Source organism: Phycisphaerae bacterium (assembly GCA_035384605.1).
Lineage (GTDB): Bacteria > Planctomycetota > Phycisphaerae > UBA1845 > PWPN01 > JAUCQB01.
Genome location: DAOOIV010000009.1, coordinates 1 through 57,671 on the forward strand (window position 1 = coordinate 1; position 57,671 = coordinate 57,671).

42 protein-coding genes (1 of these 42 running past the window's edge) are annotated in these 57,671 nt (G+C 61.4%); 29 read left to right on the forward strand and 13 right to left on the reverse strand.

Annotated elements, in window-relative coordinates:
* The first annotated feature begins 363 nt into the window (after positions 1 to 363).
* From PLL20_04085 to PLL20_04110, 6 genes are all read left to right on the forward strand, one after another.
* Positions 364 to 1,668 (forward strand): ribulose-bisphosphate carboxylase large subunit family protein, encoded by a 1,305-nt coding sequence (locus PLL20_04085; GenBank protein ID HPD29149.1) that lies wholly within the window; start codon positions 364 to 366, stop codon positions 1,666 to 1,668.
* Between the two features lie 8 nt (positions 1,669 to 1,676).
* Complete coding sequence (locus PLL20_04090) at positions 1,677 to 3,071, forward strand: four-carbon acid sugar kinase family protein (protein ID HPD29150.1); 1,395 nt, start codon at positions 1,677 to 1,679, stop codon at positions 3,069 to 3,071.
* Between the two features lie 84 nt (positions 3,072 to 3,155).
* On the forward strand, positions 3,156 to 3,980 hold the full coding sequence (locus tag PLL20_04095; protein HPD29151.1) for a 3-keto-5-aminohexanoate cleavage protein: 825 nt from the start codon (positions 3,156 to 3,158) through the stop codon (positions 3,978 to 3,980).
* Between the two features lie 72 nt (positions 3,981 to 4,052).
* Positions 4,053 to 4,724, forward strand: a complete 672-nt coding sequence (locus PLL20_04100; protein ID HPD29152.1) for an aspartate/glutamate racemase family protein — start codon at positions 4,053 to 4,055, stop codon at positions 4,722 to 4,724.
* Between the two features lie 129 nt (positions 4,725 to 4,853).
* Positions 4,854 to 6,107, forward strand: a complete 1,254-nt coding sequence (locus PLL20_04105) for an MFS transporter (GenBank protein ID HPD29153.1) — start codon at positions 4,854 to 4,856, stop codon at positions 6,105 to 6,107.
* A gap of 842 nt (positions 6,108 to 6,949) precedes the next feature.
* A complete protein-coding gene (locus PLL20_04110) occupies positions 6,950 to 7,687 on the forward strand; it encodes a DUF2293 domain-containing protein (protein HPD29154.1) in 738 nt (245 codons plus the stop codon).
* 456 nt (positions 7,688 to 8,143) lie between these two features.
* On the opposite strand, the gene PLL20_04115 is transcribed toward PLL20_04110, so the two are convergent.
* The 4 genes from PLL20_04115 to PLL20_04130 all read right to left on the reverse strand — a co-directional run bounded on the left by PLL20_04115 (position 8,144) and on the right by PLL20_04130 (position 13,160).
* The gene (locus tag PLL20_04115; protein ID HPD29155.1) at positions 8,144 to 8,500 is read right to left on the reverse strand and encodes an ATP-dependent Clp protease adaptor ClpS; all 357 of its coding nucleotides are present in this window, start codon (positions 8,498 to 8,500) and stop codon (positions 8,144 to 8,146) included.
* Between the two features lie 122 nt (positions 8,501 to 8,622).
* A complete protein-coding gene (locus PLL20_04120) occupies positions 8,623 to 10,266 on the reverse strand; it encodes a response regulator (protein ID HPD29156.1) in 1,644 nt (547 codons plus the stop codon).
* A 14-nt stretch (positions 10,267 to 10,280) separates the two neighbouring features.
* Positions 10,281 to 10,691: a response regulator gene (locus tag PLL20_04125; GenBank protein HPD29157.1), complete on the reverse strand. Its 411-nt coding sequence runs from the start codon at positions 10,689 to 10,691 to the stop codon at positions 10,281 to 10,283.
* 18 nt (positions 10,692 to 10,709) lie between these two features.
* The gene (locus PLL20_04130) at positions 10,710 to 13,160 is read right to left on the reverse strand and encodes a PAS domain S-box protein (GenBank protein ID HPD29158.1); all 2,451 of its coding nucleotides are present in this window, start codon (positions 13,158 to 13,160) and stop codon (positions 10,710 to 10,712) included.
* Positions 13,161 to 13,520: 360 nt separating this feature from the next.
* On the opposite strand from PLL20_04130, the gene PLL20_04135 reads away from it, so the two are divergent.
* Positions 13,521 to 14,363, forward strand: a complete 843-nt coding sequence (locus tag PLL20_04135) for a hypothetical protein (protein ID HPD29159.1) — start codon at positions 13,521 to 13,523, stop codon at positions 14,361 to 14,363.
* Between the two features lie 119 nt (positions 14,364 to 14,482).
* On the opposite strand, the gene PLL20_04140 is transcribed toward PLL20_04135, so the two are convergent.
* The 3 genes from PLL20_04140 to metG form a co-directional block, all read right to left on the reverse strand.
* Positions 14,483 to 15,043 (reverse strand): hypothetical protein, encoded by a 561-nt coding sequence (locus PLL20_04140; GenBank protein ID HPD29160.1) that lies wholly within the window; start codon positions 15,041 to 15,043, stop codon positions 14,483 to 14,485.
* A 191-nt stretch (positions 15,044 to 15,234) separates the two neighbouring features.
* On the reverse strand, positions 15,235 to 16,569 hold the full coding sequence (locus PLL20_04145; protein HPD29161.1) for a serpin family protein: 1,335 nt from the start codon (positions 16,567 to 16,569) through the stop codon (positions 15,235 to 15,237).
* Between the two features lie 335 nt (positions 16,570 to 16,904).
* Positions 16,905 to 18,617 (reverse strand): methionine--tRNA ligase, encoded by a 1,713-nt coding sequence (gene metG / locus PLL20_04150; GenBank protein HPD29162.1) that lies wholly within the window; start codon positions 18,615 to 18,617, stop codon positions 16,905 to 16,907.
* Positions 18,618 to 19,021: 404 nt separating this feature from the next.
* Here metG and PLL20_04155 point away from each other — a divergent pair, with 404 nt between their 5' ends.
* From PLL20_04155 to PLL20_04165, 3 genes are all read left to right on the forward strand, one after another.
* A complete protein-coding gene (locus PLL20_04155; protein HPD29163.1) occupies positions 19,022 to 19,744 on the forward strand; it encodes a pyridoxine 5'-phosphate synthase in 723 nt (240 codons plus the stop codon).
* A 248-nt stretch (positions 19,745 to 19,992) separates the two neighbouring features.
* A complete protein-coding gene (locus PLL20_04160) occupies positions 19,993 to 21,408 on the forward strand; it encodes a GDSL-type esterase/lipase family protein (protein ID HPD29164.1) in 1,416 nt (471 codons plus the stop codon).
* Between the two features lie 419 nt (positions 21,409 to 21,827).
* Positions 21,828 to 22,514 carry a hypothetical protein gene (locus PLL20_04165; protein ID HPD29165.1) on the forward strand — a complete coding sequence of 229 codons (687 nt, stop codon included), beginning with the start codon at positions 21,828 to 21,830 and terminating at the stop codon, positions 22,512 to 22,514.
* Between the two features lie 57 nt (positions 22,515 to 22,571).
* Here the strand turns inward: PLL20_04165 and yidC are convergent, their stop codons facing one another.
* Together yidC and PLL20_04175 are read right to left on the reverse strand one after the other, a co-directional pair.
* A complete protein-coding gene (gene yidC / locus PLL20_04170; GenBank protein ID HPD29166.1) occupies positions 22,572 to 24,677 on the reverse strand; it encodes a membrane protein insertase YidC in 2,106 nt (701 codons plus the stop codon).
* A gap of 127 nt (positions 24,678 to 24,804) precedes the next feature.
* Positions 24,805 to 25,566, reverse strand: a complete 762-nt coding sequence (locus tag PLL20_04175) for a metallophosphoesterase family protein (GenBank protein ID HPD29167.1) — start codon at positions 25,564 to 25,566, stop codon at positions 24,805 to 24,807.
* A gap of 271 nt (positions 25,567 to 25,837) precedes the next feature.
* Between PLL20_04175 and PLL20_04180 the strand changes: the two genes are divergently transcribed.
* From PLL20_04180 to PLL20_04210, 7 genes are all read left to right on the forward strand, one after another.
* Positions 25,838 to 26,320, forward strand: a complete 483-nt coding sequence (locus PLL20_04180) for a metallophosphoesterase family protein (GenBank protein HPD29168.1) — start codon at positions 25,838 to 25,840, stop codon at positions 26,318 to 26,320.
* Between the two features lie 23 nt (positions 26,321 to 26,343).
* The gene (locus PLL20_04185; GenBank protein ID HPD29169.1) at positions 26,344 to 27,531 is read left to right on the forward strand and encodes a M20 family metallopeptidase; all 1,188 of its coding nucleotides are present in this window, start codon (positions 26,344 to 26,346) and stop codon (positions 27,529 to 27,531) included.
* Between the two features lie 205 nt (positions 27,532 to 27,736).
* Positions 27,737 to 29,938: a DUF1343 domain-containing protein gene (locus tag PLL20_04190; protein HPD29170.1), complete on the forward strand. Its 2,202-nt coding sequence runs from the start codon at positions 27,737 to 27,739 to the stop codon at positions 29,936 to 29,938.
* Between the two features lie 8 nt (positions 29,939 to 29,946).
* On the forward strand, positions 29,947 to 30,171 hold the full coding sequence (locus tag PLL20_04195; protein ID HPD29171.1) for a hypothetical protein: 225 nt from the start codon (positions 29,947 to 29,949) through the stop codon (positions 30,169 to 30,171).
* Between the two features lie 114 nt (positions 30,172 to 30,285).
* Positions 30,286 to 31,035, forward strand: coding sequence for a 2,3-diphosphoglycerate-dependent phosphoglycerate mutase (gene gpmA / locus PLL20_04200; GenBank protein ID HPD29172.1), 750 nt, complete (start codon positions 30,286 to 30,288; stop codon positions 31,033 to 31,035).
* 96 nt (positions 31,036 to 31,131) lie between these two features.
* Positions 31,132 to 32,475 (forward strand): AAA family ATPase, encoded by a 1,344-nt coding sequence (locus tag PLL20_04205; protein HPD29173.1) that lies wholly within the window; start codon positions 31,132 to 31,134, stop codon positions 32,473 to 32,475.
* Positions 32,472 to 33,857: a tetratricopeptide repeat protein gene (locus PLL20_04210; GenBank protein HPD29174.1), complete on the forward strand. Its 1,386-nt coding sequence runs from the start codon at positions 32,472 to 32,474 to the stop codon at positions 33,855 to 33,857. Before PLL20_04205 ends, PLL20_04210 begins: the two co-directional genes overlap by 4 nt.
* A 42-nt stretch (positions 33,858 to 33,899) precedes the next feature.
* On the opposite strand, the gene PLL20_04215 is transcribed toward PLL20_04210, so the two are convergent.
* Positions 33,900 to 35,225 (reverse strand): metallophosphoesterase, encoded by a 1,326-nt coding sequence (locus PLL20_04215; GenBank protein ID HPD29175.1) that lies wholly within the window; start codon positions 35,223 to 35,225, stop codon positions 33,900 to 33,902.
* 406 nt (positions 35,226 to 35,631) lie between these two features.
* Entirely contained in the window at positions 35,632 to 36,561 is a 930-nt protein-coding gene (locus PLL20_04220; GenBank protein ID HPD29176.1) for a glucosamine-6-phosphate isomerase, read from the reverse strand.
* Positions 36,562 to 37,270: 709 nt separating this feature from the next.
* Between PLL20_04220 and PLL20_04225 the strand changes: the two genes are divergently transcribed.
* From PLL20_04225 to PLL20_04270, 10 genes are all read left to right on the forward strand, one after another.
* On the forward strand, positions 37,271 to 37,876 hold the full coding sequence (locus PLL20_04225) for a response regulator (GenBank protein ID HPD29177.1): 606 nt from the start codon (positions 37,271 to 37,273) through the stop codon (positions 37,874 to 37,876).
* Between the two features lie 128 nt (positions 37,877 to 38,004).
* The gene (gene rsfS, locus PLL20_04230; protein ID HPD29178.1) at positions 38,005 to 38,382 is read left to right on the forward strand and encodes a ribosome silencing factor; all 378 of its coding nucleotides are present in this window, start codon (positions 38,005 to 38,007) and stop codon (positions 38,380 to 38,382) included.
* A 21-nt stretch (positions 38,383 to 38,403) separates the two neighbouring features.
* The gene (locus PLL20_04235; protein ID HPD29179.1) at positions 38,404 to 39,993 is read left to right on the forward strand and encodes a tagaturonate epimerase family protein; all 1,590 of its coding nucleotides are present in this window, start codon (positions 38,404 to 38,406) and stop codon (positions 39,991 to 39,993) included.
* Positions 39,994 to 40,939: 946 nt separating this feature from the next.
* A complete protein-coding gene (locus PLL20_04240; GenBank protein HPD29180.1) occupies positions 40,940 to 41,335 on the forward strand; it encodes a hypothetical protein in 396 nt (131 codons plus the stop codon).
* A gap of 858 nt (positions 41,336 to 42,193) precedes the next feature.
* On the forward strand, positions 42,194 to 42,679 hold the full coding sequence (locus PLL20_04245; protein HPD29181.1) for an NADH-quinone oxidoreductase subunit C: 486 nt from the start codon (positions 42,194 to 42,196) through the stop codon (positions 42,677 to 42,679).
* A 289-nt stretch (positions 42,680 to 42,968) separates the two neighbouring features.
* The gene (locus PLL20_04250) at positions 42,969 to 43,706 is read left to right on the forward strand and encodes a class I SAM-dependent methyltransferase (GenBank protein ID HPD29182.1); all 738 of its coding nucleotides are present in this window, start codon (positions 42,969 to 42,971) and stop codon (positions 43,704 to 43,706) included.
* A 24-nt stretch (positions 43,707 to 43,730) separates the two neighbouring features.
* Positions 43,731 to 43,868 carry a hypothetical protein gene (locus PLL20_04255; GenBank protein HPD29183.1) on the forward strand — a complete coding sequence of 46 codons (138 nt, stop codon included), beginning with the start codon at positions 43,731 to 43,733 and terminating at the stop codon, positions 43,866 to 43,868.
* A gap of 1 nt (position 43,869) precedes the next feature.
* A complete protein-coding gene (locus tag PLL20_04260; protein ID HPD29184.1) occupies positions 43,870 to 45,858 on the forward strand; it encodes a hypothetical protein in 1,989 nt (662 codons plus the stop codon).
* Between the two features lie 157 nt (positions 45,859 to 46,015).
* Positions 46,016 to 47,260 (forward strand): glycosyltransferase family 2 protein, encoded by a 1,245-nt coding sequence (locus tag PLL20_04265; protein HPD29185.1) that lies wholly within the window; start codon positions 46,016 to 46,018, stop codon positions 47,258 to 47,260.
* A gap of 15 nt (positions 47,261 to 47,275) precedes the next feature.
* Positions 47,276 to 48,016, forward strand: coding sequence for a methyltransferase domain-containing protein (locus PLL20_04270; protein ID HPD29186.1), 741 nt, complete (start codon positions 47,276 to 47,278; stop codon positions 48,014 to 48,016).
* On the opposite strand, the gene PLL20_04275 is transcribed toward PLL20_04270, so the two are convergent.
* Positions 48,006 to 52,289 (reverse strand): hypothetical protein, encoded by a 4,284-nt coding sequence (locus PLL20_04275; protein ID HPD29187.1) that lies wholly within the window; start codon positions 52,287 to 52,289, stop codon positions 48,006 to 48,008. The two genes, PLL20_04270 and PLL20_04275, sit on opposite strands and share 11 nt — an antisense overlap.
* Positions 52,290 to 52,438: 149 nt before the next feature.
* Between PLL20_04275 and PLL20_04280 the strand changes: the two genes are divergently transcribed.
* The gene (locus PLL20_04280; protein HPD29188.1) at positions 52,439 to 53,611 is read left to right on the forward strand and encodes an AGE family epimerase/isomerase; all 1,173 of its coding nucleotides are present in this window, start codon (positions 52,439 to 52,441) and stop codon (positions 53,609 to 53,611) included.
* A 127-nt stretch (positions 53,612 to 53,738) separates the two neighbouring features.
* On the opposite strand, the gene PLL20_04285 is transcribed toward PLL20_04280, so the two are convergent.
* Positions 53,739 to 55,073, reverse strand: coding sequence for a hypothetical protein (locus PLL20_04285; GenBank protein ID HPD29189.1), 1,335 nt, complete (start codon positions 55,071 to 55,073; stop codon positions 53,739 to 53,741).
* A 643-nt stretch (positions 55,074 to 55,716) separates the two neighbouring features.
* Between PLL20_04285 and PLL20_04290 the strand changes: the two genes are divergently transcribed.
* On the forward strand, positions 55,717 to 57,671 hold the 5' portion of the coding sequence (locus PLL20_04290; GenBank protein ID HPD29190.1) for a hypothetical protein. 256 nt of this gene lie beyond the right edge of the window; 1,955 of the gene's 2,211 nt are visible here — the first part of the coding sequence; it begins with the start codon at positions 55,717 to 55,719; the stop codon falls past the right edge of the window.

The following is a 57,671-nucleotide window of genomic DNA, read 5'->3' on the forward strand; positions in this document are numbered from 1 at the left end:
ATTGCCCGTGTTCCTGGTTGTATCGGGCGACACCGCGAAGGAGTCCGCGGCCGAACTCGCGAGAAGTCTCGATGAGTAAGGCAACCCGCCGCATGGTCCGGCTCTGTGCATATCCGCATATGAAAGGAACGAACGTATCCGCCTCGAAGCGAATAGTATAACTCATTTCTCAAAAAAGACAACATCCGCCGGTCCCACACCGTAGGCGCGACGTGGCTCGCCCCGTTAGGATTGAGTCGTACCTCTGAGCCGACGCGGCATTTGACCGGCTTGAGGGGGCTCCGAGCACGGAAAGGGCACGGGCCGATGCGGCGCAGCAGACCACCTCGAATCACGAGAGCGAAAGGATCTGATCTCCTCCAGGTGGAGAAACAGCCGTCTACTGACGAGATGGCCGGGCGTCGGCAAGAACAGGTCATAGCCCGGTATGCCATCGAGACCCCCCTTTCTCTGGAGGCGGCGGCCGCGGCCATGGCCGGGGCCTCGACTGCCACCTTTGTCGATGTGCCGGGGCTAACCGATCAGTTGCGGCAGCGCGTGGCAACAAGGATCGAGAGAATCGTGCCCCGGGACGTCGTCAGCGCACCCGGTCTTCCAGGATCGCGGAGTCCGGCCACGGGGCAACAGGCTGCGAGGTACCAGCGGGGAGAGGTCGTGTTATCCTTTCCCATCGAGGGCATGGGAACGAACCTGGCAGCACTGATTTCCATGATCATGGGCAACTTTTTCGCCCTCAGACAGGTGTCCGGGATACGTCTGGTGGACCTGGAGTTGCCCGATTGCTTCGCAAGGGCTTATCCGGGGCCGCAATTCGGGATCGAGGGAACGCGCCGACTGACGGGCGTTCACGGCCGGCCTATTATCGGAACGATCATCAAGCCCAATCTCGGCCTGTCGCCGGAGCAGACGGCGGAAAAGGTGCGCCAAGTTGCCGAAGCCGGCGTGGATTTCATCAAGGATGACGAGGTGATGGTCAACCCGCCTCATTCGCCTATCAGAAAGCGGGTGGCAGCGGTCATGCGGGTGATCAACGAGTTCGCCGATCGGACGGGCAAGAAGGTGATGTACGCCTTCAACATCAGCGACGAAGTTGAGGCGATGCTTCGTCATCACGACGCGGTAGTGGCAGCGGGCGGCACGTGTGTCATGGTCAGCGTCAACAGTGTCGGCTACATGGGGGTTTTGGCGCTGCGTCGCCGATGCCAACTTCCCATTCATGCTCATCGGAATGGTTGGGACATGCTGACGCGGTGTCCGCACCTGGGCATCGAATTCGCGGCCTGGCAGAAACTCTGGCGGCTGATCGGCGTGGACCACCTGCACGTTAACGGTCTGGGCAACAAGTTCTGGGAGCCGGATGATTCGGTGGTCGCTTCCATCCATGCGGTGATGACTCCGCTGTTCGGTGGTCACCACATCATGCCGGTTATCGGCTCAGGCCAATGGGCCGGCCAGGCGCCCCGCACGTTCTCGAGGGTGCGAACGCAGGATCTGATTTACCTGGCCGGCGGGGGCATCTTCGGCCATCCGGCCGGAGCCGCATCCGGGGTCATGTCCATCCGCCAGGCATGGGAAGCCGCCCAAAACGACGTAGCCCTGGAAACATGCGCCACAACCCACGTGGAGCTGCGACAGGCTTTGGAAAAGTTCGGCTCTCTGCGCGAGTAGGAACGTTCATGGCCGCGGCCAGACCCAATGACCTTCTTCTGGGCTTCTACGGAGACGACTTCACCGGTTCCACCGACGCGATGGAGGGTTTGACGCGTGCGGGATTGCGAACGGTGCTGTTCATTGGTCGTCCTCGCATCGAGCAACTGTGCCAATACCAAGGATTGCGGGCCATCGGGTTGGCCGGTTGCAGTCGTTCCCTGCCTCCGAGGGAAATGGAAGTGGAACTGGGCGAGGCATTCGGGGCGCTGAAGCAGTTGAACCTGCCGATCATGCATTACAAGATCTGCTCGACCTTTGATTCCTCGCCTCAGATCGGGAGTATCGGCCGGGCCTTGGATGTCGGGGCAAGGATCTTCGATGCTCCTGTCGTGCCGCTGCTTGTCGGGGCCCCCATTCTGGGACGCTATAGCGTCTTCGGAAACCTCTTCGCCCGGTCTGGTTTGGACTCCGAGCCCTATCGGCTTGACCGTCATCCCACGATGAGTCGGCACCCGATCACCCCGATGACGGAAAGCGACCTCCGCCTTCATCTGGCGCGGCAGACACATCGGAAGATCGGACTGCTCGACATCCTGTCGCTGGCCGACGCGGAACAGGCCAGGGCGAAATACCGCGAGCTTGTTGCCGGAGGAGCGGAAGTGATCCTCCTCGACATACTCTATAGGGAGCACGAGCCGGTAATCGGGAATCTCCTGTGGGACCAGGTTCGCGAGGGATCCACGCTGTTCATCGTCGGCTCCTCCGGTGTTGAATACGCCCTGACCGGATACTGGAAGAGCCGGGGCCTCCTGCCGGCGTCTCCACCCCTTTCTGCTCCGGCGGTCGAAGCACTGATTGCCATTTCGGGCAGTTGCTCGCCGGTGACGGATCGGCAAATCGGCTGGGCATTGCAGCAAGGGGCTGCGGAGATTCGCCTCGAGACGGCGGACCTGGTGGACCCAGCCACCGCCGAAGCGGCGATTGAAGCATCGGTGGCCGAGGCGCTGAAACTGCACGAACGCGGGCGAACGGTGATCTGCCACAGTGCCCGGGGGCCTGCGGACCCTCGCCTGCAAGAAACGGTAAGACGCTTCGAAGCCATGGGGCGCGATGCCAGGCATCACAGCGGCAGAGTTCTTGGGGAGGCTTTGGGCACCATCCTGTTGCGGGTGCTGGAGCGAGGAAAGATCAAACGCGTAGTAATCATCGGCGGCGACACATCCTTCTTCGTGGCAAGGACCCTGAACATCGAGGCTCTTGAGATGGTGGCGCCGACCGCTCCCGGTTGCCCGCTGTGCCGGGCCTATGTTCCCGGGTCGGTGCTGAATGGGATGGAGATTTGCTTCAAGGGCGGACAGGTGGGCAAGGACGACTTCTTTGGAACCGTGCTGGTTCCGAGCCGGTCGAATGTCGAGGCTTGACCCACGTTCCAGCCGCGGGCATAAGGGGGGCAAGCAAGCCGGTTGTCCCGGAGACAAGGGTCGCGGGCCCGACGGAGTTCAGGCATGAAGAACAACGAAATCATGATCGTGGTCGCGCCAGTTCCGGGCGAGAAGCAGGATGAGAAATACCCCGGCGCGATCGACGTGGTCCAAGAGGTGATTCGTTGTGAGGCCGCCGGCGCCGCGATCGCACACTTGCACGCCCGCGACGAAAAACTGCTGCAAACCGTCGATCCAACCCTTTTTGCCGGTCAGGTGCGCCGGATTCGCCAATCCTGTCCCATCATCATCGAAGGCTCGACCGGAGGCGCGCCCGAGCACACGCTGGAACAACGCTGCGTCACATTCACCGTCCCCCAGGTCGAGATGGGATCCCTCAACCTCGGGTCGGTCAACATGTACGACGGCGTGTACCAGAACAGATACCAGGACATCTGTTTCTATGCCGACAAGCTGGCGGCGATGCGAATCGCGCCGACCATGGCCGTTTTCGATCTGTCGCACATGGCCAATTACCAGCGGCTGGTTGAGGACGGTAGACTCTCACCGCCGTACGTGTTTGAGTTCGTCTTCGACGTGCCCTACGCGCTGCCCTATGCGGATCGGTATCTCGATCTGCTGGTCGATCATCTGCCGCCGGGGGCAATCTGGTTCTGTGTGCGACATCACCAGAAGGGAGCGGCTGGCCTGCGAAGGGTAATGGAGTTAGGCGGGCATATTCGCGTCGGCTATGAGGACAGTCCTTTTTTGAGCAACGGGCGCCGGGCAAGGAACAACGTCGAGCTGGTTGAAGACGCGGTGGAACAGGCCGCCAAGGCCGGGCGTGAGGTCGTGCCTGCCGCTCGCGCCCGTGAGATCATCGGTCTTCGGCCGGCGGAACAGGCCTGACCGCGCGCCCGCCGAATGAAACGGTTGTATCGGTGCACTGTTCCGTCTTGAGCCGTTTCTGGAGGACCCACCGTGAAACCCAAGAGACTGGCCCTTATTCATACGGTGAACTGGTACCAGCAGGTCATCACCGTTCCGTTTGTGGATCCCTGGCTGAAGGCAAACCCCGACGTGCAGGTGTTCAACATCATGGATGATTCCCTCTTAGAGGAGTCACTGGCACACAAAGGTCCCACTCCCGCGGTGATCAAGCGTCTTCAGTTCTATGTTCTGGCCGCCGAAAGCATGGGCGCCGACGTGGCGATGATCACCTGTACCACGGTGGGTGAGGCCTCATGGATCGCCCGCAGGTACGCATCGATTCCGGTCTTCAACATCGACGAGCCCATGGCTCGCGAGGCGGTTCGATCGGGTCGTCGGCTGGGTATTGTCGCGACGGTTCCCACCAGCCCGGCGGCCACCAAGAGGTTGCTCGAACGCACCGCCGCGGAAGCCGGCGTCTCCGTGGAAATCGAAATCGCCTTGAACGAGCAGGCATTCGAGCATCTCCAGCAGGGGCGGGTCGAACGGCACAACGAACTGGTGTACCGGGAAATGGACAAGCTGGCCGAGAAGGTGGACGTGCTGGTTCTGGGGCAAATCAGCCTAGCCCAGATCAAACATCAGACGAGGGTGCCGGTGTTGCAGGTGGGACACTCGGGCTTCGCTGAAGCCCGCCGGCTGCTGGATGCGGCTGCTCGCTGAGCCCAATGGAGAAGAGCACAACGTTGCCCTACGATGGCGACTTTCAGCGCCGGACCGAAACGGCGTTGTACGTTGGGGCAGGCGTCGCTTCATAGGAATGACAGGCAATTGCCACTCGAGATCCTCCGGATGCCCAAACGCTATTGGCTGGTTTTCGGGATGTTTCTGCTGTCGATGCTGCTTTACGTGGACCGGGTGTGTATCTCGTCGGCCAAGAGCGCCATCGCCCTGGACCTGGGCCTGTCTGAAAAGCAGATGGGCTGGATCATATCGGCCTTTGCCCTGGGATACGCGCTGTTCCAGGTGCCTTCGGGCGTCCTGGCGGACCGATTCGGACCGCGGGTCATCCTCAGCGCGGTGGTGACTTTCTGGTCCCTGTTCACGGCCCTGACCGCAGCGGCGTTCAACTTCATCTCCGCTTTAGTGTTCCGCTTTCTTTTTGGAGCCGGCGAGGCCGGAGCCTTTCCGGGGTGCGCCCGCGCCGTCTACTCCTGGATTCCGATGTCGGAACGAGGGCTGGTTCAAGGATTGACTTTTTCCGGCTCGAGATTCGGGGCCGCTTTTGCGCTCCCGGTCATCGCGTGGCTGGTTGAGACGATCGGTTGGCGGCCGAGTTTCGTTGTTCTTGGCGTCATCGGCGTTGGCTGGGCGTGTTTCTGGTACCTCTGGTTCCGCGACGACCCGGAAACCCACCCGCGCATCACGCAAGAAGAGAAGGGCCTGATTCTTCGCACGCGCCAGCAGGCCGCGGCGGGCCCCGGACCGGTCGCCCCCCTCAGCGCGGGCACTCTGCTGGGCAGCTCCAACGTCTGGTTGCTCATGGGGCAGTATTTCTGCTCCAACTTCACATTCTTTTTTTGCCTGTCTTGGCTGTTTCCGTACCTTAGAAGCCAGTATACGCTGGGCATGGTCGAGACCGGCCTCTATGCCGCCATGCCGCCCCTGGCGGGGGCTCTGGGCAACTGGGTGGCCGGCCTGCTGGTGGACCGGCTTTATCGGCGAGGTCGGTGGATACCCTCGCGGCGAATTCCTGCCATCCTGGGCTTCCTGCTGTCGGCCGCGGGTCTGATTGCCAGCGTATTCATGCACACGCCGCTGGGCGCGATCGGATGTCTGTCGGTGGCGGTCTTCGGTGCCGACATGACGCTTGCCCCGTCATGGTCGACCTGCATTGACATCGGGCGCCGGCATTCGGGTGCGGTCTCGGGGACGATGAACATGGCGGGCAACCTCGGATCCTTTGTCACTTCGCTCGCGTTCCCGTATCTACTGGCCTGGACCGGCACGCACATCACCTTCTTCCTGGTCGGGGCGGTGCTGAACGGGCTGGCGGTCATAGGATGGCATTTCACGCGTCCGGATCGACCGCTTGAGGACCATTGAGAATAAGATCCGAATGTGTCCCCGGGCGAGAAAGACACAGGACACTACCGCCAAGGCACGTCCGGCACGCGATAACCAGGTTGCCGGCATCCGCGTGGCCGCTGGTAAAGCCCGAGGGCTTGGTCTGCCTAACGGTCGCGTCATGGTACGGGCATCGCCGGCGGACGCTACGTGATCCAGCGCATTATGCCTGGTCGGGTCCTCCGCAACTGAAGGGCATCTTGGCGTTGGGTTCGTTCAACGAAGCTTTTCCGCCGGCGACCGGACCAACCCCGCTTGCCATGGGGCCATCCTCGCGGCGGAAAAACTCTGTTCGTTTGGCGCGGGGAAGCTATCAGCCGTCGGCACTCAGCTTTCGGCCGGACGGAATTCCGTGCTGCATGCTGATCTCTGAGAGCTGGTTGCTCCCTCGTTGGGTTCGTTTGGTCAGAAGGAGTGTTGATCTCTGAGGTATCAGCTCTTGGCTCTCGGCCGGAGGGGATTGATCTTCAGTTTTCAAAGAGCATTGGCGGGGGCGGCAGACGGTTGGGTTCCGGTCGGCGCGCAGGGTCTCCGCTGGTATTGTCGGGAGGGAAAACACAAGGCGTGCTCCGCGACAGGCTGTTGGAACGGAGCGACAGCGTCGGAAGGCCGGGGTGGTGGGTGTTGGGCACGCGCGGTAGGGCTCCGCTCCGCTTCGTCCGGGGAACTCACGGGGCTCCAGCCTGCCCTACCTTGCTGCGAGACAATCCATGTGGTCACTGCTTGAATTTGAGCGTGTCGGCGGGGGGACTGCCCTGCAGGTTTGCCGGCGGGAAACGTTTTTCGGCTAGATGGTAGAATGGTTGGCAAGGAGGTATCGCATGTGCATGTCGGAGAAGCGGCCTTTGACCAAGGCCGGCGGCCAAGAGCGGATACGAAACCCCGCACCCACGGCCGATCCCACGACCCGCACGCTGGTGGTCTATCAGACCCGGCCGGAGGAAGTTGAGAAGGGCGACGTATGGAACCCGGAGTACGGCCTGCTGTGGGTGCCGAAGGATTGGGAGTACCTTGCGCCCGGTGACGCCTTTGTCACGCGATTTGTCAAGCGTGGGCCTCATTGGGCGCTGAGGGGCAGGTTCAACCGCAAGAAGGGCTATCGACGGAAGCTGGGCATTTACGCTCCCTCGGCGACCATTCGGGAGGCCCAGGCCGCCGCCGAGCGGACCGAGGCCGCCCGTAAGGAGCAGCGTGCCAAGGCGGCCGTCGTTCGGGAGAAGGCCGAGGACCGCTATCGGCGGGAGTTTGAGCAGGCATGCATCGAGTTCCTGAATTTCAGCAAGCGGTATGCCAAGCTCGCGGCCAGGATCGCCCGCGAGACCACTGACCGGGCTTGTCAGAAGTACAGCGGCCGTGTGGGGCGCACGCAGAAGCTCGACTTGGCGACCAAGGCGGCCCTAGCCGTCCGGGCGTGCATTCGACACAAATACACGGGCTACGAAGATAAGGTACCGCCGTTCCCTGATCCTTTATTGGAAGACGAGTACCGCACCGCCCGCCAAATGGCTCACGAGGACGTGGATGCGTTTCTCGAAAGGCACAGGGACAAGGGCGGGTGAGGGCGGAGGCGGTGGCGCGGGTCTGGCTCGCGGTCCCGGGGAATGACGAATGGCGAAGGGGAAGTATGCCAGGGGCTTGCGCCGCCTGGCTACATACCTGGGCCCCTTTGGGGCATGAAGAGCCGTGTTCCATTCGCTGGTCAGCCCAAGCGGGGCGGCAGGTGCTCCTGAACGGATCAGGCCTTCTATCGCCCTTTCAGGGCTAATCCGTCCCGACGGAATGCATACCAGAGGCTTGCGCCCCCTGGCTACATACTTGAGCCCCTTTGGGGCATGAAGGCCGTCGGCGAGCCGAAAACACAGGGCAGTTGCGTAGCGGAAGGCAAGTTGTCCCTTTGTCTTTTTGCTGCGAGCTTGTGGATGCGTCAACAAGAGGCGACGGAGTCAACAGAGGAAGCTGTCTCGGCTCTCTCCGTTATCTCTGTTTGCTCCTCGTTTCGACTTCTACTCTTGTGGTTATCCTGCATCCGGTGCCGGTTCGATGGTGGCTCGCATTGAGCCCTTGGAACGTTTGAGCCGCCAGTCGGGCCCGTAGGCGTGGATCTGGTCGCGCTTCAGCTCGGCGCGTTCCTTGGTGGTGGTATCGACGATCACCCGGCCGGTGGTGTCCACTTCGCGGGCCATCATATACGCCTTGTTTTTGTTGTGGCCGAACAGCTTGCCCAGCATCTCGATGACGTACTGGTAGGTGTGGTCGTCGTCATCCAGCAGGACGACGTGATACGGCGGCTGACGGCGCGGGATGGGTTTGGCCGGCTTTTCAACGGGCTTGGCCGGCGGTGTCGCGACGGCAACCTGATTCGATTCGGCCATGAGACTCACTCGGCATCTCGAGGCACAGTCCAAGGCGAACCGCCTTTTTGCGGGCCGCAAGCAAAGCGTACCGCGATCCGGAAACATGCACGCAAGCGGTACAGATGTCCGACCATAGGGTTTCAAGTCAAGGCTTCACTGATCATGCAGGTCAGTTCGACAATCTGAAACGGCTTGCGAAGCAGACGTGTGTCAGAGGGCAGCCCTTCGGTCAGATCGACCTCCGTGCTGCCGGTCATGAGAATGGCCGGCGTGTGGCGACCTTCGGCCCGAAGATCCTTCAGACAGTCAATCCCGCTGCGCTTAGGGAGATCGACGTCCACAACCAGCAAGCGGATCGTCTCGCCGTGCTGCCGGCAGGCCTCCATCATCGATCGACCATCCTTTGTCCTGATCACGCTGTACCCATCCGCCTCCAAGCGAGTGGTCAGGACCGTGCCAACGTACTCGTCATCCTCGGCCAGCACAATCTTCTCTCCTCTGCCAGGGGGCCGGCCGCCTCGAGGCCCCTTCACCTCGGGCTCAACGCCGGGCTCGCAGGTGGGAAGGATGACTCTAAAGACAGTTCCTTTTCCCACTTCAGATTGCACTTCGACACGCCCGCCATGATCTTTGACAATGCCGTCGATAATGGACAGACCGAGCCCCGTGCCGGCACCGCGCGGCTTGGTGCTGAAGAACGGTTCGAAGATGCGTGTCTGGATGTCGGGGGGCATGCCCACGCCGGTGTCGCTGACCGTCAGGCAGACCAATGCCGGTTCCTGCTCCTTTGATTCGTCGGTCCCGCCATCGCCGGGGCCGCCCACGGGCCCCACGGCGATCCGCAAAGTCCCCCCGCGGGGCATGGCGTCGCGGGCATTCACCGCCAGATTCATGATGACCTGCTGCATTTGCGTCTCATCGGCGCAGATCCAGATCGGCGTCTGGCCGGCCGTTTCCGCGACCAGTTCAATCGAAGCCGGCAGGGCCCGCCGAATCATCCTCACCGTCCGCTCCACCGTTTCGCGAAGATCGATCGGCTTCTTCTCGCCGGGGACTTTTCGGGCAAAGATCAACAGCGAGCGGGTAACTCCCATCGCCTGCTGGGCCGCCTCCCAAATCGCCTCGAGGCTTGCGCCGATGCTCTCTTGCTGATCCTGCGGCAACTGTTGCCTGATCAGATCGACGTTGCTGAAAATGACGGTCAACAGATTGTTAAAATCATGGGCAATGCCGCTGGCAAGCTGTCCGACCGCCTCCATTTTCTGCGCATGGTAGAGCTGCTCCTGGAGGACCCGTTTCTCTTCTTCAGCCCGGAGTCGCTCACGAATCTCGGCGACCAGCTCGGCAGTTCGCTCCCTGACGAGTTCCTCGAGATGCTCGCGGTGTCTTTGCAGCTCGGCCTCGGCCGCGCTGCGTTCCAGAACATTTCTCACCGTGGCGGGGAGCACGGTCAGATGGTGGCCATCGGGATCCTTGATGAGGTAGTCCCGGGCCCCGAGCTTCATGGCCTCCACCGCCGTCTCCTCACTGCCCGTACCGGTCACCACGATGAAGGGAACGTTTCTGAATTCTCCCAGCAACTCGAGACAGTTGCCGTCGGTGAGCGAAAAATCGGTAATCACGATGTCGAACTGCTCGGCGGCGAGGTGTCTGCGGGCCGCCTGCGACGAATCCGCAAGAGTATAGTCATACGGCAGCCGCTGCTTCTTAACAAACCGCTCAAAGGCCATGCGGTCGAGCAGATCATCATCGACGAAGAGAACTCGAAGAGCGGCGGAGCTCATGGTCTTTTCTCCTGCTACGGCAGTTCGCTAAGCGTCCAGTAGAGGTCGATGGTTCGAACCACTTCGACGAACTGACGGTAGTCGACCGGCTTGATCATGTACCCGGCGACGCTCAGGTTGAAGCTTTCAATTCGATCCTGTTCCTCCCGGGATGACGTAAGCACCACCACGGGTATTCGTTTCAGTTCGGCATCACATTTGACGACGCGGAGGAACTCCGCCCCGTTCATCCGCGGCATGTTCAGATCGAGCAGGATAATGCCGGGACGCTCACAGGCAGGGTCTCTCAGCATCCGCAGAGCCTCCTCGCCGTTCGCCGCGATGAGCAGCCGATTCGTAACGTGAATGTCCCTCAGGGCGCGCTGAACGGTGATCTGGTCAACCTCATCGTCTTCCACCAACAAGATCGGCGTATTGGGTCGCATGACTGTCTTCCTGCCCGGCTACTTGGGCAACGTGAACGTGAACGTGCTCCCTTTTCCCACTTCCGACTCCAGCTCGACCTTTCCACTATACAACTCCACGATTCTTCTGACCAGCGTCAAACCGATGCCGGTGCCCTCCTGCTGATCTCGGGGTGTCAGGGTCTGGAAGATCCCGAAGATTTTCTCGTGATACTTCGGATCGATCCCCGGCCCATTGTCCGTGACGCTGAATCGCCAGCGATCGCCTGCGTCTTCGCAGGCCACGGTCACCAGGCCCGCGGGTTTGTTTATGAACTTGATGGCGTTGCCGATGAGGTTTTGAAATACCTGCGTCATCTGCGTCCGGTCGGCGACGACCACGGGAAGCCTGCCCTCGACGGTCACGTGGACATGGGCCGGAGGAGACAGCGCCTCGATCACCTCGCGCACGAGAAGGTCCAGATCGATCGGCCGGCGGTCTTCTTCAACGCGACCGATGCGGGAATACTGAAGGATTCCGTCGATCAGGTTGTACATTCGCGCGATCCGGCCGTTGATGAGTTTGAGTCTGTTTTTACCTTCTTCATCGAGCACGGAAGCATAGTCTTCGGACACCCACTGGGCCAACTGACTGACCGCGCGCAACGGGGCCTTCAGGTCGTGAGAGACCACGTAGGCGAATTCATTCAGCGCCGCGTTGGCCGCGGCAAGTTGCGCCGTGCGGTCCCGCACGCGCTGCTCCAATTCCGCGTTCAGTTTGCGGATCTCCTCCTCCGCCTGCCTGCGCCGGGTAATATCAATGCCGACTCCGAAGAAGTAATCCAGTTCTTGTCCCTTAAACACCGGTGCGCCGTGCCACTCTACCAGCAGCAGACGACCGTCTTTCGTCATAATGTGGTTCTCGTTCAGCGTCGGCCGTCCGGCCACCACAAGCTGCTCGAAGATTCGGGCGAGTGCCCCGCGGTCGGCGTCGGGCACGAAAGTGGTCATGTAGTCCTTACCGACCACCTCTTCCGCCGTGTAGCCCAAGGCGTTCAACATCGCGGGGTTCATCATCCTTGTCCTGCCGTCCGCTCCGATGGCGACAAAGAAAGCCGGTGAGGCATGGATCAGGGTCTGGCTGAAGGCCATCTCGTTTCGCAGCGCCTCATCAGCCCGCTTCCGTCCGGTGATGTCGCGAACGACCGCCACAAGGTGCGGCCGGCCCGCGAGGAACACCCGGTTGAGAGTTACCGCCGCGTCAAAGAGCGAGCCGTCGATTCGGTAGTGGCGCCACTCGAAGGACTGCGGCTCCCCGGCGTAAGCGGCTGAGATTTTCTCAAGGGCTTTCTGTGTGGACGGACGGCCATCCGGCTGGAACTCGGGCGACAGGTCGTACGGGTGAAGCTGCAGGATCTGCTCGCGGGTGCCGCCGAATAATGCCTGCGTTCTCGGGTTGCAGTCCACGAAACGATCTTCTTCCATGAGGAAGATCGCATCGTTGGCCCCCTCGAACAGTGAGCGATACCATTCCCTGCCGTCCTGCGCGGCTTGTTCGGACCGCTTGAGGTCGGTGATATCCAGGCCCTCGGCAATCAGAAGAGCAATACGGCCGATGTCATCTCTGACGGCGCGCAGGCTGAACTGGATGTTGTGGAGTCGCCCGTCGCGGTCCACGTGGGTGGTCTGGAACCGCACCGGTTCACCGTCGTGGGCAACTCGGGCGATGGCCTCTCGCACCTGACTTCGGGCGGCGGAATCATGACGCCACCATGGCCCTTCCCAGAACGGCTTGTGCAGCAGCTCCTCGCGAGAAACACCCGAAAACTCCGCCGCCGGGCTGTTGACATCGAGCAGCGTGCCTTGCGGGTCCATGACGCCGGTCAGGTGAAGAGACTGATCAAAGATAGCCCTGAAACGACGAGCGGTTTCGCGGGTGGTTTCGTCGTCCAACCGCTCCGCCCCAAGTCCGCCGTGCGGCGCAACCGTCCCGGCCCCCGAGTCACGACACGGAGTTCGGTTCCAGCAGATGGCCAGCACGATCGCCAAGGCAACAACCAACAGAACCCACCAGAACAGCCGGTCGTCGAGACCGTGCAGCTCGGTCTGGCCCACGTAAAGTTCGTCCCGAGACCTCAAGAGTCGACCGACGGGAAGCCGCTCCCACACAGGTTTTGGGACAGGTTCGCAGTCACCTGCTCTTTCGAGCCAGGCCGGCAATGGGGCCCGGAGATCAGCCGAGACGATGGCCGCAGGGCCGGGTCGCGCAGAGTCCTCTTCTCGCCCGACCTGTTCTTGCCGACCAGCACGGCTCGGATTTTCGGGAATGATCCAGACCACGGTGAGCGACTGGAGTAATTGGCTCGGGCGACCGTCGCCCAAGTCATCCAACGGGCGGCTCCGAGGCGGGCCGGCATGGGCCAACGCGAATTGCCCAATTCCCCCAAAGCAGACGAGCGTCGCCCAGCCCAACAGCAGTTGGAGGTAGATGAAGCATTGTCTTCTGAACATTGCAAGCCCTCCCGCCAACAGGGAGCCGCCTGGCATGACGGGCGGCGCGGGCCTGGTCGCCTTCACAGGGAAGCCCACAATCATGGGCGTCACGAATCTCGTCATCCGCATTGCCGGCCGGCAATTCAGCAACCGGCCCGTACCGACAATGAGCCGCGCGGCCTTCAGCTTTCCAAGCAGACTTGAACTGACAGCTAACATACAGGCCCGCGAGCCAATTGACCAGCGTCGGCGCCGGAGAGCTTGGGGGCGCGGGAGTTGGACAACCTTTTCGCCTGCCTGACTGAACCTTGCCGACTTGCAAGAAAGCCGGTTGCAGGTAGGCTTAGACGCGGCATGACGCCGATGAGGCTTTATTCAATGGCAGGTCCGACCCATACACCCAAGCCGGCCGAGGAGCGGCCTCCCGCAAGGATTCACATTCTGCTGGCCCAGGAGGTTCCTGTGGGCGTGGTGTTCCGGCGAGGGCCGTCCAAGCAGGTCTGCGTCATCGGCTGGAACCGGGCCAACGATACGTTTATGGTCGGACAGTGGCTCAAGGGACGGATCTACGAGCGCCGCAGCGACCTCTCGCCTGACGGACGGTATCTGATCTACTTCGCCCTGAAGGGCAAGCCGGGCACGGATAAGAGCGTGTCATACACTGCCTTGTCGAAGGCCCCCTTTCTCAAGCCCATCGGGCTTTGGGAGAAAGCGGACAGCCAACACGGCGGCGGCCTGTTCCTGAACCGCACCACCTACTGGATCAACGACGAACGCAGCCACAAGACCGTGACTGTCCCGCGCGAGCTGCGCAAGGTTCCCCATTACCGCGGAGAGTATTCGTTCGGCAGCGAGTGCGCCGGCGTTTATTTCCTGCGACTGCAACGGGACGGATGGACGCTGAAGGAAGCACCGTCCGGGCCGGAAGGGCGCAGCTTCGCCGTCTTCGAGAAGCCTGCGGGGGCCGGGTGGGTCCTTCGCAAAACCGCTCATGTGACACCTTTGAACTCGCCCGACGCGCACGAACTCGTGCACACCACGGCCGGCACCCGAATTGACCTGCCGGGCTGGGAATGGGCAGATATCGACCGCAACCGTGTGGTCTGGAGCACGGCGGGCAAGCTCTTTGCCGCCCAGATCAGCGAGACAGGTACTTTTGAGCCGAAGCAGCTTTTCGACTTCAACCCGCTGCGTTTTGTGGTCCGGACCGCTCCCTATTGAGGCGCGGGGATCGCGGTCAAGCCCGGCCGATGGCATGACCTTGGCAATCAAAAAGCAGTTCGGCTTCGGGCAAATGGAAGGAGCTTTGAAGTCTGCGATTCAGCCGGCGCGGCCGCTTCTCAAGGCGGGACGACTTCTGATTCATCGACGGGCTGGGCGGCCGGGCGGGTTGCGGCCCTGATGAGGATCTGCCGGGCGAGCCGATTGGCCATCTCTTCTTCCGCTTTGCGTTGCCGTTCGATTTCCTCGGGCGTGGCGGCCGGTTGTGCGCCGGGCTCGGACGCTGTGCCGACCAATTCGGCGACCCGGCCCTTGACCTCTTCAAACGTGTATCTCTCGCGACGGCGTTCCCGGCCTTGGGCGTCGATGTAGGCCACCGTGAAACTGTCAAAGGCAGGATGGGCCCTGTCGTAGTAGACCGTCATGATGACCCGACCGCCCCACACGTCCTTCTCGCTTGTGAGATTGAGGCGATCAACTCCGCGCTGATGGAAGTGATTGGTCAGCACAGTATCCAGCAGCAATGAACGGTCCAGGCGCTCCGGGGGTGACAACATATTCAGCCAACTCTCGTCCACGGTTTTCTGGCCCTCGGGTTCCAGCCGCTCGACCGCAGGCACCGTCAAGGGCCCTTCACAACCCAGTACCCCCAGAATCAGTATGACCGAGACGTTTCGCATCGGGATTCCTCCGAGAACCCATAATGGACACGCCTAAAAGAAGATCATGACCCGATTGTCCGTTTTTCTCCTCGCAGGCCCGGCCGTGGCAACAGGCTAACGCAACGACCTCGACCCTTCAATGCATGGAGTCCCGACAAAGCGGACCATGATCCGCCAAGACAAACTCTGCTTCGCTGACTGCTTCTCGCTCACTCCGTCTTCGGCTCGGCCACCCTGCCCATGAAGAGAATCGCACCGGACACGCGGTCGCGGATGAGGAAGACGAAGGGGTGGTCGGCGCGAAATTCGGGGATCCGCTCGGGCATGGGGGCGGCGGTGAGCTTCATGACCACGGCGGTGGCGGCGGCAGCCTCGGTGCCTTCCTCATCGACATTGACGAAGGCCTTGTGGACCACGGCGGAGATGAACAGGTTCTTCTTGCCGTTCATGCCGGAGAAGTCGGCCTGGTTCCCGTCAAAGGCCTTGGTCATGCCCAGTGATTGCAGGACCTGTGCGAGGCTGAATTCCCTGGTTGCCTTGAACTTGGGCAAAGCCACCCTCACCTTCTGCGGCTTGAGCTGTGCCAGCCACTGACTCAGGTTGTTGGGGGTAAGCCGCTTCTCGAGACCGGCCAGCCCGTTTTTCTGTTCGGGCAGCAAGATGATCATTGATAGCCGGTTACCCTTGTACGTCAGCTCAAGCGCCTGAAGGTTGTCCATTTCAGCGTAGCCGAGAATCGACGTCTGATGCATGGTGGGCACCTGGATTTCCTTGCCGCCAGCCGCGAAGAACGGGGCAGGGTTGGTGTCCTGCTTCTTGAACTTGGCCAGCCACTCGGCCTTCATGTAGATGGCGTTGGTGAGTACCAGACGGGTGGCTGCGTTCAGAACACCCTGTTTGATCAGTTCCTTGATCTTATCGGCCGTCTGTTTCTCGACCCAGTCGTTGATGGTCTTGCGGGCCCCTTCGGTGTCGCCCACGTAGTCGACCTCACTGAGGCCGGCACCGTAGGACCGCTCGGTCAGGTCGAGAAACTCCTTCAGAAACTGCTCGCCCTTCTGGCCCCAGAGGCGGTTGGCGACGCTCAACTGGAAATCGCCTTTCTTGCCGGCTTCGCCTGGCTCGGCCGTGCCAAGGCCCGCCTCGTTCAGGTCGCGGATCATCTCCGCGTAGGCCGAGTGAAGTCGCTCTGCGGGCAGATCAAAGTGCAGCGTCTTGGCCATTTCCTCGGCCGTGCTCGTGCGGGCCCCGGCGTAGGTCATGGCCAGGGCGGTCGAGATGCTGTAGGGCGAGAAGAACAGGTTTTCGTCGCCATTCTTGAGCTTGCCGTAGAGGTCGAGGGCGAAACGGTTGTTGGCATCGGCCACGGCTTTCACGTCAGGGGGCGGTGCGGGCCGGGCGACCTCGGACTGGGCCGCCTTCGCAGCAGCAGCGGTCAGCATCATGACAAGAGCGACGGTGGCAGCCGAAAGCCAGAAGGCAGGTCTCGGTCGCCTCGGCGACCTCGGCCATGCCCTACGACGCGTTCTGATTGAGCGAATCATGACTGGCTCCTTCGAATGAGCGTATCCTGCTGATTAGACGCACTCGGACCCCTTGTAGTTCCCTGAAGACCCTGCGAATCAGGAGAAATGCAGGGAACAAACCCTCTGCTGATGCGAGAGCCCTTTCTCGCACCGCTCCTGGGTGAATCTTTCCGTCCTTAGCGGCAGCGGCACGGAATCCGCCGCCATGGAGGACGGAGATGGGAATCTCGGTCCAGCGGTCCCGGACCGGCGGACCCAGGGGACAAGCCCCTGGGCTCGTCAAGACAATGACGAGTCGCGGCTACAAGCCGCTCCTACGCCCCCCCCGTCCCCCGCCCCTCGCCCCTCGTCCCCTATTGCATGTCCGCAAACACCACCTTTGGGTCGAGTTTCTGGAAAAGGATAGCCGGCTCGCCAAGGGGGTGGCCGGGGGGAAGCTCGGTTGTTGTCTGGTCCCAGGACAGGGCGCCGGCGTCGAGGTTGAGCATCCTGAGGCACTTGTCGGCCGAGAAGGGCAGGAACGGGGCCATGAGGGTCATCAGGGCCTTGACGGTCTGAATGCAGACGTTGAGGCTTGTTCCGCAGGCGGCCAAGTCGTCCTTGCGTTGTTGCCAGGGCTTTTTGGCATCGAAATAGACGTTGGAAGCCCGAGCGAGGTTCATGAGCTCCTCGATGGCGGCGCGGAATCGCAGGCCGTCCAGCCGTGCAGTGATCCGCTCGGCGTGGGCAGCGATGTTGGCCAGATGGTCGTTGTCCACCTGCTGGCGGTTGCCGACGGCCGGGACCTTGTTGTCAAAGTACTTCTGGGCGAAGGTCATTGTCCGGTTCACGAAGTTGCCCAGGGCGTTGACCAGTTCACCGTTGTTGCGGCTGATAAAGTCGTCGACATCGAAGGTAGTCCGCTGAGTTTCCGGCGCGATGGCCGTCAGGTAGTAGCGCAAGGGGTCGGGCTCGAACATTTTGAGGTATTCCTCGATCCAGATGGCCGTCCCACGGCTCTTGCTGATCTTTTCCTCTTCTTTGCCGGGGAACTTAATATTCAGGAAGGAGTTGGCGACGACCTGCCACGGCAGTTGGAACGACCCCTCGGCCATGAGCATCGCCGGCCAGGTAAGGGCGTGAAAAACGGTATTGTCTTCGCCGATGAAATGCACGATCCGGCAATCCGGGTCCTTCCACCATCGCTCGTAGGCCTTCCAGTCGCCGTCCACCTGCCGGCAAAGCTCGGCCGTGAACGACACGTAGCCGATCGGAGCGTCGAACCAGACGTAGAGCACCTTGCCGGCCGCGTCGGGGTCATTGAGCGGCACCGGCACGCCCCAGTGCAGGTCGCGGGTCATGGCCCGCTCTGGCAGGCCTTGTTTGATCTGGCCGAGCGAGAAATTGAGCACCGTTTCTCGCCACGGCGGGCAATCGCCCTGCGGCTGTCGCTTGGCTTCGAGCCAGGCACGCAGTCTCTCCTCGAACTGCGGTAACTGCATGTACCAGTGGGTGGTCTCGCGCGGCTCGGGCTTGGTGTTGGTGATGGTGCTGACCGGGTTGATCAGCTTCATCGGGTCGATGGACACGCCGCATGCTTCGCACTGGTCGCCGTAGGCTCCGTCGGCACCGCAGTTGTAGCATTTGCCCTTGACGTAGCGGTCGGGCAGAAACTGATCAGCCTGAACGTCGTAAAGCTGCATGGTGGTCTTCTTGACGAAGTATCCCTTCTCGTGGATGACGCGGAAGAAGTCCTGGCTGATTCGGTTGTGCAGATCGACGAACTTGGGCTGGTGGGTGCCGCCGTAGATGTCAAACCGGATACCCAGCCCGGCGAAGTCGGCTGCCTGGCGGGCGTTGTAGAAGGCGGTCAGTTCCTCGACCGACTTGCCCTCCTTGCGGGCGGAGATCAGCGAGGCCACGCCGTTGTCGTCGCTGCCGCAGATGAAGCGGACCTCGTCGCCGCGGGCCCGGAGGTAGCGGACGTAGGTGTCGGCCGGCAGGTAGGCCCCGGCGATGTGGCCCACGTGCAGACGGCCGTTCGAGTAGGGCAACGCGGAGGTAATCAGGAATCGACGTTTGCTCATGTTGATGCTCACTTCTGGTCTTAGCTGAGGCTTTTGGCAGGTCTGGCCGCCGGTGGCTGCTCGACCGTGCCCTACCTCGCCCTTCGACGCGAAATCAAGGATTCCGTCGGTATCATATCGGCAGTCATGTTCTTGAACAGGGAGTCAACCACGCCGAAGAAGGCCCGCTTTACGCGGGCCGACGCATGTACATAGGGGGGACCGATCTGGGTAAAGGTGCTTTCCTCATGCCGACGATAATACTCGAAGAAGCGCCTGGAGGCCAGGGGTTGGTAGGGTCCGGGGCTGCTGGGCTATCAGACCGCAGCGGGCATCTGCACGCAAGTTTACATGGCTCGGGGCGGACCTATAATGGTCCCAATCCGCTCGGTCGAGCGGGTTGTCCAGTAAGAAGGACGATTCTCATGGCCAAGCTAGGTGTCAATATCGATCATGTGGCAACGGTGCGGCAGGCACGGCGGACGATCGAGCCGGATCCGGTCTGGGCGGCGGCGGAGGCGCAGCTTGGCGGGGCCGACGGAATCACCTTCCATCTGCGGGAGGATCGCCGGCATATCAACGACCGCGACGCAGCGCTGCTCAAGCAGACGGTCACCTGCAAACTGAACATGGAGATGTCGATTGCCCCGGCGATCGTGCGGATTGCCGAGAACCTGCGGCCAAACCAGTGTACGCTGGTTCCCGAGCGGCGGCAGGAACTGACGACCGAGGGCGGTCTGGATGTGATCCGCTTCAAGCGTCGGATTGCTCCGGTTGTCCAGAGGTTGCACCGCAAGGGCATCGAGGTGAGCGCTTTCATTGAGCCGATTGCCGAACAGGTGAAGATGTGCGCCGACCTGGACTTTGACGCCATCGAGCTGTGGACCGGCGGATACGCCCATGCCCGGGGGGCCCGGGCCCGCAAGAGGTCGCTCAAGCAGCTCGAGACGGCCCTCGAACTCGGCTGGGAACGCGGGCTGGTCGTTCACGGCGGGCACGGCCTGACCTATGACAACATCGGCCCGGTGGCCGAGATGGAATTCGAGGAGTTCAACATCGGGCACTCGATCGTCGCGAGAGCGATCTTGGTGGGCATGCGTGAAGCGGTTCGGCAGATGAAGGTGCTCGCCACCGGCGTGTTCCAGTAATCGGCGGCGGGGAGGCCAAAACGGCGATGAAAGGTGTGGTGAGTACAGCCGCTGTTCTGCTGGCGACTATCGCCACGACGTTGTCCGCACAACCGACTTCGAGCGCGTCGGCACCGGTGACTGCGACTGCGTCGGTACCCGCGCCGGTCGAGACCGCGGCACCGGCTCCGCCGCCGGTCCGGGCGACATTGCCCGCACCGAGCCCTGCTACGAACGCTGCCCCCGCACCCCCGACGGCTCCCGCTTCAATGCCGACGACCGCTCCGGCGCCCCCCGGCAGCCTGGCCATCCGGGAGGGTGACGTGATCGTCTTCCTGGGCGATGAATTGAGCGAAACGCCCGACGCCCGGCGAGGCGGTCGACCGACGTTCCCGCAACTGGTCGAGACGTTTCTGACGGTGCGTTATCCCGAGCTGCACCGGAGCCCCTCGGCGGACGGACCACGGCCGGTCCGGTACATCTCTGTCGGCTGGGCAGGCGACACCGCTGCGCGGGCTTTGCTGCGGTTGGAACGTGACGTTCTCATTCACAAGCCTACGGTGGTGGTCGTTTGCCTGGGAATCAATGACGCCGGTTACCTTAGTTTCGTCCCGGCCCGGTTGGAGGCGATGCAGCGTGATCTAACCAAGATCGTGCAGAAATGCCACGAAGCCGGCGCAAGGGTCTGGTTGATGTCTCCGCCCTGTGTGGAGGAGGAACGCGGCAAGAAAGCGCGCGTGGTTCGTGACGGACAGCGGGCGGTGGCCGACCTGGAAGTCATCCGATACAACGAGACACTGGCCAAGTATGCGGCCGCGATGAGGGAGATTGCCGCGGCCAATCCGCCGGCCGGTTTCGCCGACTGGTTTGCTGAAGCGTCGGCCGCGAGCCGGCAGGTTCGCGCGTACCCAGGCGAGGACTGGCTGACTACCGATGGGCGAACGCTGACTTTTCACGGGACGACGATCGGAGCAACCACGTTGCTGCGGGCATGGGGGGCCGAGCCGATTCGGGCGCTGCTTGAACTGGATTGGACGGACGGCACGGCACGGATCAGCACCCACCAAGGGCAATCGTCAACCATGCTCGTGCAGATCGCGGATGATGAGAAACGAATTCTGTCTGTTGACAACCTGCCGCTGCCATGGCCCTTGCCGAGTGAGGCCGGCGTCGGATTGCAGAGCGGGTGGAAAGCCGCTGATCTGTGCCAGATCATATTGCGCGTGCCCGATCCACCAGAGCAGGGGATTACGCTAGTCCAGGAAACGGACGACCATGGGGCCACAGCCCAGTGGCCTATCACTGCGGCCCAACTTCAGGCGGGTTTCAACCTGGTGACGGCCGAGCCGTTGCGTTCGCCCAAGGGCGTCCGCGATCTGTACAATCTCATCGTCACCAAGAATCGCACGCGCGACACGATCTGGCGACGCCTGGAGCTGTCGGCGCCGCAGGAGCCCGAACTGACCGACGGCCATCGGCAACTCATCGAGGCATGGAAGGCTTACGTTGCGGGTTACGAACGAATCATCTATCGGTATCCGAAGACGTTCAGCGCCCGGTTTACATTGAGCGAGACGACCGAGTCCGAGCATCTGCCCACGAGCCAGCCGACCCGCTTACCACGGGTGGTGCCGTCATCACACAACCCGATCCCGGCCACGTTGCCGGCTGCCGTGCATCCTTGAACTCTTCCAGCCCGGTCGCGGGGGACTCCGGAACGCCTTTAGTCCCTCCCGTCGCGACTGGTGCGCATTTTGCGCGCATGTTTCTGGATCGCAGAGCGCTTGGGTTGCGGCCCGCAAAAAGGCGGTCCGCCTCGGGGCCATTCCGTCAGGACCGTGGTTGCTCACCACGGCGAGGCGGACCTGCGACAGCAGGACCGTTAAGGGAGCGGTCCCTGGAAGATCGCAGCAAACAAACGAAGAACGGAGCAAACCGCACAGCAACCACGCCGCAAAGGGGTTGCGTCCACGGGGTCGCGGTTCTGAACAGGGGGCTGAAAGAACGGTCAGGCGTCTTCGGCAAGTTTCTGACGACACACGGAGACACTGACGCAGGCGGCGTTCCAGTTGCCTGAAGGGACCTCACGGATTACAAGGTTGGCATGACGCGTGCGATGAAGTGCTTCTGCCTGCTGATGGCGGCCGGCCTGTGGGCTTGCGGCTGTGACGATTCCAGCGAACACGAGGCAACACCCGCCCTGCCGCCCGAGCACGTCGCCCCGCCTCCGTCCGCAACCGACCCCGAGCCGCCGCCGCGGGAGAGCCCTGACTCGGTCGAACCCGACATCCTGATCTCGCCAAAGACGCGATCGGCGACCAAGCCGTCTTCTGCGGGCACCCGGCCGGAGCGCACAGAGCCCTTTCAGCCGCTGGCCGACGCCAGAACAGGCGAGTGGGCGCTCTACGAGGCGCTGGATTCCCAGACGCTGCTGTATCGGGTTAAGGAAGTGGGCATTACACGGGTGAAGACTGAGGTGCGGGTGACGCTGGACGGACGCCCGCTCGGCATGCCGGCCGAACGCGAAGATTTGCGAACCGCCGATCCGTTGGCGTGGGACCGCCCTTCCGATGGGCACCGGCAGACAAGCCGGACGACGATTCAAGCGGGGGGACGAGATTGGGACGCCGTCCTCTATGAGGACCGGTGGACGGAGGAGGGGGTGAAGTACGTCCGGCGAACATGGGTCAGCCCCGCAGTACCGGTGTTCGGTATCGTCCGGATGGAGCTGACAGGCGACGGCACCGTCGAAGCTCGACTCGAACTCACTGAGGCCGGACAGACGGAGTGAGTGCCGGCGGGCGAGCCGCCAGTGACACGGCAGAGAGCAAAAGCCGCCTGCATTCTGTCATCTTCTTCCTTTGCTCCTCTGGCTCTGGACGCGTTTGGCTTGTTCGATTTGTTTCTGAAGTTCCTGCCACTTGGCCTGCAACCAGGATTTGCGCCGGCCATCCCCACCGAAAGCGTTGGACAAGAGCCGCCTGAGGGGACCCGGATGTGCTTTTGCGGCTTCGCTGCGGGCTTCGAGCTCGGCGATGTGCCGGCGAATACGCCACTGTTCGATGATGCCAAAGATATTGCTGGCCATGATATACAACGTCAGGCCGCTGGGAGCGTTGTAGAGGATGAACATGAAAAACACGCTCATGAACATCATCATCTTGCGCTGCTGTTCAAGCTGGTCGGGGCTTCGATCGCTCGAGGTGTTGCCCCGCGGCATGAATTTGGTCTGCAGGACCTGAGTAATAGCCAACAGGATCGGAAGGACATTGAGGTGCTCGACGGGCCCGCCGAGGAGCCAGCCGAGCAGGGGTACGTTTACCGGCCGATTGAAGAGTCTCATGAACTGGTCCGGTTGGGTAAGATCCTTGATCCACCATCCGTCGAGCGGGGCGTGGCGCATTTCGACCGTGTAGCTCAAGGCGGTCCAGAGGGCAACCCAGATGGGAATCTGGATCATCATGGGCAGGCAGGTAAGCATCTGGCCGGCGGGGTTGATCCCTTCCTCCTTCATGACTTCCGCCATGGCCTGGTTCATACGGGCGCGGTCGTTGGCGTATTTCTCCTTAATGGCGTCCATCTTCGGCTTGAGCCGGGCCTGGCTCTTCTGCATTTTCTGCATATTGATCTGGCCCTTGACCGAAAGCGGATGGAGAATGGCCTTGACCACCAGCACCAGGACGATGATGGAGAGACCGTAGTTGTGCGGCCAGATAGCATGGACGCCGTTCAGCAGAACCATCATCAGGCCGACGAGCCAGCCCGGTGTGCACCAGGCAAACTCGCCGCTGAGCATCTGGTAATAAGAGCGCCGGGCGTAGGTCTCCACCGACTCGAAGATGCGTTTGGATTTCGGCCCCATGTAGAGATCGAAGGCCAGGCCGCTTAAGCCTCCCGTCGGAATGCTGATCGGCTCGGTGATGAAGCGGAAAGCCAGGTCCTGCCGTTCGACCTGCGCGTCATCCTTAACCTGGGGGGCAAAAACAATCGCCTCGGCTCGCGTGAATCGCGACGGAACATCGCCATGGTCGCGCCCGCTTGGCGCCATGATGCAGCCGAAATACTTGTTGCCTTCGGCGACCCATGCGATCCGGCTTCCCTCGTTGATGTCAGAACCCAACTCGATCTGAGTACGCTTGATCACGTCGGCGCGGGGGTGAAGCTTCGACGCCACAGCGCCGTTTCGCCACACCGCACCAATGACCTTACGGTCCTCGCCTCGCAGGTCCTCTTTCCGGAAACCAATCGGCCCCTGCTGCGTGACGATGATCTGGACCGGTTGGCCATAGCGGTTCTCGAATTGGAGCGACATTTGCGCATCCGAGGTTCGTGATTTGGCCTCCTGGGGGGCGAGCTGATAAGTCTTCAATACACGAAGGAGCGGCTTGCCGTCGGGCGTGCTGACGTCGACGCTGAACACCACCTGCTGTTCGGTGTAAGACTCGACCTTCCAGACGGCCTCATCAAGGGGTACGTCGAGAGCAGGATTCAGCACTCGCAACGTCGTCGGGAAGGAATTGAGCACGCGCAGGCGGCCCGACTTGTCAACCAGTTCGACAGGCTCCACCAGGGAATAGGGTTCCCTTTTCTCAACCGTCTGGTAATGACCTCGAAGGCGGACCTTTGAAACGACGGCTCCAGACGGATGGACGGTTATCTCCATCGGGAAGGGGCTGTCGGCGGATGCGGCACCGAGAACCAGCGGCCGGGTATCGGATCCCCGGCTGATTACAGCCTTGTCGGACGCCGGCCCACTTGCGGGAAAAGCCTCGGGAGTTGGAGCGGACGGAGCGGTGCTGAGGGGCGCGGGCCGGCTCGTGGCCTCGTTGACCGCCGTCGCGGGCTGCGTCGCGGGTTGTGTCGGCTGCGGCCAGATCATCCTGGCCAGGAGCAACCAGGCATAGAAGACCGCTATGGCGGCCAGCATAGCGGAGATCATTCGTCGCGTTTCCATCGTTTCCTTTCCGGCTATGGTATGGAGGCAATGAAGCCGGGCGCGGCGGCAGCGAGCGAACCAGCCACTTCACCGACCGCTTGGGCCAGCGGCATCCAACACGGGATCCGCCGCCCACACGGCCGGATCATCGCCCTTCCAGCAGGCGGTGTCCAAGGAAATCATCCAAATCGGGCGTGCTCAGGATCTTGTGCACGGTCTTCTCAACGTCGTATTCGAGCCGAACAAACTCCACCCGCCCGTCATCCACGATGCCGTAAGCTGCCCGCGGATCGCGATCGCGAGGCTGCCCCAGGCTCCCGACGTTGATGATCACCTTGTCGTCTTCAGCGATCTCATAAACACCGGGTTCCGCCAATTCGCCCGGCGACTCGAAATAAGGATCGTCCACAAAAACGCCCGGCACGTGGGTGTGACCGACGAAGCAAGCCACCTCATTGAACCGCTCGAAATTGGACATCAGTTTGGCCGGGTTGGAGTAGACGTCGTCACCAAAGAGGTACTCGTTCACGGGTCGCCGGGGCGACCCATGGACGAAGAGCATTCCCTCATAGACCAGGCGAGGGGGCAACTTTCCGAGGAACTCCCATCGCCGGTCTCGGATGGCCTTATTCGGCTCGTCCTCAAGCACCTGTCGCGTCCAGTAGCAAGCCCGCTCGGCACCGATGTTGAAGTTGAAGGGTTCGTAGAAGACGGCCGCATCGTGATTGCCGCAGATGCAATACTGGGCCCGCTCGATGATCAGATCGATACACTCCTTGGGGTTTGCGCCATATCCTACGATGTCGCCTAGACATACAATTGTCTTGATGCCTCGGCGGTCGATATCGGCGAGGACGACCTCAAGTGCCTCAATGTTGGAATGTATATCCGTAATAACAGCAAACATCCGTCTGTATCCCGTCATCTCGCAGGCCGGCAGCCGGCCGTGGGTCTATCCGGATCCTGCCCGAAGGCACATCCTCCAGCCGACTTATGCTAAACACAGACGGCCAATGACGCAAATGCCCACAAGCATGACACTTGGGCCAGCCGGGTTCATCCTGCGGGACTGTTCAAAGGGGACAGGATGGCCATAATGGGGTGCCCTCAGAGAGCGCGCGCGACCGGAATCAGTATGACCGGTCGGTAGAAGGTCCTCCTCGGAGGCGAAACCGGGAATGAGGCTCGGCATTTTGTCTGACCCCCACGGCAACGCAGCAATGGTTCATCGCGCCTTGGTATTGCTCGATGCCCGAGGTGCTGAGGCTTTTATCTTGTGCGGGGACATCGGTGGCCTGAACGTTCTGGAAGAGCTTGTCGGTCGTCGATGCTGGTTCGTGTGGGGCAATACGGACTGCCCCGACCCGACGTGGCGGGCCCAGGTCGAGTCAATGGGTTTACCTTGGCCAAATGGCCCCCTGGAGTTGCGGCTCGAGGGCAAGCGAATCGGCGTGTTTCATGGAAACGAAAAGGAATTCGTCAAGGCCTATGAGCGGGCAGACCGCGACTACCTGCTTTTCGGGCATACGCACCGGCGACACGACAGCCGCAGCGGTGGCATGCGAATCATCAATCCGGGCGCCCTTCATCGAGTCCGCGTGCCAACGGTGGCGCTGCTGGATCTGAGGACCGACGATCTGGAATTCATCGAAGTGGTGTAGAGAGACGGACGGATCTGCAATTCATGCGACAGCTTAGCAGAGAAGAGCAACAACGTGCATGTCGACTGCTGGCCGACCTGGTGCGGATTCCAAGCGTTGTCTCGACACCTGAGCAGGCCAATCGCGATCGGGCTGAGGAACGGATGGCGGAATACCTGACCGACCATTTGTCCCGGATGGGAATGCAGGTCGAACGACAAGAGGTCTTTCCGGGACGTCCCAATCTCATTGCCTACTGGCCGGGTCAAGGAACCGGCAAGCGGCTTGTTCTCTCCGCCCACATGGACACGGTGCCGACCGAGGGAATGACCGTAGATCCGTTCGCGGCTGAGATTCGCGGGGGACGCATGTACGGCCGCGGCACGTGCGACACGAAAGGATCGCTCGCCAGCCTGTTGACCGCCTTGGCCCTGGCACATGAAGCGGGACGGTTGCCCAGCGACCGGCTGTGCTTCGTGGCCACGGTGAGCGAAGAAACGGGCTGTGACGGCGCAACGGCTCTGGTGAGGTCGGGCTTCACCGCAGACGCGGCCATCGTCGGCGAGCCCACGAACTGCGAGGTCGTGACCGCCCATAAGAGCCCCCTGTGGCTGGAGATCGAAACGCACGGTCGTTCGTGTCACGCCTCACTACCGACTCAAGGTACAAACGCGATCGAGTTGATGGCCAGAGTGGTTGATTTCGTCGGGGACCCCTGGAAAAGGCACATCGGCCGTCGGTCTCACCCCCTTCTCGGGACCTCGACCTGCGTGGTGACCACCATCAACGGCGGGAGCAAGATCAATGTGATCCCGTCCAGTTGCCGCGCCCAGATCGACGGGCGATTCATTCCCGGCGAACCGGCGGACCGTATCGTCGCTGATTTCACGCGGATGCTGTCGGATTATCTGGGCGGTCGGGAGAAGTTCAGCATCCTGAGCCGGCGGACACACCCCCCGCTGGATTGTCCGGCAGACAAGCCGTTGCCCCGGAAGCTGCTGACTGTGTGCCGAGAGGCCAACGGACAAAGCGCCCCACGTGGAGTGAATTACTTTGCCGACACCGGACCGTTCAGCGAAGCGGGTATCGCCTCGCTGCTTTTCGGTCCGGGTGATATCGCCCAGGCTCACACGGCCGACGAATCCGTCGAGTTGGCCCAGGTCTACCAGGCCACGGAGATCATCCTCGCGCTGCTGACGAGCCACGCGGGGCGATCCATCATCGACGAATAGGCGCATGGCCGGAGCACGGGTCGATTGCCCGCCGACTTGCGAGTACCATAGCGCCGCCCTGGCGTTTGCGTGGTTGTGATTTCGCGCCGTGCTTGCAGAAAGGCAGGGAAACATGTTTTGCGGCCATTGGCTTGCGACTGTGAGTGTTCTTACGGTAACTGCAGCGGCAACGTCCACCGGCCAGGTATCGTTTGACATGGAACGGATGCAGCGTGCCGATCGACTGATTGAAGAAGCTATTGGGCGAAAAGAACTTCCCGGGGGGGTCCTGCTGGTTGGACAAGGCGACAGGACCGTCTATTTCAAAGCCTATGGTCTACGGACGTCCGACCCACAGCCCATTCCCATGACAAAAGACACGATCTTCGACATGGCTTCGGTCACAAAGACCGTGGCGTGCGCCACATCGATCATGATTCTCGTAGAACGTGGCAAGCTCGGTCTGGCGGACTCGGTGGCGAAACACATTCCCGCCTTCGGGGCCAACGGCAAGGAGAAGGTGACGGTCGAACAGCTACTGTTGCACCGAGGAGGCTTTGTTCCTGACAATCCCATGAAGGATTACGCTGACGGGCCTGTCAAGGCGTGGGAACGTATCTGGAACCTCGCGCCCGTCTACCCGCCGGGCACCGATTTCCGCTACAGCGACGTCGGCTATATCGTGCTGGGCGAACTGGTACGAGTCATCGACGGCCGACCGATTGACCGCTTCGCACGAGAGGAGGTTTTTCTTCCTCTGGGCATGAAGGACACCATGTATTGCCCGCCAGAGAGCCTGTGGTCTCGGTGTGCCCCGACCGAGAAACGCGACGGCAAATGGATGCAGGGCCAGGTGCACGACCCGCGGGCATGGGCCCTTGGCGGCGTCGCGGGGCACGCCGGGCTGTTCAGCACGGCCGAGGATCTGGCACGTTGGTGCCGAATGATCCTGCACAAGGGGGTGCTTGACGACAAGAGAATCCTTTCGCAAATGACCGTCGAAGCCATGACCTCGCAGCGATGCCTGCCCGGGGGGACAGGATGCCGTGGATACGGCTTCGACATGAGTACCAGCTATTCGTCGGCCCGGGGCGACCTCTTCCAGGCGGGCACGACTTTTGGTCACACCGGTTACACGGGCACGAGCTACTGGATCGATCCGACTCATGACTGTTACGTGATCCTGCTGACCAACCGCGTCCATCCCGACGATAAGGGCACGGTCACCGACCTGCGGCGGCAGGTGGCAACCGCCGTGGCGGCTGCGATCACCGGTAAAGCGTTTGGTCCGCCGGCGGAGGTGCTCTGCGGCATCGACATCCTCAAGCGTGATGGTTTCAAGCTGTTGGCCGGAAGGAAGGTTGCCCTGATCACAAACCACACCGGTCGCGATCGCGAGGGCAACCGAACAGTCGACCTGCTGTTCAAGGCGCCGGAGGTGAAACTCGTAAAGTTGTTTTCGCCGGAACACGGGCTCTACGGCACATTGGATGAGAAAGTGGGCCACACGGTCGACCAGGCGACCGGCCTCAAGGTGTACAGCCTTTACGGTGAGACAAGGCGCCCCACGCCGGAGATGCTGGAAGGCGTGGACGCGCTGGTCTACGACATTCAGGACATCGGGGCGAGGTTCTACACCTATTCGGCGACGCTTGGCTACGCCCTTGAAGCGGCTGCCAAGCACAAGCTCAAAATGGTGGTGCTCGATCGTCCGAACCCGATCACCGGCCTGATTGTGGACGGTCCTATTGCCGACAAGAATCGTTACGGTTTCACCGCCTACGGTCCGCTGCCGGTGGTCCACGGCATGACCTTCGGTGAGCTGGCCCGCATGTGCAACGTCGAGTACGACATCAATTGCGACCTGACGGTGGTAGAGCTTCAGGGCTGGCGTCGATCGATGTGGTGGGACGAAACCGGCCTGATGTGGATCAACCCCTCGCCGAACATGCGGAATCTGACGGAGGCGACGCTCTACCCTGCCATCTGCCTGTTGGAGGCAACCAATGTTTCCGTCGGCCGTGGCACGGATCAGCCGTTCGAGATCTTTGGCGCCCCTTGGATCGACGGCCGTAAGCTGGCGGCTTCGCTGAACGAGGCCGGCCTGCCGGGGCTACGGTTCATCCCCATTGAGTTCACTCCCACATCGAGCAAGTTTGCGAAGGAGAAATGCCAAGGAGTGTACGTGCTGGTCACGGACCGCCAGAACATCCGCATGGTCGAGTCGGGCTTGACGATCGCCTGGCACCTGAAGAAGCTCTTCGGCCCGGTGTTCGAGGTTGACAAGGTGATCAACCTGCTGGCCAACGCGGAAACGCTGAATAACCTGAAGACCGCTGAAACCCCGACGACGCTGCCGGCCGGCTGGCGCGGCTCTCTCAGCCGCTTCAGGGAGGTGCGACAGAAGTACCTGATCTACCAGAACTGACCGCCGCTTTGGACTGTTTTGTCCGGCTCCCGATCGACGAGAAGGTGTGGAATGACCTGGGGCGTATCCTTCGCACCTTGCGGTCACGAGGCCTGGCAGTACCCTTTGCCGATGCCCTGATTGCCACCGTGGCAATGGGCGGGGGCTTGCTGCTATGGACATACGATGCGCATTTTGTCGTTATCGCGTCTGCGCTGCCCGACCTGAGACTGTTCGACGGCCCTCGCATCTGACGGCGCCGCGCGTTGCCGTCCCCATTTGGCAATAGAGCCAAAATCGGTAGAATATGCGACTTCGTGGATGACGCCGCAAACGTGGCGGCAATTGATAGCTCATGGAGACGATCGATGTACAAAGTCGTATTACTGCGACACGGCGAAAGTGACTGGAACAAGCAGAACCGTTTCACGGGCTGGACCGACGTTGACCTGTCGGAGGTCGGGATCAAGGAGGCCGCCGAGGCCGGCGAGTTGCTCATGAAAGAGGGCTACACCTTCGACGTGGCCTACACCTCGGTGCTCAAGCGGGCGATTCGCACGCTGTGGATCGCGCTTGACAAGATGGACCTGATGTGGATCCCGGTGTACCGATCATGGCGGCTTAACGAGCGGCATTACGGGGCGCTGCAGGGTTTGAACAAGGCCGAGACCGCTGCGAAGTTCGGCGAGGACCAGGTAAAGATCTGGCGGCGTTCATATGACATCCCCCCGCCGCCACTGGAGAAAACGGATCCGCGGTATCCGGGCAACGACCCCCGCTACGCGGACCTGACCGAGGGCGCGCTGCCGCTGACCGAGTGCCTGAAAGACACAGTGGCGCGCTTCCTGCCCTACTGGCACGACGTCATCGCCCCGACGGTGAAGCTGGGCAAACGGGTGTTGATCGCCGCCCACGGCAACAGCTTGCGGGCGCTGGTCAAATACCTGGACAACGTCAGCGATAAGGACATCGTCGAACTCAACATACCGACCGGTATGCCCTTGGTGTATGAGCTGGACAAGGGCCTCAAGACCATCAAGAGCTACTACCTGGGCGACCCGGAGAAGGTGAAAGCCGCTATGGCCGCAGTGGCCGCTCAGGGGAAGGCGAAGAAGTAGAGGTCAGTCGCCTGTTCTCAGTTGTCAGTGGTGATGACTGAGAACTGTGATTCCTGCCGGGTTCGACGGCCGGGTTATCAGCGAAAGATGGGTGTCATGGCTGCAGGGGATGATGCAATCGAGGCCTTGCGCGACGCGTTGCGGGATGCACCGGACAACGTTCGCCTCCGGCAGCACCTGGCGGAGATGCTCTTGCGATATGGCCACACACAACAGGCTGTCGAGGAGTACCGGGAAACGCTCAATCGGTGCCCCGACGATCCAGGACTGAAGCTGGGGCTGGCCAACGCTTTCTACCGGGACGGCAAATACAGCCCTGCCCTCGTGATTGTCGAGGAACTGCTCAAGAGCCCATCCACCGCAGGCGAGGTCTATGTGCTGCACGCCCGCCTCCTCCTGCGGGCCGGTGACATCGATCGCGCTGTCCGGCAGTACCGTCGAGGCATCGAGCAGGATCCCGAGGCAGCCGACGATTCCCTGGAAGAAACGCTCGGACTGAACGGGGAGCCCGATTCCGAGGTGATCGACGGCCGGGTCCGCGTGCCCGGCGAGCAATCCTCATCCGGTCCGGACATAGAGTTGGAGCGGCCCCGGATCAACTTCGACGACGTCGGAGGGATGGAGGCGGTCAAAGAGGAAATCCGGCTGAAAATCATCCACCCCCTGAGCCACCGCGAGCTGTACGAAGCGTACGGCAAGCAGATTGGCGGAGGCATTCTTCTTTACGGTCCGCCCGGCTGCGGAAAGACGCATCTGGCTCGGGCGACGGCCGGCGAGATCAAAGCCGGGTTTCTGACGATCGGGATCAATGACGTTCTGGACATGTGGCTGGGCAACAGCGAGCGCAACCTTCACGAGGTGTTCCAGCATGCCCGGCAGCACAAGCCGTGCGTGCTCTTCTTCGACGAGGTGGATGCGCTCGGAGCCAGTCGGGCCGACCTGCGACAAAGCGCCGGCCGTCATCTGGTCAATCAGTTCCTCGCGGAACTGGACGGCGCCCAGTACAGCAACGACGGCGTCCTGATTCTGGCGGCCACCAACGCCCCGTGGCATCTCGATTCGGCATTCCGCCGGCCAGGGCGTTTCGACCGCATCATTTTTGTCCCGCCACCCGATTCTGTGGCCCGATCGGCGATTCTTCGCATACTGGTGCGAGGCAAACCCGCCGAGGAGATCGATTTCGATAAGTTGGCGGCCAAGACGAACGGGTTCTCGGGGGCAGATCTCAAGGCTCTCGTCGACCAGGCGATCGAACGCAAGCTCCAGGAAGCCATGCGGGCCGGTGTCCCGAAACCGATGACCACCAAAGACCTTCTGGCCGCCGTCGCCGCCGTACGGCCATCCACCAAGGAATGGTTCTCCACCGCCCGAAACCATGCCATCTATGCCAACCAGGGCGGGATCTACGACGACGTTCTGAAATACCTCAAGCTGTTATGAGCATTCATTTCGATAGAGCGTGGGTCCTGATCGAACAATCGCGGCCGGAATTGGCTGAGCAGGAGGCCCGGCGAGGTTTGGCCGAAAGCCCCGACGACGGGCGCGGACATGCGTTGCTGGCCCTGAGTCTCGCACAGCAGGAGAAACTCAAGGAGGCAACTGCGGCCGTTGAGACCGCCATCCACTCCGCCCCCGACGAGCCGTTTCCCCACTACGTCCGGGCAGCGATCCTGCACGACAGGAACCGTCCCGAGGAAGCTCTGGAGGCCATTCACGAGGCCATCAGGCTGGACCCCGAGAACGCCTACTACCACGCACTTCTCGGTCAGATCCGCTTGACGCAACGGCTGTGGCGAGAAGCATTGACCGCGGCGGAAGAGGGTCTGCGACTCGACCCGGAGCATGTGCAGGCCGCCAATGTGCGGGCGGCGGCGCTGGTCAAATTGGGCCGCAGGCTCGAGGCCGCCCAGGCACTCGATGCCGCCCTGGCCCGCGATCCCGATGACGCGAACACCCATGCCAATCGAGGATGGGCCTTCCTGCACGAGGGCAAGCATCGCCAGGCGTTGGAGAGCTTCCGTGAAGCCCTAAGGCGGACCGCCTTTTTGCGGACCGCAACCCAAGCGTTCTGCGATCCAGAAACATGCGCGCAAGCCGCACAGATATCTGGCCGTAAGGTTCTAAGGCTCGAACCTGGCAACGAGTGGGCCCGCCAGGGGATCGTGGAGTCTCTGAAGGCCAAGAACATCGTTTATGGGCTGATGCTCCGTTATTTCTTGTGGATGGGCTCGTTGTCCGGCAAGGCTCGTTGGGGGCTGATCCTGGGCGGGTACTTTGGGGCCAGGGCCCTCAGCAGCGTCGCCCGCAGCAACCCGCCGCTGGCACCGTTCATCGCCCCCTTCCTGATTCTCTACCTCGTTTTCGTCTTTCTAACGTGGACGGCCGGCCCGCTGTTTAACCTGCTCCTGCGCTTGAACCGTTTCGGACGACTCGCCCTGACGCGAGAGCAGATTGTTGCTTCCAACTGGGTTGGGGGCAGCCTCTTGCTGGCAGTCGCCTGCCTTGGGCTCGGGTTCGGCTTGCGCAGCAATAGCCTGCTCGTAGCCTCGTTCATATTTGGCCTGCTGTCAATGCCGCTGGCGGGCACGTTTGACTGCTCCCGCGGCTGGCCGAGAACGGCTATGGCCTTCTATACGGCCGTCATGGCCCTGACCGGCCTGGGCGCGGTTGCCTTATACGCGTGGAGCCGGACGCGCGATTCTGGGGCTTCCGCAGAAGCGATCAAAGGCCTGGTCAACAGCCTCGCAGTCGGTTTCGCAATCAGTTTCCTGGCATCCCCATGGATAGGCAATCTGTTGATGATGAACCGCGTCCGCGAGTAGAGCGTGATTGCCGGCCCACGCCGCCGCGCGGGCCGTTACCCCTCAGATCAGTCGGATGTGCGTGATCTCCGCCGGAGCATTGATCCGGACCGGGAACCAGTTGCCGACCCCCGCGCTGACCTCCAGGACACAATCGCCTCGCCGGTACTCCCCCCAGATATAGCGGAACAGCAGGCTGCCGCCTCCGATCGGCGTGTGCGATCCCGGCGGCGTGAGCATCAATTGCCCCCCGTGGGTGTGACCGGCCAACGTCAGGTCCACGCCACGGTCGGCCAGCGGGTCAAATGCGTGCGGATGGTGGGCCAGAGCAATGGTGAAGCGGTCTGAATCCGCACCGGCCAGGGTTCTGGTAACTCGACCTGTGTGACCTGGATCTTCGCCCCTCGGTTCGTCATAGCGAGACCAGAACAAGCCGGCGATCTGGATGGTCTCGCCGTCGATCAGCAGCGGGAGCATGCGGTCGAGCAGGAGAAACGGTTCCCGCCGATGAAGCTCCTGCACTGCTTTTTCGGGAGAATCAATAAGATCGTGATTGCCGACCACGATGAACCGCCCGCATCGCGACTCCATTTGAGCAAGGGCATCACAGGTGAGGGGCATGAAGTCAACGGAATGATCCACGAGGTCGCCGGTGACGGCGATGAGATCGCTCTTGAGTTGATTGACGGCGTCGATCAGCCGCGGCAAGTGCTCGGGCCGAAACAACCGACCGACGTGCAGGTCGCTGATATGCGTGATCGTCAGACCCCGCAGCCGATCCGGCAACCGCGGCATTCGCAGGGAAACACGGCGCACCTTGAACCGCCCCCCCTGCCATACGGCCAAGCCCAGAGACCCGCCGGCTACGATGACGGGGGCGACACCCACAGCCCCGAGGAGCAATTGTCGCCGCGACGGGTCCACCGGTTTTTCGAATGAATGAGAACCTGCGACTCGGGCTCTCACTCGTCGGAACATTGCCCAGAAACCGGCCAACGGCGCCCATACGGTCACCAGGAGAACCATGAGGAGGTGCCAGACCATGATCAGTGCGATGAGAACGAAGGGGTACGCATCCCAGAACCCCCGCAGGCCGACGAACACGAGAAGCAGAGGCGACAGCATCAGGGTCATGAATGCAGCCCAGCCCGACCGCAGGAGACGTCGGCGGGTCGTAGAACCGGTACGGCGGCCGCGACCTTGAAGCTGTCGATCGACCCACGCCCACCAGAACAGGTTGGCGAGCAGAAGCATGACAGCGATGAGCAGAAAGGTCGCACCCCAGAACACCGGCAGCCAGCCGAGGCGCACGCCGAGGAAATATGCAAGAATCAGGCCAATCGCGGCCAAAAGGATGGCTTCAAGCAGATGACCGTGCCTCTCACTCATACCACAGATGCCCCGCCGGCGCGGAACAGTCCAGGAATCCTAAGGCGGACCGCCTTTTTGCGGGCCGCAACCCAAGCCCACTGCCATCCAGACGCATGCGCGCGAGCCGCACAGATGTCCGGCTGAAAGGTTCTATTCTCCTTCTCCTACGCTCGAACAGATCAACGAGTTCAGAATGAAATCGCAGGGCACCTTTCGGGCTTGGACTCGTGCCTTCTGCTGCCCAACGGCCCGTCGAAGCCTCTCTGGGAATCGGGGCGAGCCGCTCGAACAAGGCTGGGAGTCACCAGACTCAAATCCGAGATTCGGGACCGCAAACCGGGGACTCAAGGTCTGCAGTACCTTGCCCGAGATCCGCAAATTGAAATCAGCAACCCGTCCGCGTTGCCGTCTGTAACGTCGAAGCTCAGTGCATCTCCGCTTCGCAGGTTCCAAGGCCCTTGCGGTAGTAATTGAACTGGACGTTCGGGTGCTGGGCGAGCAGGGACATCGGAACCGAGGTGTCGACGATTTCCTTCGAAATCATAAAGGCCGTAAGGCGTTGCCCGAAGGGATTGTCGTGGGTGCCAGCCTGCCAGATGGACACGCGGCCGGCTTTCCATGTCTCAACCGGGCCGACGCTGATGGCCTTCGTCGGGACACCGGCCACATTGCCGCCACCGGAGGTTCGAGCATTCTGCATGAGGGTGGCGGGGTGCAGATCCACGACCCGCGTCGTGAGCTTTCGATACACCTCGGGCGGCGGCGGCTCATCGACATACGGCGCTTCGCGCTTGGGTGGATCATTGAAAGCCCAGTGCTTGATCTCGCCTTGGCCGCCTTGCATGACCGCACATCGCACCTTTTCCCAGCTCTTGATGTAAGCGGTCGGATCGGCCTTGGGGAAATGGATGTTCGACTCCGGCATCCGCAGGTCGGGACGTATACGATTGAAGCACAGTTCCCGATCGGCCTTGGCAAATGATAAAGGGTGCGTTTCGGGCACTTCTCGGCCGTCCTTGTACCACTCATCCATGCCCCAGAAGTGAGCATGCTTGAGATTCAGTTCGAGGGCATTGACGAGACGAGCCACCAAGGGAAGCTGTTCCGTGGGGCCGATGGGACCGCAGATGCCAACCGGCTGGCTCTCGGTGGCCTGCCGCCACGCCTCGATGTATTCGAGGGCTTCTGCCAGATAGAACTCCTCCAGCGTGTCGTACATCACGACACGGAAGCCGTCTCGCGACAGCCTGCTCACGTCGTCGACGGTCAGTCGAGCCACCTCCTCAAGCAGTTCTTCGGGCAGCGTCGTGTAGTCCCACCAGTCTGGGGCAATCGAACTCAATTTGCGAGCCATGTGGCAACCTCCTGAAAACCCGAACTCAAGGAGGTCAGGATAAGGACTCGGGGGCGTGCTGACAATTCTGCCGAAGTCGACAAGGTGAGCGCCCCGCGGTCCACCGCAGACCTCTGCCCAGTGCGGTCGTCGGCGCCCCCGGCAACCTCCAAGGCCTGAATCACCCCTCACTCCTGCTGCCACGGAACACCCAATAAGACCCCCCAGGATTTTCCGATGACTCAACCCACCGGGCATGATCGACCTTTTCGCCGCTCCCGTGTGATCATCTGCACACCAACGGGCTGTCGAGGACCGAATGGGGCAACCACTTCACAGTCCGCCTCGAATCAAAACCTGAAGCGACCCCGTGCAACCACGGCCCGCCGAGTTGGTGCAACAGGCGGTTTCGCGCTCGCGAGAGCGACAAAAAAGCAAAGGGGGTAAACACCCGAATTCATTGAGGTCGGCAAAACTACTCATTCCGTGGTCGATTAATGCAAGGAGGTTCTGACCAAATGTTTGGATAGAAGGTATTATCCATTAATTACTTAGGTTAATTCCTAAACCTCAAATATCCCTTGGCTTATAGGCCTTTCGGCCAACCGGCCGGACGGAGTTTCCGCCGGAGAAGGCACTAGCAGAAAAAACCGGATTCGCTACAATGGAATAATGGAAGTTGAATCTGGAGTTCAACGAGAGTCAAGTCCAACTGAAGGTGCTTGTTAACATGGCTGTAAGACATCATATCAAAGTGCTCGTGGTGGACGACGATCCACAGGTCTGCAAGATGATCAGCACGAGCTTGAAGGATCACGGCTATCATGTGCAGTCTTACTCTCAACCGAGGCAGGCTTTGCAGGCCGTTCGGAAAGCCCCGTTCGACATGGCGATCATTGACATCAAAATGCCGGACCTGAATGGCCTAGAAATAGTTGAGAAAATCAAGGCTGAGGATCCGCGTATTGCCCCGATTGTCATGACAGCCTATCCAGACATTCAGACAGCGGCCGAGACCATGCGGCTGGGCAGCCGTGACTACCTGTGCAAGCCGTTCAAGGAGGAAGACCTGCTCAAGGCGGTTGAGCGAATCGCGCAGGAGATGGGCTTGGTTTACACGAACGAGCAGGAGCTTAACCGGCTTATCGGCCAGCGCATCCGTCAGGAGAGGCTCAAGCAGAGCCTGACTCTTCGTCAGCTTTCAGAGCGGGCGGAACTGACTACTTCGCAGCTTTCGCAGGTGGAGTTGGGCAAGAATGCAGCCAGTATCTGGGCCCTGGCACGGATCAGCTCGTCGCTGGGCAAACAGTTATGTGAACTCTTGGCCGGTCTGTGAGTCTGCGTTTCCCGGAACATTAGAATCCGGAACCGCTGGTTGGGCGACGAATTCGGGAGGTTTGCCCTTGGTTTGGCGGGCAGACCTCCTTGCTTTTTGTCCGGTGTTGAGGAACATGATCCGGCAAGATGAGTAAAGCCAAGACCAGGACGGCAAAGCCGAAGAACAAGGCGCTGGCCTTTGCGAAGGAGGCAGCCCGTATTGCCTCGGACAACCACACCGAGGACATTGTGATTCTGGACCTGAGAGGGCTGTCTTCGGTTGCGGATTTCTTTGTCATCGGTACCGGCACCTCGGACCGCCAGATGCGGGCGACCTGCGACGATATTGAAGAATATGCGAGGACGATCGGAGAGAAGCCGTATAGTGTCAGCGGCTACGACACGGCCACGTGGCTTCTTGCGGACTATGTGGATGTCGTCATCCATCTTTTCGACGCCGAGAAGCGGAAGTACTACGACCTCGAGCTTCTTTGGGGCGATGCCCCGCGAGTGAACTGGGAATAGACCTCGCTGCCAGAAGAATCAATGAACGCAATCAGCCGACTGCTGGATGGTGAGCCGCTTTCTGTCACACTTCAGGAGCAGGCAGCAGGCGAACTCGGAGGAACCTGCGGGTTTGCGGTTTACCCGGCGTCGGTAGAGTCAACCGGAACCATCGTTGTGGCCCTCGGCAAGGAGGGGCGCTCGCGCCGATTGATACTGGCCTGCAGGAGAGGCAAGCTCGGAGCCTTCGGCTCGTTGTCTCCCGAACACAGGAGGAGTGCGGGAGACGTGCAGGTGACGGTCGTGTCGGCCGGCCCCGATGCGGCGTCTGCGTTGCGGGAGGCGGTTCCCTGGACCTCGCCGCGGCTGTGCGGCCCGGCAACATCGGTCGGTCTCGGCGACCGGCTTGGATTGGCGACGCCCGGCCACCTCCTGGCGGTGCAGGACCAGGGTTGTGTACCTTTTCCGGCACAGCAGTCCATTCGCGAGATGACCCGCACGCAAAGAACGCCGCAGGAGGTCATGGACGACGCGGTCTGGGGAGTTTTTCAGGCCGGCTGGAGAGGAGGTTTCGGGAGTGATGCGGACCATCTCAAAACGACTGCGGATATCGACGCGACCGCGGCAGCGGGTTTCACGATGTTCACGATCGATCCCGGCGAGCATGTCTGCAGCGAAGCCGATACGATGTCCGCGGCCGCCGCTTCAATGGCCGCGAACGCCCTCCCCTGGGCCGACCTGGAGACCAGCGAGGAAGACCTGCGACGGCGGTACCTCAACCGGCGATTTCCCCTGGTGGGTCGAGGTGACGTTCGTTTCACCGAGGAAACGTTGTTGCGTGCGGCCGTGAAATATGGCCGTGCGATCGCGCACACGGCTGCGATGTACCGGCATCTGGTTGCCAGACTTGGGATCGGCCGGTTCGAGCTGGAGGTGTCCGTCGACGAGACGGATGCACCGACATCGGAAGCGGAACACTATCTGGTGGCGGCGGAGCTCAAGCGACTTGGCGTCCGGTGGGTGAGTCTGGCGCCCCGATTCATCGGGGCTTTCGAGAAAGGCGTCGATTACAGGGGTGATTTGAAGGCTTTTGAGCAGTCATACGCGGCGCATGCGGCTATCGCCCGGACGCTTGGGCCCTACAAGCTCAGCCTGCACTCGGGAAGCGACAAGTTTTCGGTGTATCCGATCGCCGCGAGGCTCTCCGAGGGCTTGATCCATCTCAAGACCGCCGGTACGAGCTATCTCGAGGCTCTTCGAGTCATCGCCAGAGTGAACTCCGACCTTTTCAGGCGGATTGTGAGCTTCGCTCTCGAACGTTTTGATGCCGACAAGGCCAGCTACCATATCTCGGCTCGCATCGAACGGGTGCCTCGCCCTGACGATCTGAAGGATGCGGAACTCGAATGCCTCCTCGACTCCGACGACGGGCGGCAACTGCTGCATGTCACGTATGGGTCGGTGTTGACCGCCGCCAACCCGGACGGCAGTCACCGTTTTCGCCAGGAGGTTCGCGAGACGCTGATCGATCACGAAAAGGAGCACTATGCGGTCCTAGCGGGGCACATACGAAGGCACGTGGTGCCATTCGGCTGGGGACGGGGGGCGCAAGGCGCGGGGCGGGGGAGGTGAAAGAGCACTATTGCCAGGGTTACTCCGGCAGTCGCCTCAAGAGAGTCCGAATCCGGCGATTGGGGCACCGCAATCGGCCATGCAGATCTTGTGCCGCCTGGGCTGTCTGTGAATATAGTTCGCGCGCAGGGATAGGCTGCGTTTCCAACTCCGCGGCGACCCCATTGCGGTCAGCAGATGATTTCTGAAGCGTGCCGTTACTCTACACGTGACCCTGGGCAATTGTGCCGGGGATCGATACCGGATGCTCTCTTCATTTGACTGCCACGGCCAAGTTACTCGTGCCTTGGCAACCCCCGGGAGAGCCGGTAGTCTGCCTTGCAGATCTCGATTCCTCCCTTCCACACATCCGGATCGGGGCGGCTCCGAATACTGGCCATATGACATCCTCTCCAATGCGCCCGTGACACCCTTGCTGGGGCATACGCAGTGCTCTCAACCCAGTTCCTTTCCTCTTTTTTCCTTCGGCGCCGGTCTCCAGGTCCCTCACTGTGACGACAGCTTCAGCGCTTGGTCCAGTAGTCCACCACACAGACTCTATCGAGATGCGGGCCGACGACGGAGCCGATCCTTTGCGCCGAAGGATGCCAACCGGCGCTTCCATGCCTCCATCGAGCGGCACAGATGTTTTTCAAACGCTGTGCGGCCAATTTGCAAAGGTTCAGTAATTACAGGATATGGCAGGCCTCGGTCGCTGAAGCGACCTCGGCGCTGCCCTACCGAGCCAGGGTCTTCCGGCCGAGGATTCGCATCGCATTGACGGTGAATGCGGAAAGGATTCTGCGGCGAGAGGCGACACGGAAAGGATTCCCGGCCAAGCAAGGCCAACTCGCGCTCTCTTGCGGGATCGGACAGGGACGTTTAGGCTTGCCGACAGCAGGGCCGCGCATTGATACAGCCCGTCAGGCAAGTCGCCGATGAGGGCGTCTGCCAGGGGGATGTGACCATGGGACGGATCTTGCGATATGCCTGGGCCGGACCCGCCTCGCTGCTTGGGATTCTGTTCGTCCCGCTTGCTCTGGTGAGCGGAGGGGGCGTCTGCATCATTGATGGCGTGGTCGAAGTTCATGGGGGCATCGTTGCGCGTCTGCTTCGACTCGGCGTGGTTTGGGGCCGACCAGCCATGGCCCTCACGCTGGGACACGTGGTGCTGGGCTGTGACGCGGTCTGCCTGTCCAAGACGCGGGCGCATGAACGGGTGCATGTCGGCCAATACGAGCGGTGGGGCCCGCTGTTCATCCCTTTGTATCTAGGAGCCAGCCTGGTGGTCTTGGTCGCCGGCCGTGATCCGTACCGAGGCAACCCTTTCGAGCGTGAGGCTTTTATGCAGCAAGGCCCCTGACAAGCAAGGCAGGGGTCGGGCTGGAACCTGACTTCGTCGCGCCCGAGGGTGACCGCGAAGGTGGCGGGCCCGTGACAGAAGCGGCGGCACTTCTGGCGGCTGACCCGGTTGTCGTGAACGCAAGCCAGACCACTTCAGCGGTCTTACCCGAAGGGCAAACAGGCCGGTCGTTTTACGACTGATTCACGGTCGGTCAATCCCCCTTCACCGTGTTACCCCAACAAGCCGGTTCCAACGGGCCTGTCCTTGTCAGGTAAGCCCATCGAAACGGGCTGAGACCACAGAAAGGAAGAAGAACCCCTGGCGACCACCGACCGGCCGTATGAGGGCCGGCCTATCAGCCCGCCTTTAGCGGGAAGACCCGCTGAAGGGCCTTGATTGCCCAACCTGGACCGGTCGGCATGCCCGCCCAGACTGTCACGCGTCCCAAGGTGGCCGACGAGCCCAGAACGGCTTGACATGCGGGTAGTACCTGATGTAGAGATATAGTGTCCTTTGTGTCGGGCGGCAGGTGTTCGGATGGAAGCCAAGCTGTCGTGACCTGGCAGGCTTGAGATTCCCATTCGTCCGGATACCGGGATGGCCCGCGTACCCGTCGACTGGGTTCTCACTGCTATCAAGACGCGGCTGAGGCGCGCTGTGCGCGAGTACATCAGCAACATATTCTCGCCGTCGAGGCCATCTTGATCGGCCGGCAAATCGTGATCACCAGCCCGAGGTGGAAAGACCTAGACAAATGGATCGACGCCGGCCTTTTCGGAAGGGTGGACGCGACTGCAGGACCAGACTAAGGCTCGGATCGTCGCCGCCGAGCCCGAGGCAGCGAAGACCCGGCCGCGGAGAGCGCTGGTGTGAACCATGGCACCCGAAGAGATTGCGGACATCCTGCAGGCAACGTTTGGAGACGCAGTGGGTGTGACTGAGGTGAGAAGCGGCCATCCGTCGGTCAGTGTGGCGGCGCACCGATGGCATGAGATCGCACTGTTCTTGCGCGATGACGATCGGTTACGCCTCAACATGCTGCGATGCGTCAGCGGTGTTGATCTACCTGAGCAGAATCAGATTGAGATTATCTACGACCTGACGTCGCTTCGACCACCGCGAGTCGTGGGATCATACTGGACGGGCGACAACGAGATTGCCATCCGGGTCAGGGTTCCGCGGGAAGGCGGCCGTATACCTTCGGCCGCCGACGTCTGGCCGGCGGCGGACTGGCACGAGCGCGAAGTCTTCGACATGTTGGGGGTCAGGTTCGACGGGCACCCGAGCCTGCGGGAGATTATGCGACCGGAGGATTGGAAGGACCATACGCTGCGAAAGGACACCGCGTTTCCAGAGGGCTGATCGACGCGTGGGCGGCAGATTCGGCGGTTCTGAGCACACCGCGATATTCATCCCACGCGAGACTGTTGTTCCGCCATCACGGCCCGGCATTTACCCTGCGTTGACGTTCAGGCCAGGAACGCCGCATCTCTTCGGATACAAACCCATTCCCACGCCGCATCGCGACCTGGGTCGAATTATCGGTCTTTGCGACTTTCCTCCATCTTCAGAGCGTTCTCCCCGGTGCCGATAATACCGCCGGTCGGGAACATGGTACCCGACAAGAGCCTGGGCAGAATCGACAACCATCATGCCAATGACACAGCAAGCGGCGCCTGACATTCCGCGTTGCGCCGACGAAGTCCGGACCGTCCTTGAGATGATGGGCGACATGCGCGCTTATCACCGATGGTTGTTCGACACCGCACAGCCATACCTTCGGGGGCGCGTTTGCGAGGTTGGCGGCGGAACCGGCAACATCACACAGTATCTGATCGGATATGAAGACGTGGTAGTGATCGAGCCGGAGCCACTGAGTCGTCGTCTGCTTGAAGAGCGTTTCGCCGGCTTTTCGAACGTGACCATCGTCGGATTGCCCCTGGAGCGCTGTCCCTGCGAGCACGTCGTCCCCGGCTCGTTTGACTCACTGTTGTCGGTCAATGTGCTGGAGCACATCGAGGATCATCTCGCGGCGGTACGGAAGATGACGACCCTTGTTCGTCCGCAAGGATTGGTGATCGCGATCGTCCCGGCCTTGAATGCTCTTCTGGGCGAACTGGACCATGCGGCAGGCCACTACCGCCGTTACTCGCGGGGGTCGCTGACGCGCCTCTTCGAGCAAGCCGGCCTCACCGTCGTGCGAGCACGATACTTCAACGCAATCGGAGCTCTCGGCTGGTGGGTCAACAGCCGTATTCGGGGATGCTCTCGAATGTCGCAGGCGTACTACCAGAAATGCGAACGAGCCGTGCCCCTGGTGAGGTTCTTCGACCACCTGTGCCCCATACCGCTCGGACAATCGCTGCTCATTGTGGGACAGCGTCCTTGAGCAGTGATTGCGGGAGAAGATCGAATGCGAACGGGGACCTCGAAAAGATGGCACTCTCTTGCCTTGCTCGCGTGCCTGGCAAGCCTGGCCGCGTATCTGGCATGCTCGCGCGTGGTGCCGCAGTTCTGGCGACAGTTGATCGAGGCGATCCGGAGCTGCTGAGATGGCTACCGGTGGGCAACATCCCGTGCTCGTTCTGATGATTCTGGCGGTATGGCTGGCAGGCCTTCTTGTCTCGCGGCGCATGCTGAGGAGTCTCGGTGTGACGTCATGGGCCGGCCAGATTACCCTGGCTTCGATTCCTCCCACGGCCGTGCTGATCGCCGTGCTCCACGTGCTTGGTCTGTACTCCTTAACCACGTCATCGCGGTGTGTCATTCCGACGGTTATTCTGCCATCGTTCGCAATCGCGCTTGCACTGCTGCTGCCGTCGTGGCGACTTGGTCTGTCTGCTGACCGGCGTGGCACTACAGCCCACCAAACCAATAGGGCCGCCATTTGCCGTCCTGGGCACACGCCGCACGGCCGCATCCGAGCGCTGCTCATCCCGCTGCTGGCTGTGGCCGGTTCACACGCGGTGTTTCTCACCGACGCGGTATCGCGATATCCCACCGGATGCGACGCCCTCAACTACCATTTGCCAGCGGCCGCACGATGGGTTCAGGACGGGCAGTTGTCCCTCAACGTCGATGACTGGCGTCTATCGATGGCCGCCAACGGCGAGCTGCCTTCGATGCTGTTATTGTCCGGCGGCTTCGAGCGGCTGTTGCCGATCCTGCCGGTCCCTTTCGGCCTGCTGGCTGCTACAACCGTATATGAGCTGACCCGTCGCTGGGGCGGAGACAGGCGGGGAGCGATTTGCGCCGCCCTGCTTGTTCTTGGCGCACCTATCGTGATACATCACATGTACGTCAACTATGTTGATCTGTTCGGCACCAGCATCTGGTTGACATCGATCCTGGCCATCACATGGGCGCAGCGGCTCAGTGGAAGAAACCGGATCCGCCTTTGGGTGATCGCCGGACTCGCGGCCGGGATTGCGGCCGGAACGCGCCTGACGTTTCAGGTCTTTGCGGCGCTGAGCGGGGTTGTTCTGGTCGCGTCAGTCGTTACGGTCCGACAGCCTGCGAGGATAGGCGAAGCCGCGCGCGCCGCCGTGTGGTTCTCGCTGGCCACAGCGATCTGCTGCTGGTTCTGGCCGCTGCGGGGGGCCCTGATGATGGGCAACGCGTTGCATCCGATCGACCACCGCGACGGCCAACTGACGATCGGCAACGTTCCCATCGATCAGATCTATGGTCGGAGCGCGGCCGGCGAATGGCTGGCGTCAAGGCCGTTGCCCGCGCGGCTGCTTGCGGCCTTGGAGATGCCGTGGAGGGAACACCAGTATGGCACGGGCTACAGCTACAGTGTTGACGGGGGGACGGGGGCTGCCTATGCCGCGCTGGTACCGGTCGGACTGCTGTCGCTGATCGTTCGAGCCGTTCGGAAACGTGCTACATCCGCCGCGACGCGGTGGCATTTGCTTGCCGGAGGCTTGCTGGCCGCCGGATTTCTGCTGCACGTCACCGTGTTCCGCATGTACACTCGATATTCGCTGGGTTTTGTTGTGTTGGCCATCCCGCTCGCGGCAGTTTGGTCCGGTCGATTGATCGCTGCCTGGCCGCGGGCCGTGCCGGTCATGTTGGGTCTTGCCTTCGGGATCACCGGCGGGATGGCCGCTATCGAACCGGCCCGCGATTTCGCGGGGCGATTGATCCATCGACAATGGAGCCGGTCGGCATACTATGGCATTCCGACCATGCTCGACGACCTGCCGGCTGGAACGGTTGTCGTGAACGCCGGCGGCACTCCGAACAATTACGCGTTGCTTGGCAGACACCTCACGAATCGGGTCATCACCGCGGTCGAATGGCAAACGTGGATCCAAAGCGGCCACCCGATGCAGGATCTACTGAGGATGAACCACGTCGGGTACTTGTACGTATCAGGCAGACTTCCCCCTGCCCGTGGCGCCGCGCCGCCCTATTGGCCGGCGGATCTGCCGGTTTCCTGTGTCTTTGAAACGCGTCGCGGGGGATCTGTGCCCGATAACATGATCACTCGCGTCTTTCGCGTCGAGCCAGGTATTCACGGCGTGGCTGTCCGATAATCGCGGCGATGAAAGGGCCGGACCGTCTCATCTGCCTCTTTGCCGCAGCCCCGGAGCCCGCGTCAAACTCATTCGGACCATCGGCAGGGACGATAAACCTCATACAGGTCTGCCCCATGGGGATCACTAGAACCCGGACCTGACCGTGAGAAAGCGCATGAAACTCAGCATCGTCATCCCCGCCTACAACGAAGAGGCGGCGATCGGGCGGACTCTCGAGAGATGTCTGGAGGCCATTGAGATCATCAAGGCCAAAAGCCCGATCGACGCCGTTGAACTCATCGTCGTCAGCGACGGATCAATCGATCAGACGGCCGCGATAGCCAAGTCATTCGAGAACGTGCGCGTCATCGAGTTTGAATCCAATCGCGGATACGGGGCGGCGATCAAGGCCGGCTTCGAGGCGGCAAACGGTGATCTGCTCGGTTTCCTGGACGCCGACGGCACCTGTGATCCGGTGCAGTTTGCTCCCCTTTGCCGAGCATTAGTCGCGAGGAACGCAGACGTTGCCATTGGCGCCCGCATGGGCCGCGATTCGCGGATGCCGCTGGTTCGCATGATCGGCAATCGCTTCTACGCTTTTCTGCTCGGGGTTCTGGCATGCAAGCCGATCACCGACACGGCCAGCGGGATGCGAGTCGTTCGGGCCTCCTCGCTAGGCGACTTGTACCCCTTGCCCGACGGCATGCATTTCACTCCGGCGATGAGCGCCCGGATCCTCATGGATGACGAACTGAAGCTCGTTGAGGTGCCGATGCCCTATGAGGAGCGCGTGGGGCAATCGAAGCTGCGACTATTGCGGGACGGCCTGCGGTTCGCGCTCACCATCATCGACGCCGCGCTCGTGGCCCGTCCAACACGTGTGATTCTTCCGGTTCTGGCGTTCCTCCTGCTATTGGTCTGCGCGATGACGGTTCGCCCCTTGCACGAATACGTCATGACGGGAACCATACAGAACTGGATGATCTACCGGGCGGTAACGGCCCTGCTCATTGTCACCGTCGGCATGCTGCTACTGAGCGCCGCGGTCATCGCCGATGAAATCATCACCATCGCCCTGAAGCGGCCGCCGAGGAAGTCGCGATTGCAGATTCTGATTGCCCGCGTTTTTCAGACGCCCTTTGTAGCCGGGCTAGGCACCTTCAGCCTCGGATCCTCGCTGCTCCTGACCCGCGACGGCCTCTGGGACTACATCGTGACGGGGCACGTGTACATTCATTGGTGGCGGGTCATGGTTTCAGCAGCACTGCTGATCATGGCAGCCAGCGCGGCGACAACCTGGCTCCTGATGCGGATCATGTCGCTGTTGAAGAAGCGACAAACGGCGCAACCGTCGGCCATTGTCTCAGCCGAACCGGTTGAGGCATGGCAGGCCAAGCAACTCGCGCTGGAGATGGATTGACCGCAGGGTGCCGCCATGACCACGTGCGCACACGCCGGACCTGATTCGTTGCTTTTGAGGCTGACCGGGGCCGTTCATCGGCGATGCGCCCATTCGCGGCGAGTTCGAGTCCTCGCCGAGGTCCTATCCGGACTCGGCATCACAGCCGGCCGATGGCTGGATATCGGCTGCGGCGACGGGCAACTGGCCCAGGCGATCATGACGGCCCATCGGGGCGTGGAGATCGTGGGCGTGGATATCCAACCGCGCTGCGACGCGGTCATTCCGGTCGAGAGGATTGACGGCAGACGGCTCGACTATCCGGACGGATTCTTCGACGGCGCCATTCTCGTCGATGTGCTGCATCACACGGATGACCCGGCTGCGATCCTGACCGAAGCCGTCCGCGTCAGCCGCACGATCATCATCAAGGACCATCTTTGTCGTGGCACCGTGGACCGGCTGACTCTGTCTTTCATGGATTGGTTCGGAAACGCCCCATCAGGGGTCAATTGCCCGGGCCACTACTTGAGCACGGAACAATGGATCGCCCTTTTCCGCCAGACACGGCTACACCTCGATGTGCTCTGCACCAAGCTGGGCCTCTATCCGGCGGCGTTCAACTTTCTTTTTGAACGGGGCTTGCACTTCGCGGCCCGTCTGACACGCGTTGACTGCCGACCGGGCCTCGAATCAAAACGGTTCGCGATCATCGAGCGGCATGGAAATCAGCAACAGGAAGGGCAGTATTGCCTGCCGAGCCGGATTACAGGTTGAAAACATCCATGGTTCCGTCGGGTCTGACGGCAAGGACTCGTTTCGTATCTCCCGCTGAGAGGAGCTCCAGTCGAACGTAGCAACCCGCTCGCCGCCAGATCTCGCTTAATCCATCCACCTTCAGGCATCGCAGCGATGCTCGCGTACCGACGAGGATCACGGCCTGCCCGCTTGAGGCACGGAGGGCGGTGAGGCACATCGCGGGGTCATCAAGGAGTGTGCTGCTGATTTCCCTCCCGTCGGGGCCGAGCACAAAAACGTATCCATCCTCGCGACCATAGATGATCGTGGCCGGCCGGCGATCGTCGACCTTCACGGCCGCCGCGCCGATACAAGGCGCATCGGTAGAATGCTGCCATTTCACCGGCGGCTCGGCCCGGCCATAAAGCCCGACGCCCTCTTCACCGGCCACCAACGCTTCCACTTTGCCGTCGGCGTCGAAGTCGTCTATCTCGAAATGCACGAGGGGGCCGTTGTGAACGCTGCAACCGGCCACAGCCTCGTCTGCCTTACCGGCCCACCATTCGAGAGGCACGGGACCGACCCATGGAATATCGCAACGGATCGCAAACTGGCCGTCAGCCGCGAATCGTGACGGCACCTCGCGGATGGCCGCGTGGTGTCCCGCACGTCTGAAGCACTTCTGCAAGCGGCCATGTGCGTCGAGTATCGCGGAAAAGAAATAGGAGGTGCAAAGTACCTGCTTTTCGGCCGACCCCTCGGGTCTCCACGCCGCCATACCGTAGACCAGGCTTCCATCGCCGTACATCTGCTCGCCAGTTTCCTGTCGCATCCGAGAGAAGTCGCGATGCCAACGAGGCGAACCGTCCAGATTCAGCACGTCCACGCGGCGATCGCCGCGACTGACGAATATCTCCCGGCGACTATCGTCCTCCAGGTCCCAGGCGTCAACTGCAATGATGCCCTCAGCCCAGCTCCTGGCCCATAGTAACGAGCCGTCGGCTCGCACAACCGCGAACTCTCCCTCGGGGGTCCAGGCCAAGATCTCGTCGTTGCCGTCGCCGTCGAGATCGATGGTCCTGGTCTGCACGGGTTGTACCCCGCAGGCACCAACCGTGCGCACGTGGATTTCTGCGAGCGGCATCTCGCCGGTCGGACCGTCAGCGATGCGCACCCGGACTTCGCGGGCATCCTCATTGAAACCGGACAGTCGATAGGTCTCGAACACATAATCATGGCCCTTATAAAGGGCGTGGTGAGTGGGTTGCCGCCGTGCACGGATGGTTCGGGTACGCACATCCTCGCTGAAACCATCATTACTGAAGGTCAATTCCACGATCATTTCCGCCGGAGTCAGAGGCGGGGCATCCTCGCCCGCCGACTCGCCGAAAAGGCTGATCTCGTTGATTGTCGACCTCTCAGGAAGCACCAATCGAAACGACGCGTCCTTCAATGGGGCAAGCGTCACCTCGGCCAGCATTGAGGAAGCTGCCGGACGCGTTGCTTTGCGCGATTCGGGAGGCGTCAGATTGAATCCGCCGCTGGTGCCCGGCTGCAATCTCGGTTCGGCCCTGAGCAAAGGGAGGATCCAGTCCGTCGCCAGTATACTCGGGCCGTTGACGTTGCGTTCCGCGACAAGACGAACGCCATCAACCAGTCCGCCACGAGAGCCGGGGATTTTGAGCGTCCAGCCCGGAGCGGGAGCGTCTGTCTCTTGGGGTGCAGGCGTATGCGGCGGCTCTTGCTTCCCAGGAACCTCCTCGTGACACAGTGCGGCAAGCAGCGAGGCGACTTCGCGTGGCCAGGATCCTTTCGCCGGAATTCGTCCGGCCTCGGCCGTGAAGGTTTCGGAACGCAACTGAAGGGACGTTCCTCCCATGAGCCACGCGCCGTCGCTATTAAGCACGAGCATGGTTGCATCGGTCCTCAGCGATCCGAGGTCGATTCCATTTCCGCCGACGACGAGAAGACAGGCGTCGGCGGGCGCGGACCGGTCGGTTGTCTTGGGTTCATTCTGCGGCCATGACGTGACAATCACGGCGTTGGGGGCGATGCGTCGGATGCCGCGGCCGGCTGGGCGATCGCGGCTCGATACCTGAAGGAGATTCGTGAGAAGGAGCTCTTCGCCGCCCTTGGCATCGAGCACGTGACGTTGCCGCAGGGTCGTCGGGCGCGTGGCGCCGTCCCTGACCGGTGAGCGCCGGCTCCATGAGACCTCCGGCTCCGCTTCGGTCACGGTGAAGACGGCCTCATCCTGGATGGATTCCCACGTCGCGTTCTCGAGCGAAGCGAAGCCCGGAGTGCGCCAATTACAGCAGACCAAATAGCGGCCGGGTTCGTTGATCCGGAGGTGATCGAGAACCACGGTAAATTGTTTTGACAAGACGAACAGATACCTGGTCCATTCGGTCCCCCGGTAATCGGGCAACCGGCCGGCCAGCATCGCCACATCGGCGAAGCCGGCGTGATCGAGCAATTCACAGGCAGCGGGGAGCGGATCCTCATCGATGCCGCTGGATACGTGAACGCCGTTCTTGAAGTAGAGTGAGCGACGTCCGGTGTTGTGAACAAGCCAGAGCTTGCCAAGATCGCAATAACGGATGATGGAATTCAAGTCGATGGTGCTCAGCGAGGTACCCGAGAAGCCCTGCAGCAACAAGTAGACGCTCTCGGGCAGCAGGCCACGGATCACCACCTTGTCAAACGCCGAGTCGGAGCCGACCTGCGGCGCACGAAGGCCGGTCACGGCGTAGCCGTCCATCAGCGGGCTGTGAAGAAAGTCGCCGGCGTTGAGCAGATCGAGTCGATACGGAGTCAACCGCAACACGTCCATGAAAGCGTTGAGGCCGGCCCGGGCCGGGCCCAAGGGGCGAGAACCTGCAAACTGATGGATACCGGCCGGTTGGAGTGAGCCCCACGAGTTGGCGAGGGAAGGCAGCCGCCTGAGGGCTTCATCATAGGCTCCATCGCCGTAGACAAAGGCACATGATCCCAGCAGAAGGCCGCCGTTGAGCGCGAAGCGTTCCCAGCCGGGCAGGGCCTCGCCATAGCCTTGAATGCCGGCGTACCAACCCTGGTTGTCGGCGATCGCGAGCAGTTTGCGGGCCGCCTGATCGGCCAAGCCGTTGCGATACCAGGCAAGGTCGCCGGTCTGGAGGCTGTAACTTGCGGTGTTCTGAGCGGAGTCGATCGATTGATAGTCGTCCTGGTCGTCGGCGTAGTGGCGTTTCAGGCCCTTAAGGTATGCCTCCGCCTCGCCTCGCCACTCCTGCAGTCGCTCTCGTGCCGCAGCATCAAGATGGCCCACTTCCTGCAACACGCGGATCAAGGTCCACCAGGCCAGCATGCCGGTGGTATGATGCCGGCATCCAATTCCTTTGGAGTCGTCGCTGAGACGCCACCAAGCACTTGAGTGTTCAGTCACCGTTCCGTAAAGTGCTCTGTCGACCCGCGCCCGTTCCTCGGGCGAGAAATGCGGCCAGACGCAGACGCGCCTCCAGGCAACTGCAAGGTTCTCCATTGTGTAGTCGCCGGTTCGTACCGTTTCCGGCTCGCGGCGGACGACTTCGAGAATCGCCTCACGCGCGCGTCGTGCGAAGTCTTCCTCGCCGGTGTAGAAATAAAGATGAGCCGCATACGTGAAGTGATCAAGCACGAGCGAGTATGGCGTGTGCTGCTCGAACGGGCGAGAGCCCCCGCCTCTTCGGAGCCACTCGACGGCGGGCTGAAAGAGGGCGGCAACTTCGTTGCCCGGTTTCACTTCGAGAACACAGGGGAGTTCGACGTGGTCTGGGGCCTTGACGCCCTTAATGATCTCGGTCAATCGCTCAACTGCCGCCTCACCATCAGCAACATCCGCGGCTCCGACAATAAGGCAGCTTTTTTCGCCGCCGAAAGGCCGGACGATGGTCCTCAATTCGTAGCCGCCGGCGCCAGGGTACCGGGCGTCGCAACAAGTGTAATAGTTGGCGTAGTAGGGAAAAACGGCCCGATTGCTGTTGAGATCGCCTACTACAATGAGGCTGAGATCCTGCAGATCCTTCCGTATGGGTCCAAGTCGTTCGGGCACGGCTTGCGTGTCGGGCAGGATGGGGACTTCGGGCGCCCCACGTGAAGCGATGGTCTCAGCCAGTCGGGCGGCTATCTTCCGCCAAGCCTCGCCTTCAGCCGGGTATATGATCGCGCAGGCCGATCGGCCGCCGTCTATCAGTTGAATACCGGCTGAGTTTGGCCCCTCGTGAGCCCTCAACCCGTTCCCGGCGGCTAAGACGACACCGGGCATCACGGCTGCAACCGCGAGAAACGTCATCATGCAGCATTCCCCGGACGGTTTGGTAAACGGCGTCGCATCATGTATTCTTTTCTTCCCCGCAATGGCCGAGCATTCGGCTTTGCGTCGGGACAATCAGCATAGGGTATCGTGTTCGAAAAACCAATTGTGAGAAGCGGCAAGTCCAAACCATGATCGACTTCGTTCAACTGCGTGATCTGTATAAGGCGACCCTGCTTGATGATGTGATCCCGTTCTGGATGCACCATGCGATTGACCCCAATGGCGGCATCAACACGTGCATCCAGGATGATGGCACCCTGCTCAGCCGTGATCGTTGGGGATGGTCGCAGTGGCGGGCGGTGTGGGTGTTCAGCAAGCTGTACAACGCCATTGAACAAAGGATGGAGTGGCTGAGGACGGCTGAGGGAATCTGCTCATTCCTTTCGAAACAAGGCCCGCTGGAGGATGGGCATTGGCCGCTGCTGATGGATGGCGACGGGCAAGTCCGGCGGGGGTTCGAGAGCATCTACACTGACGGCTTTGCCATATATGGGCTCGTCGAGCTTTGGCGGGCAAACCGCAAGCAGTCCTGCCTGGACCTGGCGATGTCAACCTTTGCCGCCACCGAGAAGACCCTCGGTAGTAACGATCCGCCTCCGGCGTGGCCATACCCGATCCCGCCCGGACGTATCAACCACGGCATCAGCATGCTGTTTTCCATTGCCTACCATGAACTGGCGGACGCGACGGGCGACCCGTCGGTCAAGGCTGCCAGTCTACGCCACCACAGACTCGTTATGGAAACCTTCCTTCGACCCGCGCGGGGACTGATTCTGGAGTGGTTGGACATGGCCGGCAACGAAATCGCCCCTCCCGAAGGTACCGTGGTTCTGCCCGGTCATGCGATTGAGTCGATGTGGATGCAGCTCCACATCGCCCTGGAAACCGGTGAATCGACCATCATCGAGCGGGCGGTCGAGGCCGTTCGCCGCCATCTTGAAATCGGGTGGGACGCTGAGTACGGCGGCCTGTTCCTGGCAGTCGACGCCGATGGTCGTTCGGACGTCGCCTGGCGGTTTCCGGAGGCCAAGCTGTGGTGGCCTCACACCGAAGCCCTCTACGCGACCCTGTTGGCGTACGAGATTTCGCGGCAGGACTGGTGTCTCGAATGGTACCAGAGACTTCACGACTATAGCTTCAGCCATTTTCCCGTGAAGCCTCACGGTGAATGGACTCAGAAACTCGATCGCCGGGGCCACCCGATCACGGATGTCGTCGCCCTGCCGGTCAAGGATCCGTTCCACCTGCCCCGAGCGCTCATTTACGGAATGGAGACACTGAATCGCCTGTCGAGCGCATGATTCGCGCCGAACCGGACGGTGAATGCGGGAATTCAGGTGCTACCCGAGCTTCCAGGCTCGAGGGCCTTCGATACGAGCATTCCGATCGCAACGCAGCGGCAGCTCATGATCCTCGGATGATGCCCTTCTATCCGCCCGCCGGCTGCGACGTCGCGCCGGCCGGGGCCGACGATGGCGGAGTTGCCGGCCGGCTGGTGGTTCTGAGTTCACCTGCCGCCCTTCTCTGCTCGGTGGTCGGGATTCGCTCCAGCCGACTCTTGAGCTGGCTGAAAAGGAACTCAATAGGCTGATTCAACTGGGCCAACCGCTTTTCCCGTTCCTGCCCTTGAAGCGAATGGGCCGCCTCATAATCCTGCCGGTGTGCCTGCTCGTACACCTGGCGGCGTTCGTGCATCTCGCGCAAGATGGATTGAGCGGTTGCCCTTTGCGACTCATCGAGGCGATACCGGCGGGCAAAGTCGCGAACATAGCGATCCCACGGACCGAGGGGGTCTTCCACCGGCCACTGCACGACTGGCCGCCCGTCAATCTGCGGCCATTGGCCCTGTTGCTGGTCCTGGCCTTCTGGCCCCTGCTGTTCCTGGTTCTCCTGTCCCTCGACCGGTTGCCCCTGACCCTCCTCCCCGCGATCGCGCCGACGCCGGTCACCGCGGTCTCTGAAGAACCGCATCGGACCGTCATCGTCGGACTGAGATTGGTCGCCCTCCTGCTGCCTGCGTTCCTCCCAACGACGTCGCATTTCTTCCCGTCGACGGTCCCATTCCTGGCGCTCTGCCTCGCGGCGGGCGCGGCCTTTCTCAACTTGTTCCGGCGGCAACAGTTTCTCGACCTCGGCGGTCACCGTGTCACGGTTCATCAGCGGCGATTGCTCGCGGAGCGTTTCCATTTTCTGAAACAACTCCCGAGCTTGCGGCGATCCGAAGCCGGCCCCGCTTTCTCTCAACTGCTCCATCTGTGTCCGGATATCGTCGAACTCCTTCTGATGCTGCTCGGAGTATGTTCTCTGTTGGCTGCGTAGTTCTTCCAGGCGCGACCGGACTTGTGTTTGCTGATCGTCGCTGAGTTCATACGTATCGCTGAGCCGTTCCATATAACGATTGACCATCTCGTTATAGAATCGCTCGCGGTCTTCAGGGGTGAACGTGCGCGGGCCGCGACGGTCTGGACGTCCGGGGCCTTGCTCCCCCTCTTGCCTCGGGCCACTCTGACGATCACGTGGCCCGCCCTCCTGAAAACCCTGCTGACCTTCGCGCCGGCTACCCCGCCGCCCACCGCGCTGGCCGTCTTGCTGCTCGCCCTGCTGAGCAGTCTGCTGGTTATCCTGCCGGCCTCCGCGAGGACCCCGCCTACGCGAGCCTTGGTCGCCATTCTGCTCAGCCTGCTGGCCGATTGCGATGGGAACCAGACCAAGGCACAGGATCCCGACCAGTACCGACCCCGTTCGACGTGTGATGCCAAGCATGTCTTGTCTCCTTCATGCATTCTGACCTGTTATGGTAAGGTCGGATGCCCAAACGCCACAATCGGTTGAACGACCCCTGCTGCGATTTGCCAATCCATCGCCGAAAGTCCCAAGGTGAACTGCCTTTTTCCGGGCCGGAACCTAAGGCGGACCGCCTTTTTGCGGACCGCAACCCAAGCGTTCTGCGATCCAGAAACATGCGCGCAAGCCGCACAGATATCTGGCCGTAAGGTTCTAAGAGCATTGCGATCCGGAAACGTGCCCGCAAGACGCACAGATGTCCAGCCACAAGGTTGTAACCCTTTTCAGGACAGTACGTTAAGAGAACAATCGCGCCTTATCCACCGGATAACCACTCAGCCAGCCCGAGAAGGGTGCAACTCGATGCGCCTCCAGCTCGCAGCTCTCTGCAGGCTCTCATACAAAAGGTAAACGATTACGTGATCCGGTTGTTGCATCCAAGCCAGACGGATTCTTCTCGCACGATTGCGAGCGGGACTGTCGTAGATCTGGCTGGTCCCCCGGGCAGACGGAGGCTGCGCGAACGCATCAACCTGAGCCCTTGCTTTGTCGCCAAGATTGGTCTTATTCTGTTGACCGGTCATGGGCATCGGAAGTCGTTCGCAACTGCCTGGAGGACATCATGACTCACCTCATCCGGTACTTGGCGATCCTGTTTCTTTTTGTCTCGGCAGTAATCGGCGTGGGCCGGGCCCTGGCCGGCGAGCCCGTGCGGGCCACTGAACAGACGACCGGCCCGTGGCAACTGTTCATCGATGATTATCTCATCGTATCCAAGAAGAACGTTGTGCGTCGGTATCACCCGTTCCGCAAGCACCCGGACAATCCGCTCATTCGGGTCGACAGGCCATGGGAGGCGCACGTGGTCAATGCGGTCACGGTCCTGCCCGGGGAGGACGGCACGGGCTTTCGAATGTGGTACTACTGCTGGACGGAAGACAAGTCTTCGAAGAAGGGGCGTGGCTCGTTCATGTGCTATGCGGTGAGCAAGGACGGGCTCAAATGGGAGAAGCCCAATCTCGGGTTGTATGAATGGAGCGGTGATGGAACGAAAAACAACAACATCGTTCCCCACTGTCCGGGGCATGTCATGTACACTCCGTGGGAGAAAGATCCACAGAAGCGTTACCAGGGCGTCGGGGGGATGTATCATGCTTTCTCGTCGCCGGACGGCCTGAATTGGAAGCAGGAGTCGACCGAGACGATCATTTCCGGCGGCGACACAAGCCATTTCTATTGGGACGCGCATACGAAGCGGTTCCGCTGCACGGTCAAGGGCGGGGCCAATGCCTATGTAAGCGGCGACGTGAGCGGGCTCCGCCGCCGGGTCGTGGGATTCAGCGAGACGACCGATTTGACCAAGTTCCCTCCGCTGCGGATGGTCATGGCTCCGGATGACGTGGACGACCTCTGGTGCAAGCCAGAGACGGTCCAGCGGACCCATTTTTATGCCTGCCCGGTTTTACCGTACGAGACGATGTATATCGGCCTGCTCCAGATCTATCGGGCCGAGGAGCCCGAAGGCTACTTCCATGGGCCGCTGTGGCTCGAACTGGTGAGCAGCCGTGATGGCGTGCACTGGTTGCGCGAAGAGGCGGACACCTCCGTGCGCAACATCTACGCACTGGACAGCGTCAGCCGCCCGCCACTGCTGGACATCGGCAAGTACAGGGAGTTCGACCGGGGCATGGTGATCGCCCATACGCCGCTGTTGGTGGGCGACGAGTTGTGGACGTTCTACACCGGCTATGACGAGGAACATGACCTGCTGCCGTATCGATCGGCGATCGGGCTGGCCAAGCTGCGCAAGGACGGCTTTGCTTCGCTGGACGCGGACGAACTGCCGGGAGAGGTATTGACCAAGCGATTTGAAAATGCTGAAGGACCGCTTCTGGTCAACTATCAGGCGCGAGGCGGTTCCATTCGAGTGGAACTGATCGGCGACGACGGTCTGGTTGTCGCCGGTTACGGGCGCGAGGACTGTGAACCACTGACCGGCGATGCGATCCGCGGCGTTGTCAGTTGGAAGACAAGAAAAGAGCTGCCGAACGGAGTCCCGGTTCGATTCCGGTTCATCCTGGATCGCGGCCGTCTCTACTCCTTCATGGCGGGTCAACACGCCAAGTCGATCGACGAGCCCCCGGTCCCGGTTTTGCAGGCTCTATACACGTTCGAGGGCGATACTGAAGCCTGGTCGGACATGCTGGGCGAGGACGGGCTTCAGGCGCTGCGTAACCTGGGAACGTCCACCCTCGATCACAAGAACCCGGATCCGGCTTTCGGCCGGAGGTCCCTCGTGGTCGGGTCGCAATGGCGTCCCTGGAACCGCGTGGAGATTCTCGGCACGGATGACCTGGGCAGGTATTTCACGTTGGCCGCCATGGTCAAGAGCAGCAACAACAAGCATGCTCGGCTGTTCAGCGCGTACAACGGCAACTTCCCGGTGAGCAGCGCGGAGCTCATCTTCGATTTTGACCCGAGCGGCCGGATGCTCAACGGTCTGCGCCTGGTGTGCAAAGGCATCGCAGTGGATTCGGAGGCCGTGACGTTCAACGACGGCAAGTATCACCACCTGGC

Coding starts and splice junctions, on each gene's coding strand:
- PLL20_04090 (HPD29150.1), top strand. CDS start 1,677: ATGGCCGCGGCCAGACCCAATGACCTTCTTCTGGGCTTCTACGGAGAC.
- PLL20_04095 (HPD29151.1), top strand. CDS start 3,156: ATGAAGAACAACGAAATCATGATCGTGGTCGCGCCAGTTCCGGGCGAG.
- PLL20_04105 (HPD29153.1), top strand. CDS start 4,854: ATGCCCAAACGCTATTGGCTGGTTTTCGGGATGTTTCTGCTGTCGATG.
- PLL20_04110 (HPD29154.1), top strand. CDS start 6,950: ATGTGCATGTCGGAGAAGCGGCCTTTGACCAAGGCCGGCGGCCAAGAG.
- PLL20_04115 (HPD29155.1), bottom strand. CDS start 8,500: ATGGCCGAATCGAATCAGGTTGCCGTCGCGACACCGCCGGCCAAGCCC.
- PLL20_04120 (HPD29156.1), bottom strand. CDS start 10,266: ATGAGCTCCGCCGCTCTTCGAGTTCTCTTCGTCGATGATGATCTGCTC.
- PLL20_04125 (HPD29157.1), bottom strand. CDS start 10,691: ATGCGACCCAATACGCCGATCTTGTTGGTGGAAGACGATGAGGTTGAC.
- PLL20_04130 (HPD29158.1), bottom strand. CDS start 13,160: ATGTTCAGAAGACAATGCTTCATCTACCTCCAACTGCTGTTGGGCTGG.
- PLL20_04135 (HPD29159.1), top strand. CDS start 13,521: ATGGCAGGTCCGACCCATACACCCAAGCCGGCCGAGGAGCGGCCTCCC.
- PLL20_04140 (HPD29160.1), bottom strand. CDS start 15,043: ATGCGAAACGTCTCGGTCATACTGATTCTGGGGGTACTGGGTTGTGAA.
- PLL20_04145 (HPD29161.1), bottom strand. CDS start 16,569: ATGATTCGCTCAATCAGAACGCGTCGTAGGGCATGGCCGAGGTCGCCG.
- metG (HPD29162.1), bottom strand. CDS start 18,617: ATGAGCAAACGTCGATTCCTGATTACCTCCGCGTTGCCCTACTCGAAC.
- PLL20_04155 (HPD29163.1), top strand. CDS start 19,022: ATGGCCAAGCTAGGTGTCAATATCGATCATGTGGCAACGGTGCGGCAG.
- PLL20_04160 (HPD29164.1), top strand. CDS start 19,993: ATGCCGACGACCGCTCCGGCGCCCCCCGGCAGCCTGGCCATCCGGGAG.
- PLL20_04165 (HPD29165.1), top strand. CDS start 21,828: ATGACGCGTGCGATGAAGTGCTTCTGCCTGCTGATGGCGGCCGGCCTG.
- yidC (HPD29166.1), bottom strand. CDS start 24,677: ATGGAAACGCGACGAATGATCTCCGCTATGCTGGCCGCCATAGCGGTC.
- PLL20_04175 (HPD29167.1), bottom strand. CDS start 25,566: ATGTTTGCTGTTATTACGGATATACATTCCAACATTGAGGCACTTGAG.
- PLL20_04180 (HPD29168.1), top strand. CDS start 25,838: ATGAGGCTCGGCATTTTGTCTGACCCCCACGGCAACGCAGCAATGGTT.
- PLL20_04185 (HPD29169.1), top strand. CDS start 26,344: ATGCGACAGCTTAGCAGAGAAGAGCAACAACGTGCATGTCGACTGCTG.
- PLL20_04190 (HPD29170.1), top strand. CDS start 27,737: ATGCAGCGTGCCGATCGACTGATTGAAGAAGCTATTGGGCGAAAAGAA.
- gpmA (HPD29172.1), top strand. CDS start 30,286: ATGTACAAAGTCGTATTACTGCGACACGGCGAAAGTGACTGGAACAAG.
- PLL20_04205 (HPD29173.1), top strand. CDS start 31,132: ATGGCTGCAGGGGATGATGCAATCGAGGCCTTGCGCGACGCGTTGCGG.
- PLL20_04210 (HPD29174.1), top strand. CDS start 32,472: ATGAGCATTCATTTCGATAGAGCGTGGGTCCTGATCGAACAATCGCGG.
- PLL20_04215 (HPD29175.1), bottom strand. CDS start 35,225: ATGAGTGAGAGGCACGGTCATCTGCTTGAAGCCATCCTTTTGGCCGCG.
- PLL20_04220 (HPD29176.1), bottom strand. CDS start 36,561: ATGGCTCGCAAATTGAGTTCGATTGCCCCAGACTGGTGGGACTACACG.
- PLL20_04225 (HPD29177.1), top strand. CDS start 37,271: ATGGCTGTAAGACATCATATCAAAGTGCTCGTGGTGGACGACGATCCA.
- rsfS (HPD29178.1), top strand. CDS start 38,005: ATGAGTAAAGCCAAGACCAGGACGGCAAAGCCGAAGAACAAGGCGCTG.
- PLL20_04235 (HPD29179.1), top strand. CDS start 38,404: ATGAACGCAATCAGCCGACTGCTGGATGGTGAGCCGCTTTCTGTCACA.
- PLL20_04240 (HPD29180.1), top strand. CDS start 40,940: ATGGGACGGATCTTGCGATATGCCTGGGCCGGACCCGCCTCGCTGCTT.
- PLL20_04245 (HPD29181.1), top strand. CDS start 42,194: ATGGCACCCGAAGAGATTGCGGACATCCTGCAGGCAACGTTTGGAGAC.
- PLL20_04250 (HPD29182.1), top strand. CDS start 42,969: ATGCCAATGACACAGCAAGCGGCGCCTGACATTCCGCGTTGCGCCGAC.
- PLL20_04255 (HPD29183.1), top strand. CDS start 43,731: ATGCGAACGGGGACCTCGAAAAGATGGCACTCTCTTGCCTTGCTCGCG.
- PLL20_04260 (HPD29184.1), top strand. CDS start 43,870: ATGGCTACCGGTGGGCAACATCCCGTGCTCGTTCTGATGATTCTGGCG.
- PLL20_04265 (HPD29185.1), top strand. CDS start 46,016: ATGAAACTCAGCATCGTCATCCCCGCCTACAACGAAGAGGCGGCGATC.
- PLL20_04270 (HPD29186.1), top strand. CDS start 47,276: ATGACCACGTGCGCACACGCCGGACCTGATTCGTTGCTTTTGAGGCTG.
- PLL20_04275 (HPD29187.1), bottom strand. CDS start 52,289: ATGATGACGTTTCTCGCGGTTGCAGCCGTGATGCCCGGTGTCGTCTTA.
- PLL20_04280 (HPD29188.1), top strand. CDS start 52,439: ATGATCGACTTCGTTCAACTGCGTGATCTGTATAAGGCGACCCTGCTT.
- PLL20_04285 (HPD29189.1), bottom strand. CDS start 55,073: ATGCTTGGCATCACACGTCGAACGGGGTCGGTACTGGTCGGGATCCTG.